The sequence below is a fragment of the Ramlibacter sp. genome, from assembly GCF_036676645.1.
Classification (GTDB): domain Bacteria; phylum Pseudomonadota; class Gammaproteobacteria; order Burkholderiales; family Burkholderiaceae_C; genus Ramlibacter.
Genome location: NZ_JAKFCM010000112.1, coordinates 1 through 49863, shown reverse-complemented (window position 1 = coordinate 49863; position 49863 = coordinate 1). Strand labels below are relative to the sequence as shown.

Annotated in this window: 45 protein-coding genes, 1 tRNA gene and 1 pseudogene; 32 read left to right on the top strand and 15 right to left on the bottom strand. The window is 70.1% G+C overall.

Annotated elements, in window-relative coordinates; genetic code table 11:
- Positions 1-113: 113 nt before the first annotated feature.
- Entirely contained in the window at positions 114-1106 is a 993-nt protein-coding gene (locus V6M57_RS17680) for a hydroxymethylglutaryl-CoA lyase (RefSeq protein WP_332816318.1), read from the top strand.
- A gap of 65 nt (positions 1107-1171) precedes the next feature.
- Here V6M57_RS17680 and ychF read toward each other — a convergent pair whose 3' ends face one another.
- Complete coding sequence (gene ychF / locus V6M57_RS17675; protein WP_332816317.1) at positions 1172-2269, bottom strand: redox-regulated ATPase YchF; 1098 nt, start codon at positions 2267-2269, stop codon at positions 1172-1174.
- Between the two features lie 81 nt (positions 2270-2350).
- Entirely contained in the window at positions 2351-3232 is an 882-nt protein-coding gene (locus V6M57_RS17670) for an MOSC domain-containing protein (protein WP_332816316.1), read from the bottom strand.
- A 36-nt stretch (positions 3233-3268) separates the two neighbouring features.
- Between V6M57_RS17670 and V6M57_RS17665 the strand changes: the two genes are divergently transcribed.
- From V6M57_RS17665 to V6M57_RS17650, 4 genes are read left to right on the top strand one after another with little or no spacing between them, the layout of a single operon-like run.
- Positions 3269-4375, top strand: coding sequence for an FAD-dependent monooxygenase (locus V6M57_RS17665; protein ID WP_332816315.1), 1107 nt, complete (start codon positions 3269-3271; stop codon positions 4373-4375).
- Between the two features lie 31 nt (positions 4376-4406).
- A complete protein-coding gene (locus V6M57_RS17660) occupies positions 4407-5129 on the top strand; it encodes a DsbC family protein (RefSeq protein ID WP_332816314.1) in 723 nt (240 codons plus the stop codon).
- Positions 5126-6889, top strand: a complete 1764-nt coding sequence (locus V6M57_RS17655) for a M61 family metallopeptidase (protein ID WP_332816313.1) — start codon at positions 5126-5128, stop codon at positions 6887-6889. Before V6M57_RS17660 ends, V6M57_RS17655 begins: the two co-directional genes overlap by 4 nt.
- Positions 6868-8082: a DUF3108 domain-containing protein gene (locus tag V6M57_RS17650; RefSeq protein ID WP_332816312.1), complete on the top strand. Its 1215-nt coding sequence runs from the start codon at positions 6868-6870 to the stop codon at positions 8080-8082. Before V6M57_RS17655 ends, V6M57_RS17650 begins: the two co-directional genes overlap by 22 nt.
- Before the next feature lie 116 nt (positions 8083-8198).
- On the opposite strand, the gene paaK is transcribed toward V6M57_RS17650, so the two are convergent.
- Genes paaK through V6M57_RS17635 form a run of 3 tightly spaced genes read right to left on the bottom strand, consistent with a single transcriptional unit; the run spans position 8199 to position 10728 of the window.
- Positions 8199-9497 (bottom strand): phenylacetate--CoA ligase PaaK, encoded by a 1299-nt coding sequence (paaK, locus tag V6M57_RS17645; protein ID WP_332816311.1) that lies wholly within the window; start codon positions 9495-9497, stop codon positions 8199-8201.
- Entirely contained in the window at positions 9494-9925 is a 432-nt protein-coding gene (paaI, locus tag V6M57_RS17640) for a hydroxyphenylacetyl-CoA thioesterase PaaI (protein WP_332816310.1), read from the bottom strand. Before paaI ends, paaK begins: the two co-directional genes overlap by 4 nt.
- Complete coding sequence (locus tag V6M57_RS17635; protein WP_332816309.1) at positions 9925-10728, bottom strand: enoyl-CoA hydratase-related protein; 804 nt, start codon at positions 10726-10728, stop codon at positions 9925-9927. The genes paaI and V6M57_RS17635 overlap by 1 nt, the downstream gene beginning before the upstream one ends.
- 91 nt (positions 10729-10819) lie before the next feature.
- On the opposite strand from V6M57_RS17635, the gene V6M57_RS17630 reads away from it, so the two are divergent.
- From V6M57_RS17630 to mdoH, 9 genes are all read left to right on the top strand, one after another.
- Entirely contained in the window at positions 10820-11599 is a 780-nt protein-coding gene (locus V6M57_RS17630) for an enoyl-CoA hydratase (protein WP_332816308.1), read from the top strand.
- A 30-nt stretch (positions 11600-11629) separates the two neighbouring features.
- Positions 11630-11706: transfer RNA gene (locus tag V6M57_RS17625), tRNA-Met, on the top strand.
- A gap of 102 nt (positions 11707-11808) precedes the next feature.
- Entirely contained in the window at positions 11809-12192 is a 384-nt protein-coding gene (locus V6M57_RS17620; RefSeq protein ID WP_332816307.1) for a hypothetical protein, read from the top strand.
- 5 nt (positions 12193-12197) lie between these two features.
- A complete protein-coding gene (miaB, locus tag V6M57_RS17615; RefSeq protein ID WP_332816306.1) occupies positions 12198-13526 on the top strand; it encodes a tRNA (N6-isopentenyl adenosine(37)-C2)-methylthiotransferase MiaB in 1329 nt (442 codons plus the stop codon).
- Positions 13527-13539: 13 nt separating this feature from the next.
- Complete coding sequence (locus tag V6M57_RS17610; RefSeq protein ID WP_332816320.1) at positions 13540-14964, top strand: sensor histidine kinase; 1425 nt, start codon at positions 13540-13542, stop codon at positions 14962-14964.
- Positions 14957-15553, top strand: coding sequence for a hypothetical protein (locus V6M57_RS17605; RefSeq protein WP_332816305.1), 597 nt, complete (start codon positions 14957-14959; stop codon positions 15551-15553). The genes V6M57_RS17610 and V6M57_RS17605 overlap by 8 nt, the downstream gene beginning before the upstream one ends.
- Before the next feature lies 1 nt (position 15554).
- Positions 15555-16952 carry a sigma 54-interacting transcriptional regulator gene (locus tag V6M57_RS17600; protein WP_332816304.1) on the top strand — a complete coding sequence of 466 codons (1398 nt, stop codon included), beginning with the start codon at positions 15555-15557 and terminating at the stop codon, positions 16950-16952.
- Between the two features lie 162 nt (positions 16953-17114).
- On the top strand, positions 17115-18683 hold the full coding sequence (locus V6M57_RS17595) for a glucan biosynthesis protein G (RefSeq protein ID WP_332816303.1): 1569 nt from the start codon (positions 17115-17117) through the stop codon (positions 18681-18683).
- Complete coding sequence (gene mdoH, locus V6M57_RS17590; RefSeq protein ID WP_332816302.1) at positions 18647-20713, top strand: glucans biosynthesis glucosyltransferase MdoH; 2067 nt, start codon at positions 18647-18649, stop codon at positions 20711-20713. Before V6M57_RS17595 ends, mdoH begins: the two co-directional genes overlap by 37 nt.
- A 188-nt stretch (positions 20714-20901) precedes the next feature.
- On the opposite strand, the gene ffh is transcribed toward mdoH, so the two are convergent.
- The gene (gene ffh, locus V6M57_RS17585; RefSeq protein ID WP_332816301.1) at positions 20902-22269 is read right to left on the bottom strand and encodes a signal recognition particle protein; all 1368 of its coding nucleotides are present in this window, start codon (positions 22267-22269) and stop codon (positions 20902-20904) included.
- A gap of 55 nt (positions 22270-22324) precedes the next feature.
- On the opposite strand from ffh, the gene V6M57_RS17580 reads away from it, so the two are divergent.
- The 8 genes from V6M57_RS17580 (at position 22325) to V6M57_RS17545 (ending at position 32556) form a co-directional block, all read left to right on the top strand.
- On the top strand, positions 22325-23119 hold the full coding sequence (locus V6M57_RS17580) for a cytochrome C assembly family protein (RefSeq protein WP_332816300.1): 795 nt from the start codon (positions 22325-22327) through the stop codon (positions 23117-23119).
- Positions 23116-23340: a PP0621 family protein gene (locus V6M57_RS17575; protein ID WP_332816299.1), complete on the top strand. Its 225-nt coding sequence runs from the start codon at positions 23116-23118 to the stop codon at positions 23338-23340. Before V6M57_RS17580 ends, V6M57_RS17575 begins: the two co-directional genes overlap by 4 nt.
- A gap of 2 nt (positions 23341-23342) precedes the next feature.
- Positions 23343-25037 carry a sensor histidine kinase gene (locus tag V6M57_RS17570; protein ID WP_332816298.1) on the top strand — a complete coding sequence of 565 codons (1695 nt, stop codon included), beginning with the start codon at positions 23343-23345 and terminating at the stop codon, positions 25035-25037.
- A complete protein-coding gene (locus V6M57_RS17565) occupies positions 25034-26506 on the top strand; it encodes a sigma-54-dependent transcriptional regulator (protein ID WP_332816297.1) in 1473 nt (490 codons plus the stop codon). The genes V6M57_RS17570 and V6M57_RS17565 overlap by 4 nt, the downstream gene beginning before the upstream one ends.
- Positions 26490-27083: a 1,6-anhydro-N-acetylmuramyl-L-alanine amidase AmpD gene (ampD, locus tag V6M57_RS17560; protein ID WP_332816296.1), complete on the top strand. Its 594-nt coding sequence runs from the start codon at positions 26490-26492 to the stop codon at positions 27081-27083. The genes V6M57_RS17565 and ampD overlap by 17 nt, the downstream gene beginning before the upstream one ends.
- A gap of 262 nt (positions 27084-27345) precedes the next feature.
- Positions 27346-30264 carry a ribonucleoside-diphosphate reductase subunit alpha gene (locus tag V6M57_RS17555; protein WP_332816295.1) on the top strand — a complete coding sequence of 973 codons (2919 nt, stop codon included), beginning with the start codon at positions 27346-27348 and terminating at the stop codon, positions 30262-30264.
- Between the two features lie 280 nt (positions 30265-30544).
- Positions 30545-31792, top strand: a complete 1248-nt coding sequence (locus V6M57_RS17550) for a ribonucleotide-diphosphate reductase subunit beta (RefSeq protein WP_332816294.1) — start codon at positions 30545-30547, stop codon at positions 31790-31792.
- A 194-nt stretch (positions 31793-31986) separates the two neighbouring features.
- Complete coding sequence (locus V6M57_RS17545) at positions 31987-32556, top strand: histone H1-like DNA-binding protein (protein WP_332816293.1); 570 nt, start codon at positions 31987-31989, stop codon at positions 32554-32556.
- A 139-nt stretch (positions 32557-32695) separates the two neighbouring features.
- Here the strand turns inward: V6M57_RS17545 and V6M57_RS17540 are convergent, their stop codons facing one another.
- The 3 genes from V6M57_RS17540 to V6M57_RS17530 are packed head-to-tail and all read right to left on the bottom strand — an operon-like array spanning position 32696 to position 35122.
- Positions 32696-33337, bottom strand: a complete 642-nt coding sequence (locus tag V6M57_RS17540; protein WP_332816292.1) for a hypothetical protein — start codon at positions 33335-33337, stop codon at positions 32696-32698.
- The gene (locus V6M57_RS17535) at positions 33334-34308 is read right to left on the bottom strand and encodes an MlaD family protein (RefSeq protein WP_332816291.1); all 975 of its coding nucleotides are present in this window, start codon (positions 34306-34308) and stop codon (positions 33334-33336) included. Before V6M57_RS17535 ends, V6M57_RS17540 begins: the two co-directional genes overlap by 4 nt.
- Before the next feature lie 4 nt (positions 34309-34312).
- On the bottom strand, positions 34313-35122 hold the full coding sequence (locus V6M57_RS17530) for an MlaE family ABC transporter permease (RefSeq protein WP_332816290.1): 810 nt from the start codon (positions 35120-35122) through the stop codon (positions 34313-34315).
- A 113-nt stretch (positions 35123-35235) separates the two neighbouring features.
- Here V6M57_RS17530 and gorA point away from each other — a divergent pair, with 113 nt between their 5' ends.
- Positions 35236-36603, top strand: a complete 1368-nt coding sequence (gene gorA, locus V6M57_RS17525; protein ID WP_332816289.1) for a glutathione-disulfide reductase — start codon at positions 35236-35238, stop codon at positions 36601-36603.
- A gap of 71 nt (positions 36604-36674) precedes the next feature.
- Here the strand turns inward: gorA and V6M57_RS17520 are convergent, their stop codons facing one another.
- Complete coding sequence (locus tag V6M57_RS17520) at positions 36675-36941, bottom strand: hypothetical protein (protein ID WP_332816288.1); 267 nt, start codon at positions 36939-36941, stop codon at positions 36675-36677.
- A 166-nt stretch (positions 36942-37107) separates the two neighbouring features.
- Here V6M57_RS17520 and V6M57_RS17515 point away from each other — a divergent pair, with 166 nt between their 5' ends.
- Positions 37108-38616, top strand: coding sequence for an AMP nucleosidase (locus V6M57_RS17515; protein WP_332816287.1), 1509 nt, complete (start codon positions 37108-37110; stop codon positions 38614-38616).
- Between the two features lie 6 nt (positions 38617-38622).
- Here V6M57_RS17515 and asd read toward each other — a convergent pair whose 3' ends face one another.
- A complete protein-coding gene (gene asd / locus V6M57_RS17510) occupies positions 38623-39423 on the bottom strand; it encodes an archaetidylserine decarboxylase (RefSeq protein WP_332816319.1) in 801 nt (266 codons plus the stop codon).
- Positions 39424-39673: 250 nt separating this feature from the next.
- On the opposite strand from asd, the gene V6M57_RS17505 reads away from it, so the two are divergent.
- Positions 39674-40093, top strand: a complete 420-nt coding sequence (locus V6M57_RS17505; protein ID WP_332816286.1) for an organic hydroperoxide resistance protein — start codon at positions 39674-39676, stop codon at positions 40091-40093.
- Positions 40094-40125: 32 nt separating this feature from the next.
- Positions 40126-41136: a serine/threonine protein kinase gene (locus V6M57_RS17500; protein ID WP_332816285.1), complete on the top strand. Its 1011-nt coding sequence runs from the start codon at positions 40126-40128 to the stop codon at positions 41134-41136.
- Between the two features lie 15 nt (positions 41137-41151).
- Here the strand turns inward: V6M57_RS17500 and V6M57_RS17495 are convergent, their stop codons facing one another.
- The gene (locus V6M57_RS17495; RefSeq protein WP_332816284.1) at positions 41152-41535 is read right to left on the bottom strand and encodes a hypothetical protein; all 384 of its coding nucleotides are present in this window, start codon (positions 41533-41535) and stop codon (positions 41152-41154) included.
- A 73-nt stretch (positions 41536-41608) separates the two neighbouring features.
- A complete protein-coding gene (gene htpG / locus V6M57_RS17490) occupies positions 41609-43522 on the bottom strand; it encodes a molecular chaperone HtpG (protein ID WP_332816283.1) in 1914 nt (637 codons plus the stop codon).
- Positions 43523-43879: 357 nt separating this feature from the next.
- Between htpG and V6M57_RS17485 the strand changes: the two genes are divergently transcribed.
- From V6M57_RS17485 to V6M57_RS17460, 6 genes are all read left to right on the top strand, one after another.
- Positions 43880-44113: a hypothetical protein gene (locus V6M57_RS17485; RefSeq protein WP_332816282.1), complete on the top strand. Its 234-nt coding sequence runs from the start codon at positions 43880-43882 to the stop codon at positions 44111-44113.
- Between the two features lie 327 nt (positions 44114-44440).
- The gene (locus V6M57_RS17480; RefSeq protein WP_332816281.1) at positions 44441-44923 is read left to right on the top strand and encodes a spore coat protein U domain-containing protein; all 483 of its coding nucleotides are present in this window, start codon (positions 44441-44443) and stop codon (positions 44921-44923) included.
- A 57-nt stretch (positions 44924-44980) separates the two neighbouring features.
- Positions 44981-45484, top strand: coding sequence for a hypothetical protein (locus V6M57_RS17475; RefSeq protein WP_332816280.1), 504 nt, complete (start codon positions 44981-44983; stop codon positions 45482-45484).
- Position 45485: 1 nt separating this feature from the next.
- Entirely contained in the window at positions 45486-46247 is a 762-nt protein-coding gene (locus tag V6M57_RS17470) for a fimbrial biogenesis chaperone (protein ID WP_332816279.1), read from the top strand.
- 70 nt (positions 46248-46317) lie between these two features.
- Positions 46318-48648, top strand: coding sequence for a fimbria/pilus outer membrane usher protein (locus V6M57_RS17465; RefSeq protein WP_332816278.1), 2331 nt, complete (start codon positions 46318-46320; stop codon positions 48646-48648).
- Complete coding sequence (locus tag V6M57_RS17460) at positions 48641-49138, top strand: Csu type fimbrial protein (protein WP_332816277.1); 498 nt, start codon at positions 48641-48643, stop codon at positions 49136-49138. Before V6M57_RS17465 ends, V6M57_RS17460 begins: the two co-directional genes overlap by 8 nt.
- Before the next feature lie 3 nt (positions 49139-49141).
- Here V6M57_RS17460 and V6M57_RS17455 read toward each other — a convergent pair whose 3' ends face one another.
- Both V6M57_RS17455 and V6M57_RS18550 read right to left on the bottom strand, forming a co-directional pair.
- A complete protein-coding gene (locus V6M57_RS17455; RefSeq protein WP_332816276.1) occupies positions 49142-49579 on the bottom strand; it encodes a hypothetical protein in 438 nt (145 codons plus the stop codon).
- 126 nt (positions 49580-49705) lie between these two features.
- A pseudogene (locus V6M57_RS18550) lies at positions 49706-49863 on the bottom strand (pseudouridylate synthase); the annotation flags it as partial.

The window sequence follows — 49863 nt, the reverse complement described above, 5'->3', positions numbered from 1 at the left end:
GGCGCTGAACACGGGTTGTCCACCGCGGCGTGCGTTCGTCGCAAGCGACGCCCGCCGCCGTGGACAACCCTGCATCGCGGTTGCACCCTCATCACGGAAGTGAGGGTAGGCCAGTGAGCGCCGGTGTCTGGCAGGGCGCCGGCCGGCGCATCCACCTGCAGGAAGTGGGCACCCGCGACGGGCTGCAGGCCGAGAGCGTCTTCGTGCCGACCGAGGCGAAGATCGCGCTGGTGGACGCGCTGTCGGAAACCGGTCTGTCCAGGATCGAGGTGACCGCCTTCGTCTCGGCCAGGTCGATCCCGGCGCTGCGCGACGCCGAGCAGGTGATGCGCGAGATCCGCCGCAAGCCGGGCGTGGTCTACAGCGCGCTGGTGCCGAACGCACGCGGCGCCGAGCGTGCCATCGAATCCGCGGCCGACGAGCTCAACCTCGTGATGTCCGCCAGCGAGAGCCACAACCTGGCGAACCTGCGGATGACGCGCGAGCAATCGTACGCCGCGCTGGCCGAAGTGGCGCGGGTGGCGCGCGGCACGCAGGCCCGCGTCAACGTGTCGCTGTCGTGCAGCTTCGGCTGCCCGATGGAAGGCGACGTGACCACGCAGGCCGTGCTCGACTGGTGCGGCCGCTACCTCGAGACGCTGGGTGCGCACGGCGTGACGTTGTGCGACACCACCGGCATGGCCTACCCGACCCAGGTGGCGCGGCTCACCGAGGCGTTCCGCCGCCGCTGGCCCGGCGCCGGGCTGACCCTGCACTTCCACAACACGCGCGGGATGGGTCTGGCCAACGTGCTGGCGGCCATCGACGCTGGCGCCGACCGCTTCGACACCTCGCTCGGCGGCCTCGGCGGCTGCCCGTATGCGCCGGGCGCGTCGGGCAACGTGTGCACCGAGGAAGTCGCCCATGCGCTGGCCCTGATGAGCTATGACACCGGCATCGACCTGCCGCTGCTGATCGCTGCGGCCGCCCGCTTGCCGGGGCTGATCGGGCGCGACATCCCGAGCCAGATCGTCAAGGCGGGCCAGCGCCTGGACCTGCATCCGGCGCCCGCCGGACTGGAGGACATCCGCGCCCGCGCCCTGGCGCGCGAAGCGCCATCCGCCTGAGTGCTGCGGCCCGTGCGTCGCTTGCGAACCGGTTCCGGTGCCAGCGGTCGTGCCGAACTCGGGCGCTATACGCGGGTAAACAGGAAGTTCATCACGTCGCCATCCCTGACGACGTACTCCTTGCCTTCACTGCGCATCTTGCCGGCGTCCTTGGCGCCCTGCTCGCCGCCGTGCGCGATGAAGTCGTCGAAGGCGATGGTCTGGGCGCGGATGAAGCCGCGCTCGAAGTCGGTGTGGATCACGCCGGCGGCCTGCGGCGCCGTGTCGCCGACGTGGATGGTCCAGGCGCGCACCTCCTTCACGCCCGCGGTGAAGTAGGTCTGCAGCCCGAGCAGCGTGAAGGCCGCGCGGATCAGGCGGTTCAGCCCCGGCTCGTCCTGCCCGATCTCGGCCAGGAACACCTGCCTGTCCTCGTCGTCCATCTCGGCGATCTCGGACTCGATCTTGGCGCAGATCGCCACCACCGGCGCGTTCTGCGTCTGCGCATAGGCGCGCAGCCGGTCCAGGTGCGGGTTGCCCTCGAAGCCGCCTTCGTCCACGTTGCCGACGAACATGGCCGGCTTGGCGGTGATCAGGAACAGGGGCCGCAGCAGCGCCTGCTCCTCGTCGGTCAGCTGCAGCGTGCGCACCGGCCGGCCTTCGTTCAGCGCGGCCTGCACCTTGGGCAGCAGTTGCACCATGCGTGCGGCTTCCTTGTCGTTGCCCGATTTGGCGGCCTTGCTGTAGCGGGCCAGCGTCTTCTCCACGGTGCCCAGGTCGGCCAGGCACAGCTCGGTCTGGATCACCTCGATGTCGGAGACCGGGTCGACCTTGCCGGCCACGTGGACCACGTTGGGGTCCTCGAAGCAGCGCACCACGTTGACGACGGCGTCGGTCTCGCGGATGTGGGCCAGGAACTGGTTGCCCAGGCCTTCACCCTTGCTGGCGCCGGCCACCAGCCCGGCGATGTCGACGAACTCGACGATGGCCGGCACGATGCGTTCGGGCTTGACGATGGCCGCCAGTTGCGCCAGCCGCGGGTCGGGCAGTTCGACGATGCCGACGTTGGGCTCGATCGTGCAGAAGGGGTAGTTCTCGGCGGCGATCCCCGCCTTGGTGAGGGCATTGAACAGGGTCGACTTGCCGACGTTGGGCAGGCCCACGATGCCGCACTTCAAGCTCATGGCAGTTCCAGACAGACAAGCGGGAAAGTGTATGCCAAGGGCTGTTGCGCCCCCCGCGCGGCGGCGTGCCGCCGCGCCCGCTCAGTCGAACTTCCAGTCGCCGCTCACCGGCTGCCCGACGCGCAGCACCGCGTCCTCGCCCTCCAGCACGATCGCGTTCATCGCGAAGGTCACCGCGCCGCCGACGCGCGCATCCTGCCGGTAGCCCTGCAGGGTGTCCAGCACCTCGGGCGAGCTCTGGCCGGTCTGCGGATCGATGTTGGGAATCGGGCAGCGCGCGCAGGGCTTGACCGGCTTGATGGCCACCGGCCGGTCGGCCTCGATGCGCAGCACGTCGACGCGGTCCTCGTCGTGCGCCTCCACGCCCGACAGCACGATGTTGGGGCGGAAGCGCTCGATGCCGACGGGCGCCCGGCCGGCCCCCGCCAGCCGCTCGTTCAGGCCGGCCAGCGAGGCCTCGCTCGCCACCAGCAGCGGGAAGGCATCGGCGAACTGGTTGGGCGCTTGCACGCCGCCGGTCCACTTCAGGCTCGACAGCCGGCGCTGCTGCGGGTCGAAGCGCACCAGCCGCAGCCGCCGGCCGAGCAAATCGCTGAACCACTGCGCCGCGACATCGCCCATGTCGCAGGCGTCGACCACGTCGTCCCACACGCGCACGCGCGCGGGACCGGCGACCTCGTCGATCGCGAGATGGAGCGCCAGCATGCCGGGCGCGCGCAGCACCACCTCGTGGTGCTTGAGCTGGGGGCGCACCAGCGCCATGCGCGGCAGTTCGCGTTGCGACACGAACGTGCCCTGCTCGTCGACCACCATCCAGGCCCGGTCCAAATCGAGCCCGGTGGAGGTGAGGACGGCCTCGGTCAGTTCGATGCCGGCGCAGGACTTGACCGGGTAGACGAACAGGCGGGCGATGCGGGCGGCGAAATCGGGGGCGGACGCGGTCATGGCGGGCTGGGAACTCATCGGCCTTCGATTGTGCCCGCCTCCTACAATCAACGGATGGCGCCTGTCCTCGACGTCTGTATCCGCGGCGCGGGAATCGTCGGCCGCACGCTGGCCCTGCTGCTCGCGCGCGACCGGCTGCGGGTCGGGCTGGTGCAGTCCGCCGCCACCGGCGGGCTGGCCGACGTGCGCGCCTATGCGCTCAACGCCGCCTCGCGGCAGCTGCTCGAATCGGTGCGGGCCTGGCCCGATGCGGCGCACCAGACGCCGGTCACGGGCATGGAGATCCATGGCGACGAAGGCGGCTGCGTGCGCTTCGAAGCCGGCAGCCGGCCGGCGCTGGCCTGGATCGTCGACGTGCCGGCACTGGAGCAGCGCCTGGACGAAGCCTTGCGCTACCAGCCCTACGTCACCCCGATCCAGGAGCCCGCGCGCGCGGCGCTGACGGTGGTCTGCGAAGGCCGCGGCAGCCTCGCCCGTGCCGAATTCGGCGTGCAGTACGACGTGCAGCCCTATGGCCAGCACGCGGTGGCCGCCCGCCTGGACGGCGAGAAGCCGCACGGGCACATCGCCCGCCAGTGGTTCCAGAGCGGCGAGATCCTGGCGCTGCTGCCGCTGGGCGGCGAAGCGCCGGCCGAAGGCAGCCATTCGGTCGCGCTGGTCTGGTCGGTCGGGCAAAGCCGCAGCGAGTCGCTGCTGCACTGCGACGCTTCCGACTTCGAGTCGCAGCTGGTGGCCGCCAGCGAAGGCGCGCTCGGCCAGCTGACGCTGGCCAGCGAGCGCGCGGCCTGGCCGCTGCAGCTGGCCCGCGCCGACCGCTGGTGCGGCCCCGGCTGGGCGCTGGCCGGTGATGCCGCCCACAGCGTGCACCCGCTGGCCGGCCAGGGCCTCAACCTGGGCCTGGCCGACGTGCGCGAACTGGCCGCCGTGCTGCACGGGCGCGAATACTGGCGCAGCGTCGGCGACGTGCGCCTGCTGCGCCGCTACGAGCGCGCCCGCAAGGGCGACACGCTGGCGATGGGCGCGACCACCGACACCCTGCAGCAGCTGTTCGCGCAGGACCACGCCGGCTGGTCGGTGCTGCGCAACTGGGGCATGCGCGGCTTCGACGCCAGCGGCCCGATCAAGCAGTGGGTGGTGCGGCAGGCCGCGGGCCGGCTGTGACCCCTTTTCCCAAGGAAGTACTGGAAACTCCATGACACGCACCACGACCGGCCTGCTGGCCGCGCTGCTCGCGACCACCCTGCTGGCCGGCCCGGCCCTGGGGCAGGAAGCCGCCATCCGCAAGAACCTGGGCGAGCGGCTGCCGCAGATCGGCAAGATCGACGAGGTGAGCAAGACGCCCATGGCCGGCCTGTTCGAGGTCCGGGTGGGCACCGACCTGTACTACACCGACGCCGACGGCAGCTACCTGATCCACGGCCAGCTGATCGACGTGAAGGGCCGGCGCAACCTCACCGAGGAACGCACCAGCAAGCTGACCGCGATCGATTTCGGCCAGTTGCCGGTCAAGGACTCGTTCGCCATCGTGCGCGGCAACGGCAAGCGCCAGCTGGCGGTGTTCGAGGACCCGAACTGCGGCTACTGCAAGCGCTTCGAGCGCGAGCTGCAGAAGCTGGAAAACGTGACCATCCACCTGTTCCTCTACCCGATCCTGGGCAACGACTCGGTCGACAAGTCGCGCAACATCTGGTGCGCCAAGGACCGCGCCAAGGCCTGGCAGGACTGGATGCTGCGCGAGCAGGCCGCCGCGCCGGCCGCCGCCGGCTGCGACGCCACCGCGCTGGACCGCAACCGCGAACTGGGCCGCAAGCACCAGATCACCGGCACGCCGACGCTGGTGTTCGCCGACGGCACGCGCGTGCCCGGCGCCATCAACGCGGCCCAGGTCGAGAAGATGCTCTCGCAAGCGCAGTGAGTCCGCGCGCGCATGCCGGCCCCGACTGGCGGCTGCACTACCGCGTCGAGGCGGCCGACCTCCACGCGCACCTGTTCCACGTCACGCTGGCCATCGAACAGCCGGCGGCGGGCCAGCGCGTGTCGCTGCCGGTGTGGATCCCCGGCAGCTACCTGGTGCGCGAGTTCTCCCGGCACCTGCAGCGGCTGGTGGCGCGCCAGGACGGCCGCACCGTGCCTGTCCAGCAGCTCGACAAGTGCAGCTGGCAGGTCGATTGCGTGTCCAGCAGCCCGCTGGTGCTGGCCTACGAGGTCTATGCCTTCGACAACTCGGTGCGAGCCGCCTGGCTCGATGCCGACCGGGGCTTCTTCAACGGCACCAGCCTGTGCCTGCAGGTGCACGGCCAGGAGAAGCTGCCGCACGCGCTGGAGCTGGTCTCGCCGCGCCCGGGGTGGGAAGCGGCCACCGGGCTGGCACCGCTGCGCGTGGGCAAGCGCGGCTTCGGCACCTACCTGGCCGCCGACTACGACGAGCTGGTCGACTGTCCGGTGGAAATGGGCAGCTTCTGGAGCACCGAGTTCCGCGCCGCCGGCGTGCCGCACCGGCTGGTGGTGGCCGGCGCCACCGAATCGTTCGACGGCGCGCGCCTGGCCGCCGACGTGCAGCGCATCTGCGAAACCACCCTGCGCTTCTGGCACGAGCGCCGCAAGCCGGCGCTGCGCAGCTTCGTGTTCCTGCTCAACGCGGTGGACGACGGCTACGGCGGGCTCGAGCACCGCAACTCGACGGCGCTGATCGCCTCGCGCCGCGACCTGCCGCGCCAGGGCGAGGCCAAGGCCGGCGACGGCTACACCACGCTGCTGGGGCTGGTCAGCCACGAGTACTTCCACACCTGGAACGTCAAGCAGCTGCGGCCGGCCGAGTTCGCCCGCTACGACTACGGCCGCGAGAACCACACCCAGCTGCTGTGGTTCTTCGAGGGCTTCACCAGCTACTACGACGACCTGCTGCTGCGGCGCGCCGGGCTGGTCGACGAGGCCGGCTACGTGCGCCTGCTGAACAAGACGATCAACCAGGTGCTGCAGACGCCCGGCCGCGAGGTGCAGTCGGTCGCCCAGGCCAGCTTCGACGCCTGGGTCAAGTACTACCGGCAGGACGAGAACACGCCGAATGCGACGGTGAGCTACTACAGCAAGGGCTCGCTGGTGGCACTGTGCTTCGACCTCACCTTGCGCGCCGAAGGCCGCACGACGCTGGACGAGGTGATGCGCGCGCTCTGGCAGCGCTGCAAGGGCGGCCCGATGGCCGAGGCCGATTTCGCCGCCGTGCTGCGCGAGCTGGGCGGGCGCAGCTTCGCCCGCGAGATCGCCGCCTGGGTGCACGGCACCCGCGAGCTGCCGCTGGCCGACCTGCTGCGCCGCCAGGGCGTGTTCGCGCTCGACGAGCCGGCGCAGTTGCAGCAGCGGCTGGGCATCCGCGTGGACGAGGGCGGCGGCGCCATCCGCCTGAAGAACGTGCTGCGGGGCGGGGCGGCCGAGCAGGCCGGCATGGCCGCCCAGGACGAGTGGCTCGGCATCGAGGTTGCGGGCCAGGGCTGGCGCCTCGGCAAGCTGGACGATCTGCCGCTCTATGCCGGCTCGCACCGGCGGCTGATCGCGCTGGTCGCGCGCGACCGCCGGCTGCTGCGGCTGGAGCTGCACCTGCCGGCCGCGGCCACCACCTGGCGCCTGGTGCTGCGCGACCCGGCGCAGGCCCAGCCATGGTTGGGCGTGCAGACCTGAACCCGGCCGGCCGCCGGCGCCTGCTGGCGCTCGTGGCCGTCGTGCTGCTGGCGCACGTGCTGGTCCTGCACGCCTTGTCGCTCTGGCTGGCCGGTGGCGAGTCGTTGCGGCCGATGGTGGAGCCCCTGTACACGCGCGTGCTGACGCCGCAGCAGCCCGAAGTTCCCCCTGCTGCGGCCGCGGCGGGCGCCGTCGCTGCGCCAGCGCCGCCGCGGCGCATGCGAGCCACGCCCAGCGTGCCGCGACAAACGACCCCCACCTTGCCCGAGCCCGAGCCCGAGCCCGAGCCCGAGCCCGAGCCCGAGCCCGAGCTCGAGCTCACGCCGGAGCCGGAGCCGGAGCCGGAAGCGGAATTGCAGCCGGCGCCGGCACCCGTTGCGGAGCCGCCGGAGCCGCAAGCCGCGCCGGACCAGGCGGAGACGCAGCACCAGGCACCCGCCCCGGCGGCATCCGCGCCTGTGGCTGCACCGGCTGCTCCCGCCGCGAGCGCGCCCGAGCAGGCGGCTGCCGCCGCGCCGGCCGCCCCGGCGCCTGCATCCCCGCCGGCCCTCGACGGCTGGCCGGTCGATACGCGGCTGCGCTACACATTGGGCGGGCGCTTCCGCAGCGGCGACCTGTATGGCGAGGCGCGCGTACTGTGGCAGCGCGAAGGCGCGCGCTACCAGGTGCGGGTGGAAGTGGACGTCACGATCTTTGCCAAGGTGGTCCTGACCAGCCAGGGCGAGGTCGGGCCACAGACCTTGCACCCGCGCGCCTACGAGGAGGTGCGCAACCGCAAGTCGCGCGGCCTGCTGCGCATGGACGAAAGCGAGGTGAGGCTGCCCAGCGGCAAGGTGCTGCCGCGGCCGCCGCAGATGCAGGACACCGCCAGCCAATTCGTGGACCTGAGCCACCGCTTCGCCAGCGGGCTGGAGCCGCTGGAGGTCGGGCGCGCGGTCAGCTTCTGGATGGCGCGCCCCGGCGCGGTGGACCTGTGGACCTACGACATCGTGGGCAAGGAGGTGCTGTCCACGGCCCTGGGCGACGTCGAGGCCTTCCACCTCAAGCCGCGGCCGATCGCCCACCCGCGCGGCAACATCACGGTGGAGATGTGGTTCGCGCCGGCACTGCAGTACCTGCCGGTGCGGGTGCGGGTGAACATGGGCGAGGAAGCCCATGTGGACCTCCTGGTCGAGGCCATCGACCAAAGATAGGACCACCCCGAAGCGGCCTGCGGCCGCTCCCCCTCAAGGGGCGCCACCAGCGGCCCGGCGGAGCCGGTTCCGCGGTGGCCGCTGGAAGGCGCAAGTCAGTCGCCGCGCCAATTCCGTCAGCGGGGACGCTTGTCCACCACCCGCTTTGCCTTGCCGACGCTGCGCTCGACGCCGCCTTCCGGGCGCAGTTCGATGATTGCGCTGGTCCCGATGTAGGTCTTGATCTCGTACGCCAGCCGGTCGGCGGCGCCGCGGGCCTCGGAGCAGTCGTGCGACAGGCCCTGGCGGGCCTCGACGGCGATGGTCAGCGAATCGAGCGGCCCCTCGCGCGTGAGGATGCACTGGTAGTGCGGCGCCAGCTCGCCGCGCTTGCAGATCAGCTCCTCGATCTGGGTCGGGAACACGTTGACGCCGCGCACGATCATCATGTCGTCGCTGCGCCCGGTGATCTTCTCCATGCGGCGCATGGTACGCGCGGTGCCGGGTAGCAGGCGCGTGAGGTCGCGCGTGCGGTAGCGGATGATGGGCAGCGCCTCCTTGGTCAGGCTGGTGAACACCAGCTCGCCCAGCTCGCCGTCGGGCAGCACCGCGCCCGTGTCCGGGTCGATGATCTCCGGATAGAAGTGGTCCTCCCAGATGGTGGGGCCGTCCTTGGTCTCGACGCACTCGTTGGCCACGCCCGGGCCCATCACCTCGGACAGCCCGTAGATGTCCACCGCATCCATGCCCATGCGCCGCTCGATCGCCTTGCGCATGTCGTTGGTCCAGGGTTCGGCGCCGAAGATGCCCAGCCGCAGGCTGGATTCGCGAGGCTGAAGCCCCTGGCGCTCGAACTCGTCCGCGATCGCCAGCATGTAGCTGGGGGTCACCATGATGATGTCGGGCCGGAAATCGTGGATCAGCTGCACCTGGCGCTCGGTCTGGCCGCCGCCGAACGGCACCACGGTCAGGCCCAGCCTCTCGGCGCCGTAGTGCGCGCCCAGCCCGCCCGTGAACAGGCCGTAGCCGTAGCTGACGTGCACCAGGTCGCCCGGCCGCGCGCCGCTGGCGCGGATGCTGCGCGCCATCACGGCGGACCAGGTATCGATGTCGTTGCGGGTGTAGCCCACCACGGTGGGCTTGCCGGTGGTGCCGCTGGAGGCGTGGATGCGCACGCACTGCTCGCGCGGCACCGCGAACGAGCCGAACGGGTAGTGGTCGCGCAGGTCGAGCTTGCTGGTGAACGGGAACTTCGACAGGTCGGCCAGCGTGCGGCAGTCTTGCGGATGCACGCCGGCCTCGTCGAACTTGGCGCGGTACATGGGTGCGTTGCGGTACGCGTGGGACAGCGTCGCCTGCAGGCGGCGCAGCTGCAGCGCCTGCAGTTCGTCGCGGCTGGCCTTCTCGATCGGCTCTAGGGGAAAGGTCTTCATCATGCCTCCGGTATCACGGTGCCCTGGATCTGCGCGCTCTTGCCGCGGAACATGGCCACGACCTCGCCGCGCTGGTTGCTCACCTTCATGTCGTAGACGCCGTGCCGGCCCTGCAGGACCTGCTCGACGCCCTCGCAGGTCAGCACGTCGCCGAGCTGCCCCGGCTTGAGGAACTCGATGCTGCAGCCCGCCGCCACCGTGACCTTGTTGTGGCTGTTGCAGGCGAACGCGAAGGTGGAATCGGCCAGCGTGAAGATGAAGCCGCCGTGGCAGATGCGGTGGCCGTTGAGGTGCCGCTCGTCGACCCGCATGCGCATCACCGCGCGACCCGCCGTGCAGCTCAGCAGTTCCATCCCCATGGTGTCCCGCGAGGCCACGTCGCCTTCGAACATGGCCGCGCCCACTCGCGCCGCGAGCTCGTCGGCCGTCATCACTCGCCCTTGAACCGTGCCGGGCGCTTCTGCAGGAACGCCGTGACCCCTTCGATGTAGTCGTGCGTGCGGCCCAGCGCCGACTGGGTGTCGCGCTCCAGGTCGAGCTGCTCGTCCAGCTCGTTGGTCGCCGCCGCCCGCATCGCGCGGCGGGTGGCCACCAGCGCCTGGGTCGGCAGCGCCGCCAGCCGCTGCGCCAGCGCCAGCGCGGCGTCCACGCAGTCCTGCCCTTCGGGCGCCACGTCCCAGATCATTCCCCATTCCTTCGCGTCGGCGGCGGAGAGCTTGTCCCCCAGCAGCGCGCAGCCCATGGCGCGGGCCATCCCCAGTTTCCTGACCAGGAACCAGGTGCCGCCGGCATCCGGAATCAGACCGATCCGGCTGAAGGCCTGGATGAAGGAGGCGCTCGCCGCGGCCACGGCCAGGTCGCAGGTGATGGCCAGCGAAGCTCCCGCGCCGGCGGCCACGCCATTGACGGCGGCCACCGTGGGCACCCGCAGGTCCATCAGCCGGCGCACGGTGGGATTGAAGGCCTGGTCGATGAGGGGGCCGGGGTCGGCGCGCTTGACCAGGTCGGGGCCCTCGGCGAAGTCGAACTCGGCCAGGTCGGCCCCGGCGCAAAACCCCCGGCCGGCGCCGGTGATGACGGCCGCGCGGATGGCCTTGTCGGCCTCGATCCGGTCCAGCGCCGCCCACAAGGCCTGGTGCATGGCGCGGGTGAAGCTGTTCAGGGACTGGGGGCGGTTCAGCGTGATCAGCGCAACGGCGCCGCGCGCCTCGTACAGGACGGTGCTCTCGGTCATGGGGTCTCCTGGCATTGAATCTAGCATCGACCGACCGCGCGGTCGGTCATGGTTTCCCTTGGGTATAGTCGTCGCCGCTACAGGAGATCGCATGGCCTACGACAACATCGAGGTGCGCACCGAAGCCGGCAAGGTCGGCATCGTGACGCTCAACCGCCCCAAGCAACTCAATGCCCTGAACGAACAGCTCATGGACGAGCTGGGCGCCGCGCTCAAGGCTTTCGACGCCGACGACGCGATCGGCTGCATCGTGCTGACCGGCAGCGAGAAGGCGTTTGCCGCCGGCGCCGACATCTCGCTGATGGCCAAGTACAGCTTCGCCGAGGCCTACGGCCGCGACTTCATCACCCGCAACTGGGAAACCATCCGCAGCATCCGCAAGCCGGTGATCGCGGCCGTCAGCGGCTTCGCCCTGGGCGGCGGCTGCGAACTGGCCATGATGTGCGACTTCATCATCGCCGCCGACAACGCGAAGTTCGGCCAGCCGGAGATCAAGCTGGGCATCATCCCCGGCGCGGGCGGCACCCAGCGGCTGCCGCGGTCGGTCGGCAAGTCCAAGGCGATGGACCTGGTGCTCACCGCGCGCATGATGGACGCCACCGAAGCCGAGCGCGGCGGCCTGGTCAGCCGGGTGGTGCCGCTGGACAAGCTGATGGACGAGGCGCTGGGCGCAGCCCTGGTGATCTGCGAGATGCCGCGGCTGGCGGTGCTGGCCGCCAAGGAGTCGGTCAACCGGGCCTTCGAGGGCTCGCTCAGCGACGGCGTGATGTTCGAGCGGCGGCTGTTCCATTCGCTGTTCGCCACCGCCGACCAGAAGGAAGGCATGGACGCCTTCCTGGCCAAGCGGGCGCCGGCCTTCACCCACCGCTGAGCGGCGCTTTCGCTATAATCTCCGGCTCTCGGCGCTTTAGCTCAGTCGGTTAGAGCGATGGAATCATAATCCACAGGTCCGCGGTTCGAGTCCGTGAAGCGCCACCACACTTCCAAAGGCACTGTCACCGCGCAGTGCCTTTGTTCTTTGCACGGCCTGCGCCCGGGCAGAGCCCTCGTCCTTTCAGCCTCAGCCTCTGGATCCACACCATGAACCGCTGGAGTCTCCCCCTCGTCGCGGCGCTGGCCGCCCCCGCGCTGCAGGCCCAGGTGATCCGCACCGCCCCGGCCGACGTCAAGCCGGCCCGGCTGGTGGTCACCGCGCCGCCGCAGGTCACGCTGGACGGCCAGCCCGACCGGCTGTCGCCTGGCGCCCGCATCCGCGGCACCAACAACCTCGTGGTGCTCTCGGGCAGCGTGGTCGGCCAGGCCCTGCCGGTGGTGTACCGGCGCGACGCCGCCGGCCTGGTGCACGAGGTGTGGGTGCTCACCGAAGACGAGTACTCGAAGGTCCGCGGCGCCGAGGACGGCAGTGCCGACGGACACAAGCGCTTCGCCGAACTGCTGGACATCGTTTTCGGCACCCGGAAGTGACCGCCATGAAGAAGGTTTTCATCAAGACCTTCGGCTGCCAGATGAACGAGTACGACTCGGACAAGATGGCGGACGTGCTGCATGCGGCCGAGGGCTACGAAACGACGCAGGATCCCGAAGAAGCCGACCTGATCCTGTTCAACACCTGCTCGGTGCGCGAGAAGGCGCAGGAAAAGGTGTTCTCCGACCTGGGCCGGGTCAAGCACCTGAAGAAGAAGGGCACGCTGATCGGCGTGGGCGGCTGCGTGGCCAGCCAGGAGGGTGCCGCCATCATCGAGCGGGCGCCCTACGTGGACGTGGTGTTCGGCCCCCAGACCCTGCACCGGCTGCCCGACCTGCTGGCGCAGCGCCGCGCGCAGGACCGCCCGCAGGTCGACATCCGCTTTCCCGAGATCGAGAAGTTCGACCACCTGCCGCCGGCGCGGGTGGACGGCGCCACCGCCTTCGTCTCCATCATGGAAGGCTGCAGCAAGTACTGCAGCTACTGCGTGGTGCCCTACACCCGCGGCGAGGAGGTCTCGCGGCCGCTCGACGACGTGCTGGCCGAGGTGGCGGAACTGGCCGACCAGGGCGTCCGGGAAGTGACGCTGCTGGGCCAGAACGTCAACGCCTGGCGCGGCCGCATGGGCGACACCGCCGAGATCGCCGACTTCGCGCTGCTGCTCGAGTACGTGGCCGAGATCCCCGGCATCGAGCGCATCCGCTACACCACCAGCCACCCGAACGAATTCACCCAGCGGCTGGTGGAGGCCTACGGCCGCATCCCCAAGCTGGTCAGCCACCTGCACCTGCCGGTGCAGCACGGCAGCGACCGCATCCTGATGGCGATGAAGCGCGGCTACACCGCCATGGAATACAAGAGCACCATCCGCAAGCTGCGGGCGGTACGGCCGCAGATGTCCCTGTCCAGCGACTTCATCGTCGGCTTCCCGGGCGAGACCGAGGACGATTTCGCCAGGCTGATGAAGCTGGTGGAGGACGTCGGCTACGACGCCAGCTTCAGCTTCATCTTCAGCCCCCGGCCCGGCACCCCGGCTGCCAACCTGCACGACGACACGCCGCACGAGGTCAAGCTGCGCCGGCTGCAGCAGCTGCAGGCCGCGCTGGAGGACAACGTGCGCCGCATCAGCGACAGCCGGGTCGGCACGGTCCAGCGCATTTTGGTCGAGGGCCCCTCGCGCAGGGACCCCAGCGAGCTGATGGGCCGCACCGAGTGCAACCGGATCGTCAATTTCGCCGGCGGGCAGCGGCTGGTCGGGCGGATGGTGGACGTGACCATCACGCAGGCGCTGCCGCACTCCCTGCGCGGCGAAGTCGTGCAGCGCGCCGGCTGATCGCCGCGCGATGCTGCCGCTGCGCCCCAGCCGCATCTCGTTCCGGCCGCTGCTGCTGGTCGCCTTCGTGCTGGTCGGCGGCCTGCTGGGGGGCACGGCCCTCAGGGCCGTGCTGATCCTCGACCGCTTGATGGCGCAGAGCACGGCGGCCAGCGTCACGGCGCTGGAACTGACCGCCAGCGCGCAGACCCTGGCCGAACGCACGCTGGACATGGAGCGCGCCGCCCGCCAGTCGCTGATCCTCAACGACGCCCAGTTGCGGCGACGCTTCGACGAGGAGGGCGGGCGGGCCCGCGCGGCGCTGGACCGGCTGACCGACCAGGGCCTGCCGCAGCGCCAGGCCCGGCGCTGGCAGGCCCAGCTCGACACCGTGTCCGAGCTGATGCGCGGCCCGCCGGAGACCGCCCTCGACCGCGAGCGGGAAGCGGCCCAGCGCTTCCGCGAGTTCGACGGCCTCAATTCCGGCATCGCCCGCGAGGTGCACAACCTGATCAATGCGCGCAACAAGTCCCTGCGCGAGCGCCTGGATGCCAGCCGCTCGCGCCTGATGCAGCAGGTCGTGCTGGCGATCGCGCTGGCGGCACTGCTGGCCGCCGGGCTGGGCATCTGGCTGGCGCGCCCGTTCCAGCGGCTGGAGCGCGCCATCGTCGGCCTGGGCGAGAACCGGCTGGAGGAGCCGATCGACATCCAGGGTCCGGCCGACGTGCGGCGGCTGAGCCAGCAGCTGGAGTGGCTGCGGCTGCGGCTGACCGAACTGGATGCCGACAAGGCGCGCTTCCTGCGCCACGTGTCGCACGAACTGAAGACACCGCTGGCCGCGCTGCGCGAGGGCGTGTCGCTGCTCGAGGAAGGCGTCACCGGCGAGCTGAACGCGCGCCAGCGCGAGGTGGCCCGCATCCTGCAGCACAACGCCGCCGTGCTGCAGGAGCGCATCGAGGCGCTGCTGCGATTCAACGCCGCCGCCTTCGAGGCGCGTCAGCTGCAGCGCCAGCCGACCGACCTGCTGGCCCTGCTGCACGAGCAGGTGGAGGCGCAGCGCCTGCAATGGCAGGCCCGCGAACTGACGCTGGACGTGGAGGGCGAGCCGATCGTGGCGCCGGTCGACCCGGACAAGCTCGGCACCGCGCTGGCCAACCTGCTGGCCAACGCCATCCGCTTCGCGCCGACCGGCTCGACCGTCCGGGTGCGCCTGTCGCGCGCCGCCGGGCGCGCGCGCATCGACATCCAGGACGAAGGTCCGGGCATCGCAGGGGTCGACCGCGACCGCGTGTTCGAGCCTTTCTACCGCGGCGAACGCCAGCCGGCGGATGCCGCCGCCGGGACCGGCATCGGCCTGTCCATCGTCAACGAATACATTGCTGCCCATGGCGGGCGCATCGAACTGCTGGACGAGCATCCGCCCGGCGCCCACTTCCGGATCGAACTGCCCCATGCCTGACCTCCTGACACGCGCGCTGCGGCGCAGCCTCCTCGCCCTGGGCGCGGCGGCCGTACTGGTCGCGTGCGGCACGCCGCCCCCGGTGCCCGAGCCGGTCCCGCCGCCGCCGCTGGAAACGAGCGAGCCGCCCCCCGAGCTGCCGGCGCCGCAGCCCGAGCCCGCGGCGGCCCTGCCCCCCCAGAACCACCTGCCCGACCAACCGGTCGCCGCGGCCCTGGCCTATGCCGACCGGGTGCGGGGTGCTTCGGCGGCCGCACTGGCGCCCGAGGTCGCCCGGCTGTCGCAGCCCGGCGCGGCGCCCCTGCAGCAACTGCAGCTGGCCCTGGCCCTCCTGCAGTTGCGCACGCCCGCCGACAACGCGCGCGCCACCCAGGTGCTGCAGCGGCTGCTGGCGCAAAACACGGACGAGGCCCGCGAGCTGCACGCGCTGGCCCGCCTGCTGAACGCGCATCTGGCCGAGCAGCGCCGGCTGGAGGAAGCCGGCGAGCGGCAGTCCCAGCAACTGCGCGACGCCCAGCGCCGCTTCGACCAGCTGAACGAAAGGATGGAGGCCCTGCGCGCGATCGAGCGCCGCCGGCCCTCCCGCTGACATGGCCGGTGCCCGCATCCTCGTCGTGGACGATGACGCCGACCTGCTGCGGCTGTTGTCGATGCGCCTCACCGCCGCCGGCTACCAGGTCGCCGCCGTGTCCTCGGCCGAGGCTGCGCTGGCGCAGCTGGAGGTCGAGCGCCCGCACCTGGTGCTGAGCGACGTGCGCCTGCCCGGCCGCGACGGCCTGGCGCTGTTCGACGACATCCGCCGGCGCCACCCTGCCTTGCCGGTGATCCTGCTGACCGCGCACGGCACGATCCCCGATGCCGTGGAAGCGACCGCGCGCGGCGTGTTCGGCTATCTGACCAAGCCCTACGACGCCCGCGAGCTGCTCGACAAGATCGGCCAGGCGGTGGCCCTGGGCACGGCCGGTCCGCCGGAAGCGGCGGCCGACGCCGGATGGCGCGAGGAGATCGTCAGCCGGTCCAGCCGCATGGCCGAACTGCTGGCGGAGGCCCGCATGGTGGCGCGCTCGGATGCCTCGGTGCTGCTGCGCGGCGACAGCGGCAGCGGCAAGGAGCTGATGGCGCGCGCCATCCACAAGGCCAGCGCGCGCGCCCGGCGGCCGTTCGTGGCGGTCAACTGCGGCGCGATTCCCGAAGCGCTGCTGGAGTCCGAATTGTTCGGCCATGTCAAGGGCGCCTTCACCGACGCCGTGGCCAACCACAAGGGGCTGTTCCAGGCCGCCGACGGCGGCACCCTGCTGCTCGACGAGATCGGCGACATGCCGCCGGCGCTGCAGGTCAAGCTCCTGCGCGTGCTGCAGGAGCGCGCGGTGCGCCCGCTCGGCTCCAGCCAGTCGGTGCCGGTCGACGTGCGCATCATCTCCGCCACCCACCGCGACCTCGACGCAGCCCTGCAGGCCGGCCAGTTCCGCGAGGACCTGTACTACCGGCTGAACGTGGTGACGCTGACCCTGCCCACGCTGGCCGAGCGGCGCGAGGACATCCCGCTGCTGGCCAACCACTTCCTGCACAAGCTGGCGGCCAAGTATGGCCGGCGCCTGTCGGGCTTCGCCCCCGAAGCGCTCAAGGCACTGGCCGCCGCACCCTGGCCGGGCAACGTGCGCCAGCTGTACAACGTGGTCGAGCAGGTCTGCGCGCTGTCCACCACGGCCCTGGTCCCGCTGGCCCTGGTGCAGCGCGCGCTGCGGGCACCCGGCGTCCCGGTGCAGACCTACGCCGAGGCCAAGCGCCGCTTCGAGCGCGACTACCTCGTCGGCCTGCTGAAGATGACCGACGGCAACGTCTCGGACGCCGCGCGCCTGGCCGGGCGCAACCGCACCGAGTTCTACCGCCTGCTGCAGAGGAACGAGCTCACGCCGGGTCTTTTCAAGGCTGAAACCGGCACCCTGTCGCCGGAAGACGACAACGGCCCGGCGCCGCCGGCCAAGTAAAGCCGGCAGCCGGGCTGCGCGCCTGTCGCCGCGCGGCGACGGAAAAGCCACTTGCGCATGCGAACGCTGGCGCGGCCGCCGGCGCATCCGCCGGCAATTGATTGCAAAGGCTTGATTTCAAAGAAGAAAGTGACGTTGGCATAGGGTTTGCACTAGGCGGACATGCCTTTGTGTTTGCGCCGCCCGCGCACCGCTGCGCTGGCGACCATCGTCTTGCTGGCGGCAGCTTTCTCAGCCGCCTCCGCCCAAGCCGCCTGGGGTTTCGAACAAGTCGCGCAACTCGCCCGTTCGCGCGCCGCGGCCCCTTTCCGGGCGCCGGATGCCAGCTTGCCGCCGGCCCTGGCCCAGCTCGACTACGACGGGCTGCGCGACATCCGCTTCCGCCCCGACCACGCGCTGTGGCGTGGCCATTCGCCGTTCGAGGCGATGTTCTTCCACCGCGGCCGCTACCACCCGGAAGCGGTGCGCATCCATGAGGTGGACGCGGCCGGGCAGGTGAACCCGGTGCCCTGGCAGGCTTCCGACTTCGACTACGGCAAGAACACGCTGCCGGTCGCGGCCTGGCGCGACCTCGGCCACGCCGGCCTTCGCATCCACTTCCCGCTCAACACGCCGGCCTACAAGGACGAGCTGATCGTGTTCCTGGGCGCCAGCTACTTCCGCGCACTGGGCGCCGGGCAGCAGTACGGCCTTTCCGCGCGAGGGCTCGCCATCGACACCGCCGGCGCGGGCGGACCCGAGGAGTTCCCGCGCTTCACCGACTTCTGGCTGGAGCGACCCGATCCGCAGGCCGGGCAGCTGGTGGTGCATGCGCTGCTGGATTCGCCGCGCGCGAGCGGCGCCTACCGCTTCACCGTGCGCCCGGGAACCCAGACCGTCGTCGAGGTGCGCGCGCGCCTGTACCTGCGCGAGACCAGCCGGCCGATCGCCACGCTGGGGCTCGCGCCGCTCACCAGCATGTTCCTGTCCGGCGAGAACCAGCCGCGCGATGGCGACTTCCGGCCGGAAGTGCACGACTCCGACGGCCTGATGGTGGCCAGCGCGAGCGGCGAATGGCTGTGGCGCCCGCTGCAGAACCCGCCGCAGCCGCTGGTGACGAGCTTTCGCCTGGACGGGCTGCGCGGCTTCGGCCTGATGCAACGCGACCGCTCGTTCGCCAGCTACGAGGACACCGAGGCGCGCTACGAGCGCCGCCCCAGTGCCTGGGTCCGCCCGCTCGGCGACTGGGGCCCGGGCCGGGTGGAACTGCTGCAACTGCCGACGCCCGACGAGACCCACGACAACATCGCCGCCTACTGGGTGCCGGCCCGGCTGCCCGCGCCCGGCGAGCCGCTGGACTTCGCCTACGAGCTGTCCTGGCAGGGCGACGAGCAGCAGCGCCCGCCGGCCGCCTGGGCCGCGCAGTCGCGCCGGGGCTTCGGCTACGTGCGCGCCGAGCAGGCGGCGGCGCTGGCCGGGCAGGTGCAGTACGTGGTCGATTTCACCGGCCCCGCGCTGGACGCCCTGCCGGCCGGTGCGCCGGTCCAGGCCATTGCCAGCGGCGATGCCAACGCCCGCATCGAGCAGGTCCTCGCCTGGTTCAACCCCGCTACCCGCAGCTGGCGCATGGCCCTGCGGGTGCGCCCCATCGACGCGTCGCAGCCGGTCGAGCTGCGCGCCTTCCTGCGTCACCGCGACGACATCGTGAGCGAAACATGGACCCACATCGTGCTACCCCCATCCGCCCCCTGAGGCATGCGACCGAGGGCGACAGCGGCGGCGGCGCACTTGCGTGCGTCGCGCCCGCGGCGGCTCCCTTGCAGCGGCGCAGCCGCCTGCGCGAGGAGCGCCACCCGAATGCGGTGACGGCACCGCCGATCCGCCGCGGCTCGATGCCGACGCAACCCTGGCGCGGCTTCTGGAACAGCATGGTCACGGCGTCGCTGGCGCTGGCCCACCGGCTGCTGCCGGGCGACTCGCCCGTGGTCCGCGCGTCCGTGCGCGCCGCGCCTGCACCGTGGGAGCGCGCGGCGGGCCGCCGGCGCGCCGCCTTTGCGTCGATTGCCGTGCTCAGCACCGCCATCGCCACCGTCCTGTTCGCCCAGGCACAGCCCGATTCGCCCAACCCCTGGCTGCAGTGGGGCCAGATCGCGCTGTTCGCGGCCCTCTCCAGCTGGGTGGTGACCGGGTTCGCCACCGCGCTGATGGGCTTCTGGGTGGTGCTGCGCGGCGATGCGCACGGATTGACCGCCCGCTCCGTGCAGGACCGGGAACTGGACCCGCAGGTGCGCACCGCCATCATCATGCCGATCTGCGAGGAGCACGTGGCCACCGTGTTCGCCGGCTTGCGCGCGACCTGCGAGTCGCTGGCAGCCACCGGGCGCGCGGCCCAGTTCGACGTGTTCGTGCTGTCCGACAGCGCCAGCCCGGAGACCGCCGCCGCCGAGCGCGCCGCCTGGGAGGAGCTGCGCGCCGCGCTCGCCACCCAGCCGGGCGCGCAACCGGAGGTCTATTACCGCCGCCGCACGCGGCGCACGCACCGCAAGGCCGGCAACGTGGCCGATTTCTGCCGCCGCTGGGGGCGCGACTACCGCTACATGGTGGTGCTGGACGCCGACAGCGTGATGAGCGGCGACTGCCTGGTCACGCTGGCCAAGCTGATGGAGGCCCATCCGCGGGCCGGGATCATCCAGACGGCCACCCAGCCGATCGGGCTGATGTCCCTGCATGCGCGCGCACAGCAGTTCGGCGCCCGCGTCACCGGCCGGCTGTTCACGCTGGGCCTGCAGTTCTGGCAGCTGGGCGAGTCCCACTACTGGGGCCACAACGCCATCCTGCGGGTCGAGCCCTTCATGGCGCACTGCGGCCTGGCGCCGATCCGCGGCAAGGGCGGGCTGGCCGGCGGCATCCTGTCGCACGACTTCGTCGAGGCCGCCCTGATGCGCCGCGCCGGCTACCACGTGTGGCTGGCGCCGGACCTGGCCGGCAGCTACGAGCAGCAGCCGCCGGACCTGCTGTCGGAACTGCAGCGCGATCGCCGCTGGTGCCAGGGCAACCTGCAGAACGCGCGCCTGATCGCCGAGCCGGGGCTGCACCGCGTGCACCGCGCCATGTTCGCGATCGGCGCCATGTCGTACCTGTCGGCGCCGCTCTGGCTGGCCTTCATCGTGTTCGGCGCCTCGCTGTGGATGTCCGGCGCCCGGCTGCTGGCCGAAGACGCCGGCACCGCGGGCGCCGCCCTGGTGGGGTTGTGGGTCTGGACGCTGTGCATGCTGTTCATGCCGCGCGTGCTGGGCGTGGCGGCGGTGCTGCTCGGCCGCGAGCAGCGGACCTTCGGCGGCACCGGCCGCCTGCTGGCCAGTGCGCTGGTCGAAACCCTGCTGTCGCTGCTGCAGGCGCCGATCCGCATGCTGGCCCACTCGCTGTTCGTGGCCGTGGCGCTCACCGGCATCAAGTTGCACTGGCAGTCGCCTCCGCGCGAAGCGCGCTCGCTGCACTGGGGCTACACGGCCGGCCAATTGCTGCCGCTGAGCGCGGCGATCGGCGTGCTGGCGCTGGCGGTGGCCCTGGTCGACGCCGATGCGGTGCTCCCGCTGCTGTGGGTGGCGGGGCCGGTGCTGCTGTCGGTGCCGCTGGCGGTGTTCACCAGCCACGCCGGGCTGGGCGCCTGGCTGCGCCTGCGCGGCCTGATGCTGATCCCCGAGGAAGCCTGGTCGCCGCCGGTGCTGCGGCGCGCCCGGCTGCACGCGGGTCGTGCGGCGCGGCTGCTGCGGGCGGCCTGACGCCAGCCCGGCCGGCCCGCCGAATGGAAAAGACGTACGCAGAGGACGCAGAAGATTCGCGGAAGACGCAGAGCAGCACGGGATGGCGCCTCGCCGCTACTCTGGACTTTCCGGGTTTCTTCTGCGCTCTCTGCGTCCCGGCGACCTCCTGAGTCCCGGCCTTCCCAGGCCCGGCTCGCAGCCCCCGGCTAGAACGGCAGCTTGGGCAGCCCGCCCTTGCCGGCGCCCATCCGCTTCATCATCTTCATCAGCCCGCCGCCCTTCATCTTCTTCATCATCCCCTGCATCTGCTCGAACTCGTTGAGCAGGCGGTTGACTTCCTGGACCTGGACGCCGGCGCCGGCGGCGATGCGGCGCTTGCGGGTGGCCTTGATGATCTCGGGCTTGCGCCGCTCGGCGGCGGTCATGCTGCAGATGATCCCTTCCTTGCGGCGGATGTCGCGCTCGGCCTTGTCCATGTCCACCTGGCCGGCCTTGGCCTGGATCTGCGAGGGCATCTTCTCCATCAGGGTGGACAGCCCGCCCATCTGCTTCATCTGCCGGATCTGGGCCAGGAAGTCGTCGAGGTCGAAACCGGCGCCGCTCTTGACCTTGGCCGCCAGCTTCTGCGCTTCCTGCAGGTCGACGCCGGCCGTGACCTGCTCGACCAGCGCGACGATGTCGCCCATGCCGAGGATGCGGCCGGCATGGCGCTCGGCGTCGAACACCTCCAGTCCGTCGATCTTCTCGGACACGCCGGCGAACTTGATCGGCGCGCCGGTGATCTGCCGCACCGACAGGGCGGCGCCGCCGCGCGAGTCGCCGTCCATCTTGGTCAGCACGATGCCGGTGAGCGGCAGCGCCTCCTTGAAGGCCTTGGCCGTGTTGACCGCGTCCTGGCCCTGCATGGCATCGACCACGAACAGCGTCTCGACCGGCCTGAGGGCGGCGTGCAGCTCGCGGATCTCGCGCATCAGCACTTCGTCGATCGCCAGCCGGCCGGCGGTGTCGACGATCAGCACGTCGAAGTACTGCTTGCGGGCGTGGTCGAGCGCGGCGCGCGCGATGTCCAGCGGCTTCTGGTCGGGCGTGCTGGGAAACCATTCCGCCCCGGCCTGCCCCGTCACCGTCTTCAGCTGCTCGATGGCGGCCGGCCGGTAGACGTCGCCCGACACCGTCAGCACCTTCTTCCGGCGCTTGTCGATCAGGTGCTTGGCCAGCTTGGCCGTGGTGGTGGTCTTGCCGGCACCCTGCAGGCCGGCCATCAGGATCACCGCCGGCGGCTGGGCCGCCAGGTTGATGTCCGACACGCCCTCGCCCATGGTGGCGACCAGCTCGCGGTTGACGATGCCCACCAGCGCCTGGCCGGGGTTGAGCGAGCCCGCCACCTCCTGGCCGAGCGCCTTGTCCTTGACGCGGGCGACGAAGTCGCGCACCACGGGCAGCGCGACGTCGGCTTCCAGCAGGGCCATGCGCACCTCGCGCAGCATGTCCTGCACGTTGGCTTCGGTGATGCGCGCCTGGCCGCGCATTTCCTTGACCAGGCGGGAGAGTTTGTCGGAGAGGGCGGAGGCCATGGGAGTGCCGCGGGGGCTGCGGCCGGCAAAGGGGCCAAAGGCTAAACTGCGAAGCATGATTCTAGCCAGTGGCCCCGCCACCACCGTGCTGTCGCTGGCAGCGGCCGCGGCCTACGCGCTGCCGGCCGCCGCGGCCGCGCGATTGAGCCAGCGCTCGGCGCGCTGGCTGCTGCTGGCGGCCTGGCTGCTGCACGCGCTGGTGCTGGGCTGGACCCTGCTGGGCGAGGCGCCGCGCTTCGGCTTTGCGCCGGCGCTGTCGGTTACCGCCTGGCTGGTCCTGACGGTGTACGCGGTCGAGCGCGAGCTGTTCCCCCAGATGCAGGCGCGCTGGGCGCTGGCCGGGCTGGGCTCGGTGGCGGTGCTGCTGGCGCTGGTGTTCCCCGGTGCGCCGCTGCACCCGGAGATCTCGCCGCTGCTGCCGCTGCACTGGGCACTCGGCATCGCCTCCTACGGGCTGTTCGCGGCCGCGGTGGTGCACGCGTGGCTGATGCGCCGCAGCGAGCAGATGATGCGCCAGGCCGCCGAACCGCAAGCCGGCCTGCCGCTGCTCACGCTGGAGCGCCTGACGTTCCGCTTCGCCGCCGCCGGCTTCGTGCTGCTGTCGGCCACGCTGCTGGCGGGCATCGTCTTCGGCGAGGAGTTGTACGGACGGGCCTGGCGCTGGGACCACAAGAACGTGTTCTCGGTGCTGGCCTGGTTCGCGTTCGCGCTGCTGCTGCTCGGGCGGGCCCGCTTCGGCTGGCGCGGCCGCAAGGCGGTGCGCGTGCTCTACACCGGCTCGCTGCTGCTGCTGCTGGCCTACGTGGGGTCGCGCTTCGTGATGGAAGTGGTGCTGGGTCGGTCGGCATGAAGTACCTGCTGGTCCTTGCCGTGGTCGCGATCGCGTGGATGCTGTGGCGCGGCGCCCGCGCGCGGGACATCGAGCGCGAGCGCCGGAACACGCCGGCGCTGCCGCAGGACATGGTGCGCTGCCCGGTCTGCTCGGTCCACCTGCCGCGACCCGACGCCGTGCCGGGCGCCAGCGGTCGCCTGTATTGCAGCCCCGAGCACCGCCGCGCCGGCGGCGACTGACCGTGGCGGCCGAACTCGCCGTCCCCGGCCCGGCCGGCACCGTCCCGCCGCACGAATCCGCCTTCGTGCGGCTGTGGCTGGGTTTTGCCACCGCCCGTGTCGGCGTGGCGCTCGCCCTGCTGATCCTGCTGGCCGGCGCCGCGGTCGCCGGCACCGCGCCGGTGTCGGGCTGGCTGCTGGGCATGTGCGTGACCTACCTGGCCGCCACGCTCGCGATGCGGCTGCTGGCGCGGCCCGGGCGGCCCGGTGCCGCATTCGATCCGCAATGGGTCTCCAGCATCGGCGTCGACCTGCTCGTGTTCGCCAGCCTGCAGTTCTTCCAGGCCGGGGGCATCTACTACGCGCCGCTGTTCGCAGTGCCGGTGCTGATGGCGTCGGTGCTGGGCTCGACCTCGCTGGCGCTGGGCACCGCAGCCGCCGTCGCCCTGCTGCTGCTGGCCGAGGCCTGGGTGCAGGTGCTGGAGTCCGGCGACATCGCGGCGCGCTTCGTGCAGGCCGGCCTGACCGGCATCGGCTACTTCGCCCTCGCCTTCCTCGCGCACCAGCTGGCGCTGAGGCTGGAACGCGAGGAAGAGGCGGCGCGCCGCAGCCGCAAGGCCGCCCTGATGCAGGTGCAGGTCAACCAGCTGGTGATCGACGCCCTGGCCGAAGGCGTGCTGGTGGTGGATGCCGCCGGCGAGGTCCAGGCGGCCAACCCCGCGGCGCGGGAACTGCTGGGCGTTCCCGCCCGCAGCGACGACGAGCCGCTGCGGCTGGCCGACCTTGCGGCCTGGGCGCCGCTGGCGGGCATGGCGCGCCGCACCTTCGACAGCCAGGAGCCGCAGCGGTCCGACCTCGCGCTGCGGCAGGGCGACTCGCCCGCGCGGCACATGTACGCCCGCACGCGGCTGGCAGCGGCGGGCGAGCCGGCCAGCGACAGCCTGTGCGTGATCTTCCTGCAGGACCTGCGCGAACTGGAGGCGCGGCTGCGCACCGAGAAGCTGGCCGCCATGGGTCGCATGTCGACGGCGGTCGCCCATGAGATCCGCAACCCGCTGGCGGCCATTTCGCAGGCCAACGAGCTGCTGGAGGAGGAACTGCGGGAGCCGGCCCAGCGCCACTTGAGCGCCCTGGTGCGCCAGAACGCGAGCCGGCTGTCGCAGATCGTCGAGGAGATCCTGGACGTGGCGCGCGTGCAGCACCAGGCGATCGATCCCGCGCAGGCCCGGCTGGACCTCGACGCGGCCGTGGCGGCCCAGTGCCGGGACTGGTCCGCCCAGAACCGCAGCGAGCAACGGCCGGCGCTGGTGCTGGCGGCGCCCGGGCAGCGCGTGGATTTCGCGCCGCACCACCTGCGGCGCATCCTGGTGAACCTGCTGGACAACGCCCTCCGCTATGCGTCGGCGGCGCCCGATGCGATCCAGGTCGCCACGCGCGCGGGGGCGCAGCCCACGCTCACGGTCTGGAGCGACGGCGCGGCGCTGGAGCCGGCGGTCGAGCGCCACCTGTTCGAGCCCTTCTTCTCCTCCGAGAGCCGCTCCAGCGGCCTGGGCCTGTACATCTGCCGCGAGTTGTGCGGGCGCCACGGCGCCCGCATCGGCTACCGCCGCGGGCCCGCGCCCGGCGGCGACCGGCGCGACGGCAATGCCTTCTTCGTGGCATTCCGCACGGCGGGGACGACGGGGGCGCCGGCGCCCTTTGCCAAAATAGCGGTGTGAACCAGTCGTCCGCCGCCCCGGTCGCGCAGGTCCTGGTCGTCGACGACGAGCCCGACCTGCGCACGCTGTACGAGCTCACGCTGCTGCGCGAGGGCTATCGCGTCGACTCCGCCGCCACGCTGGCCGAAGCCTGGCAGCAGCTGCAGGAGCGCCGCTTCGATGCGGTGATCACCGACATGCGGCTGCCCGACGGGCTCGGCCTGGAACTGCTGCAGGGTATGCTCGCGCAGCAGCGCAGCGAGCGCTGCATCGTGATGACGGCCTACGGATCGGCCGAGAACGCGGTGGAGGCGCTCAAGGCCGGGGCGTTCGACTACCTGACCAAGCCGGTGGACCTGAAGCAGTTCCGCAGCGTGGTCGCCTCCGCCATCCACGACCGGACGCCGGCCCGCGCCGCCGTGCGCGGCGCGGCCCCGCGCAGCGAGCGCACGGCCGCAACCGCCGGCTCCGGCGGCCAGTCGGCGCTGGAGAAGCTGGTGGGCGCGTCGGCCGCCATGCAGCAGGTCAAGGAGCGCATTGCCAAGGTCGCCCGCGGCATGGCGCCGGTGCTGGTGCGCGGCGAGTCCGGCACCGGCAAGGAGCTGGCCGCGCGGGCCCTGCACGCCTGCAGCCACCGCGGCGACGGGCCCTTCGTGGCCGTCAACTGCAGCGCGATCCCCGAGTCGCTGCTGGAAGCCGAGTTCTTCGGCGCCCGCAAGGGCTCGTACACCGGCGCCGCCGCCGACCGCGAAGGCTACTTCCAGGCGGCGCGCGGCGGCACGCTGTTCCTCGACGAGATCGGCGACCTGCCGCTGGCCATGCAGTCCAAGCTGCTGCGCGCGATCCAGGAGCGCCACGTGCGCGCGCTCGGCTCGACCCAGGAAGACGCGGTCGACGTGCGCATCGTCAGTGCCACGCACCGCGACCTCGCCGCCGACGTGGCGGCGGGGCGCTTCCGGCAGGACCTGTTCTACCGCCTCAACGTGATCGAGATCGTGCTGCCGCCGCTGCGCGAGCGGCGCGACGACCTGCCGGCGCTGTGCGAGGCACTGCTGGCACGCATCGCGCAGGACTCCGGCATGCCGGTACCGCAGCTGTCGAGCGCGGTTCTGGAGCAGCTCGCGGAACAGCCGCTGGCCGGCAACGTGCGCGAGCTGGAGAACCTGCTGCACCGCGCCGTGGCGCTGTCCGACGGCGAGGCCCTGCAGTTGGATGCGATCGCCTGCGCGCCGGCGCTGGCGGCTTCCGCCACCGCGCCCGCTGCGCCCGAGTTGCCGGCGGTGGCCGGGCAGGCCCCCATGCCCAGCGACCTGCAGGGATGGCTGGACCAGCAGGAGCGCGAGATCCTGGTGCGCGCGCTGCAGGAGACCGGCTTCAACCGCACCGCGGCGGCGCAGCGGCTCGGCCTGAGCCTGCGCCAGATCCGCTACCGCATCGCCCGGCTGGCGATCGCCGCGCCCGGGGACGAGCCGGATGAAACCACCGCCTGAAGCCGATGCCCTCTGGGCGGACGGCTGGTACCGCTTCGCCCGGCGACTGGACTCGCCCAACTTCGGCCCGCGTCCGGCCGGCGCCGCGGTCGACCTGGTGGTGGTGCACTCCATCAGCCTGCCGCCGGGGCGCTACGGCGGCGACGAGGTGCAGGCCCTTTTCACCAACCGGCTGGACTGGGACGCCCACCCCTACTTCAAGTCGATCGAGGGCGCGCAGGTGTCGGCGCACTTCTACGTGCGCCGCGGCGGTGAAGTCTGGCAATTCGTCAGTTGCGACGACCGCGCCTGGCATGCCGGCGCCTCGTGCTGGCGCGGGCGCGACAACTGCAACGACGACTCGGTCGGCATCGAACTGGAAGGCATCGAAGGCGGTCCGTTCGAGCCGGCGCAGTACGAGGCGCTGGCCAGCCTGTGCGCCGCGCTGGCGCAGCGCTACCCGGTGCGCCATGTCGCGGGGCACGAGCACATCGCGCCCGGCCGCAAGCGCGACCCCGGGCCCGGCTTCGACTGGGGCCGGCTGAAACGCAGCCTGGCCTGGGACGCGACGGCATTTCCGCCTGCGGCCCTGTCGTAAGGTGCACGGCTGAGTTGCGCTCGCGCACCGGCGCGGGCGGGCTGCCGCGCGTGCGAACCCGTCGGCCCGCGAGGCCAGGCTGCATGCGCCTGCGGCGTGCGGAACGCACACGCTGTCCACAGCCTCTCCACGGCTTACCCACGGGTCAACCACTACCTATAGTGCTTGATCTCGCTCGAGGCGCTATCTATAGTGTCCTTGAGGAAAGTCGCGATTACACTCGCGCCCTTCCAGAGAACAACTGCAGCAGAGGAAACGACACATGCAACTACCCAGCGCCGCCGGCATCTCCCACCCAACCGCAGCCGCCTTCACCGCCCGGGCCGCGGCGGAGACCCCCCCGAACCCGCTGGCGCACTACCAGATCATCCGCCGCAACGGCGCCGTCGTTCCCTTCGAGCCGAACAAGATCGCCGTGGCCATGATGAAGGCCTTCCTGGCCGTGCACGGCACGCAGGGCGCGGCCTCGGCCAGCGTGCGCGAAACCGTGGACACGCTCACCCAGCAGGTGATCCGCGCGCTGGTGCGTTCGCGCCCGGGCGGCGGCACCTTCCACATCGAGGACGTGCAGGACCAGGTGGAACTGGGCCTGATGCGCGGCGGCCACCACGAGATCGCGCGCGCCTACGTGCTGTACCGCGAGCGGCGCGCGCAGGAGCGGGCCCGGCAGGCCGCGCCCGAGGTGGCCGAGGCGCCGGTGCTGCACGTCACCGACGGCGGCCAGCGGGTGCCGCTGGACCTGGGGCAACTGCAGGCCCTGATCGAGAACGCCTGCAGCGGCCTGTCGGCCGACGTGCGGCCCGACCCGGTCGTCGCCGAAACCATGCGCAACCTCTACGACGGCGTGCCGATCGACGAGGTCTACAAGGCCTCCATCCTGGCCGCGCGCACCCTGATCGAGAAGGATCCCGACTACACCTACGCCACCGCCCGGCTGCTGCTGCACACCATCTTCAAGGAGGTACTGGGCCGAGACGTCATGCCGGCCGCGGCGGCCGACGCCTACGCCGACTACTTCCCCGGCTTCGTGAAGAAGGGCGTCGAGGCCGAGCTGCTCAACCCCGAGCTGCTGCAGTACGACCTGAAGCGGCTGGGCGCGGCGCTCAAGGCCGAGCGCGACCTGAAGTTCGACTACCTCGGGCTGCAGACCCTGTACGACCGCTACTTCCTGCACGTGCGCAAGACCCGCATCGAGCTGCCGCAGGCCTTCTTCATGCGGGTCGCCATGGGCCTGGCGCTCAACGAGATCGACCGCGAGGCGCGCGCCATCGAGTTCTACGAGGTGCTGTCCAGCTTCGACTTCATGTCGTCCACCCCCACGCTGTTCAACAGCGGCACCCTGCGCAGCCAGCTGTCGTCCTGCTACCTGACCACGGTGCCGGACGACCTGGACGGCATCTACGAGTCGATCAAGGAGAACGCGCTGCTGTCCAAGTTCGCCGGCGGGCTGGGCAACGACTGGACCCGGGTGCGCGCGCTCGGCTCGCACATCAAGGGCACCAACGGCGAGAGCCAGGGCGTGGTGCCGTTCCTGAAGGTGGTCAACGACACCGCCGTGGCGGTCAACCAGGGCGGCAAGCGCAAGGGCGCGGTCTGCACCTACCTGGAGAGCTGGCACCTGGACATCGAGGAGTTCCTGGAGCTGCGCAAGAACACCGGCGACGACCGGCGCCGCACCCACGACATGAACACGGCCAACTGGATTCCCGACCTGTTCATGCGCCGGGTAATGGAAAAGGGCGAGTGGACCCTGTTCTCGCCCTCCTCCGTGCCCGACCTGCACGACCTGTTCGGCGCCGACTTCGAGAAGGCCTACGTCGCCTACGAGGAGAAGGCCCGGCGCGGCGAGATCAAGCCCAGCAAGGTGGTGGCCGCCACCGACCTGTGGCGCAAGATGCTGTCGATGCTGTTCGAGACCGGTCATCCCTGGATCACCTTCAAGGACGCCTGCAACGTGCGCTCGCCCCAGCAGCACGCCGGGGTGGTGCACTCGTCCAACCTGTGCACCGAGATCACGCTCAACACCAGCGACACCGAGACGGCGGTCTGCAACCTCGGCTCGGTCAACCTGCTGCAGCACCTGAAGGGCGGCGCGATCGACCACGACAAGCTGAAGAAGACCGTCTCCACGGCCATGCGCATGCTGGACAACGTGATCGACATCAACTACTACGCAGTCAAGAAGGCGCGGGACTCCAACCTGCGGCACCGCCCGGTCGGCCTGGGGCTGATGGGCTTCCAGGACGCGCTGTACGAGCTGCGCATCCCCTACGCCTCGCAGGAGGCGGTGGAATTCGCCGACCGTTCGATGGAGGCGATCTGCTACCACGCCTACTGGGCGTCGACCGAGCTGGCGCGCGAGCGCGGCCGCTACTCCAGCTACCGGGGCTCGCTGTGGGAGCAGGGCATCCTGCCGCCGGACACGCTGGACCTGCTGGCCCAGGCGCGTGGCGGCTACGTGGAGGTCGACCGTTCCGCCACGCTGGACTGGGACGCGCTGCGCCGCAAGATCGCCCAGGACGGCATGCGCAACTCCAACTGCGTGGCCATCGCCCCCACCGCGACGATCTCCAACATCATCGGCGTGGACGCCTCGATCGAGCCCTGCTTCGGCAACCTGTCGGTCAAGTCCAACCTGTCGGGCGAGTTCACGGTCATCAACCACTCCCTGGTGCGCGACCTCAAGCGCCTGGGCCTGTGGGACGACGTGATGGTGATGGACCTCAAGCACTTCGACGGCTCGCTGCGCCCGATCGACCGGGTGCCGCAGGACATCAAGGCGCTGTACGCCACCGCCTTCGAGGTCGAGCCGGTCTGGCTGGTGGAGGCCGCCGCGCGCCGGCAGAAGTGGATCGACCAGGCGCAGTCGCTCAACATCTACATGGCCGGCGCGTCCGGCAAGAAGCTGGACGACACCTACAAGCTGGCCTGGGTGCGCGGCATCAAGACCACCTACTACCTGCGCACCATCAGCGCCACGCACGCCGAGAAGTCCACCGTGCAGTCGGGCCGCCTGAATGCGGTGGCCAACGGCGTCGGCGGCGGCCTGGCCGCGGGCGCGGGCGGGACGAGTGCGCTCGATGCTGCGGCTGCGGCTGCGCAGCAGCAGTTGAACGCAGTGCCCGCCACCGACATCAAGTTCTGCGCCATCGACGACCCGACGTGCGAGGCATGTCAGTAATGGCCCACCCCCGAAGCGCCTTTCGGCGCTTCCCCCTCAAAGGGGCGCCACCAGCGGACCGGCGAAGCCGGATCCGCGGTGGCACTGGGTTTTCGCCACGCGTGTTCGTGCAATGCGCGAACACCAACCGCAGTTGAATTTCTGCGCAAGCCAATCAGGAGAGGTGTCGGCGTTCTCCGACAGGACGCCGATGCAAACGAGCAACACAATCCCGGCGTGATGTGAACGGACACTTTGAAACGCACATCACTGCCCGGATAATCCGAGCACTGGAAGACACATGCTGACCTGGGACGACGACGTCAAGCCCGCTTCGCAAATCCCGCCGAGCAGCGGTTCCTGGAACCGCGAGGCGCCCCCTTCACCCCTTTCGCCGGCGGCCTTCCAGCCATCCGCCGGCCCCGAATTCGTTGCGCAACCTGCGCTGCGCACGCTCGACGACGGCGCGCGCGCCCCGCTCGTGCAGCAGCCCGCGCCCATCGCCATGCGCAGCGCCGAGGTCCCCGCCCACCGGCGCGTGCTGGCCGCGGACAAGCGCATCATCAACGGCCAGACCGACGTCAACCAGCTGGTGCCGTTCAAGTACAAGTGGGCCTGGGAGAAGTACCTCGCGACCTGCTCCAACCACTGGATGCCGCAGGAAATCAACATGACGCGGGACATCGCGTTGTGGAAGGACCCCAACGGCCTGACCGAGGACGAGCGCCGCATCGTCAAGCGCAACCTGGGCTTCTTCGTCACCGCCGATTCGCTGGCCGCCAACAACATCGTGCTGGGCACCTACCGGCACATCACGGCGCCCGAATGCCGCCAGTTCCTGCTGCGCCAGGCGTTCGAGGAGGCGATCCACACCCACGCCTACCAGTACATCGTGGAGTCGCTCGGCCTGGACGAGAGCGAGATCTTCAACGCCTACAACGAAGTGGCGTCGATCCGCGACAAGGACCAGTTCCTGATCCCCTTCATCGAGGCGATCATGGACCCCGACTTCCGCACCGGCACGCCGGAGGCCGACCAGACGCTGCTCAAGAGCCTGATCGTCTTCGCCTGCCTGATGGAAGGCCTGTTCTTCTACGTCGGCTTCACCCAGATCCTGGCGCTGGGCCGGCAGAACAAGATGACCGGTGCTGCCGAGCAGTACCAGTACATCCTGCGGGACGAGTCGATGCACTGCAACTTCGGCATCGACCTGATCAACCAGCTCAAGCTGGAGAACCCGCACCTGTGGACGGCCGAATTCAAGGCCGAGATCCGGGGCCTGTTCCAGAAGGCCGTCGAGCTCGAATACCGCTATGCCGAGGACACCATGCCGCGAGGCGTGCTGGGCCTCAATGCCTCCATGTTCAAGGGCTACCTGCGCTACATCGCCAACCGGCGCGCCACGCAGATCGGCCTGGAAGCGCTGTTCCCCAACGAGGAGAACCCCTTCCCCTGGATGAGCGAAATGATTGACCTGAAGAAAGAGCGCAATTTCTTTGAAACCCGCGTGATCGAGTACCAGTCGGGTGGCGCGCTTTCCTGGGATTGATGGCAACTGCGAAGTAGTTGGGCTCGCAAGTTTCACCCGCACGGCAGACCGGCCTCCAAGAGTCGGCGCCCTGCGGGTTATGGTGTTCATGGGGCTGGGCATGAGGCCCAGTCCCATGGATCGCTCGGTGCCGCCAACAGGCGCTGAGTGCTTCTTTGGTTGATATCGATGTCAACTTGAACAGGAGAATGGAAATGGCAACTGCGAAGAAAGCCGCCGCGAAGAAGGCTCCGGCGAAGAAGTCGACGGCCAAGAAGGCCACCGCCAAGAAGGCCACGGCCAAGAAGGCGCCGGCCAAGAAGGCCGCAGCGAAGAAGGCCCCGGCCAAGAAGGCGGCGGCGAAGAAGGCTCCGGCCCGCAAGGTCGCCGCCAAGAAGACGGCGGCGAAGAAGGCCCCGGCCCGCAAGGCCGCCGCCAAGAAGACCGCGGCGAAGAAGGCCCCGGCCCGCAAGGCCGCCGCCAAGAAGGCGCCTGCGAAGAAGGCTGCGGCCAAGCGGGCGCCCGCGAAGAAGGCGGCTGCCAAGAAGGGCGGCGCCAAGAAGGCGGCCAAGAAGGCGCCTGCGAAGAAGGCTGCGGCGAAGAAGGCGCCTGCGAAGAAGGCGGCGAAAAAGGCGGGTTCCGCCAAGAAGCCGGCTGCGAAGAAGGCTGCCAAAAGCCCTGCTGCCAAGCCCGCGTCGGCGCCGGCCGCGGCTGCGGCTCCTGCGGCGCAGACCACGTTGAACCCGCAGGCCGCCTGGCCTTTCCCGACGGCTTCCAAGCCCTGAGGAAAATGCACCGGAGAAACGTCATGCGTTTCTCCGGTGCCTCCTCCCAGTCCCCAAGGCCGGGCTTTGTCCCGGCTTTTCTCGTGGGCGGCTCGCCTGCCGGTCGACTCCGGCGAGCCATTGGGCGTCCGGCGCTGACTCAGCGCTCGCCGGCGACCAGGGCGATGCGGCGCCGCAGCTGCGTGGCTCGATCGCCATCGCCCCGCTGCTCGGCCAGTTCCAGTTGCGCCCCCAGCCAGGCCAGCAGGGGCCGGCGCCATCCCTGAGCGGCGGCGGTGTCCGCGGCGACCTGCATCAGCTCCGGCGAGCCGCGGCCGGCCCGCATGCCGACGCCGGCGGCCACCAGTCGCGCCAGTGGGTCCGGGATCGCCGCGACCCGCGCGGCATCGGCTCCGCCGGCTGCGGCCCGGTGCTGCTCGGGCAACAGGTCCGGCGGGACGGGTGCGCCCTGCAGGTAGTCGGCATACGCACGTTCGGCGGCGGGCGCGTCGGCGCGCAGGGCCTCGAATCCAGGACACGGGCCGAAGTCGAGGCTGGCCACCTGCAGCGCGCAGCGCGTGAGCTCGGCCCGCGCCACCAACCCGGCCTTGCCGGTAGCGGACAGCTCGCGCCGGGCACGGTCGAACTCGGCCTGCGCGGCGCGGGTCTGCCCCGTGAGCCAGGCCTGCTCGTAGCGATCCAGTGCGCCGTGGGCATTGACCTGCCAGTCGGGGGCGGGCGGGCGGCTGCCGCAGCCGGCCAGCAGCCAGGCGATGGACGCGGCCAGGGCGACGCGCCTCATGGCAGCCGGATCTCCGTGTCGCGCGCGAACGGCCACTTGCGGTTGATTTCGCCGATCAGCGACTCGACCTGGCGCAGGCTGGCTTCCACCTCGGCGCGCAGCGCGCCCAGGTCCTCCGTGCCGCTGCGCACGTTCGCGCCGACCGCCTGCGCCTCCACCAGCACCGCGTCCACCTTCTTCAGGCTCTCGCGCGTGTCCGCCAGCAAACCGTTGAGCTGCACGACCGCCGCGCGGGTTTCGCGCACCACGCCCTCCGGGCCGAACACCTGGGTGTCGGCCTTGGCGGACAGCGTGTCGAAGCGGGCCAGCAGTGCATTGGTGCGCTCCAGCGTGGTGATGACGCGCCGCGCGTCGGCTTCGTTGCCGAACAGCACGCCGAGCGCTCCCTGCGGGCCCTTCAGCTTGTCGGTGACCGCCTGGACGTTGGCCAGGCTGGCGCGCAGGGCCGCATCCTCGCGCGTCATGGAGGTCAGGTTCTCCAGCACTTCGCGCGCCGAGGCGATCACCCGCGGCAGCTCCGCAGTCGCATCGCCGCGCAGCACCGGCCGCTCGGCGCCGTCCGGCAGCGGCGGATCGGTCAGCACGCCGGTGAAGGCACGGATGGCGGTGCCGCCCACCAGCCCCCGCACCAGCGTGAACACGCTGCCGGTGCGCAGCCAGTGCGCGTCCTTGCGCGCCACGTCGATGACGATGCGCACGTTGCCGGTTTCGCCGAGTTCCACCTTGCGCACGCGCCCGATCGGGAATCCCGAGAAGGTCATGTCCATGCCCACCGAGACGCCTTCGGAGTCGTCGGTGGTCAGCACCAGGGTCTGGGTGGGCTCGAAGAAGCCGCGGGCGTACAGCAGGTAGGTGACGGCGGCGCCGATCAGCAGCACCGTGAACAGCAGCAGCAGGCGCGCCTTGAGGGCCAGCTGCGGCACCGGCGGCGCGGCCGAGGGCTCGGAGTCCTGCAGGGGCGTGTCGGCCATGCTTTCAGTAGTAGTTGCCCACCAGCGAGAGCGACTCGAGCAGCAGCAGCACGGCGAACATGCGCACCAGCCCCTGCAGGGCGGCGCTCTCGCGCGAACTGGGGGTCGCGATGTCCTCGTTGGCACCGGAGGCCATCGGGATGACCGCCACGGCCAGGCCGAAGAACAGCGTCTTGGTGACGAAGATCAGCGACACCGAAGGGTTGAACACGTGGCCGAACATCCGCGTGTAGGCGGGCAGCCCCGCGGTGGTCAGGCCGTACACGGCGAGGTAGGCCACCAGCGCGGCCACCACGCAGCTCAGCGCCGCCAGGGTGGTGGTGGAGAAGATGCCGGCCAGCAGGCGCGGCAGCACCTCGCGGGTCAGCGGGTCCACGCCGCAGCGGCGCAGCGCGTCGAAGTGGCGCGTGCGGCGCATCTCGGCCAGCGCGGCGCCGTTGGGGATGGTGCAGCGCAGGGCCACGAACAACGCGGCGGTCAAGGGGATCAGCTCCAGCACCAGCACCCGGATCACCATCTCCAGCGCGTACTGCGAGAGGCCGTAGCTTTGCGCGGTGACCACGACGATCCGGGTGAGCACCACCGTGAGCAGCGCGCCCAGCATGGAAAACCCGAGCAGGATGGGCGCCGTGTCCAGCCAGGTGTGGCGGGCCAGCGCCACACGGGTGCGCGGGTCGCGGTAGCTGGAAGGCGACAGGGCCAGCGCCAGCAGCATTGCACCGAAGAAGACCACGCCCCACCAGCTCAGGATCCAGCGCAGCGGGGCTGCGGCGGCATGGCCGAGCCGGTGGTACCAGAGCGGTGCCGCGGTCATGGCCGGATGATAGCTGCGGGCTCGCCCGTGCAGCGCGCGGCGAAAGCCCCGCGGTGTCCCGTTCCCGCATGGCAGGCCACAATGCCCGCGGCGCCAAGCCGGAGGGTGTATCCATGGCCAGTGAATCCGAGTTCGACCTCTTCGTCATCGGCGGCGGCAGCGGCGGCGTGCGCGCCGCGCGCATGGCCGCGCAACGCGGCGCGCGCGTCGCCCTGGCCGAGGCCGCCGCCATGGGCGGCACCTGCGTCAACGTCGGCTGCATCCCGAAGAAGCTGTATGCCTATGCGTCGCACTACGCGCACGATTTCTCCGACGCCGCCGGCTTCGGCTGGGACGTGGGCGAGCCGCGCTTCGACTGGGCCCGGCTCAAGGCCAACCGGGCAGCGGAGATTGCGCGCCTGAACGGCGTCTACGAGCGGCTGCTGTCCGACGCCGGCGTGCAGGTGCTGCGCGGCTGGGCCGAGCTGCTGGACCGCCACACCGTCCGCGTGCGCACGGAAGCCGGCCCCCAGACCCATTCGGCCCGCCACATCCTGCTGGCCACCGGCGGCACGCCCACGGTCCCGGACCTTCCCGGCGCGGAACTGGGCGTCACTTCCGACAGCATGTTCGACCTGGAGCCGTTCCCGCGCCGGCTGGCGGTGGTGGGCGGCGGCTACATCGCCTGCGAGTTCGCCTCCATCTTCCAGGGGCTGGGCGCGCAGGTCACGGTGCTGTACCGGGGCGAGCAGATCCTGCGCGGCTTCGACGACGAGGTGCGCGAATTCATCGCTGGCGCGATGATCCGCGACGGCATCGACCTGCGGCTGGGGACCGAGGCACAGTCGATCTCGCAACGCAGTGCCGGGCTCGAACTGGAACTGGACGACGGCAGCCGGCTGGAGGCCGACACGGTCCTGTTTGCCACCGGCCGCGTGCCCAACGTCAACGGGCTGGGGCTGGAGCGGGCCGGCGTGCGCCAGGGCCCGCGCGGCGCCATCGAGGTCGACGCCCACCACCGCACGTCGGCTCCCTCCATCCATGCGGTCGGCGATGTCACGGCCCGCCTGCAGCTCACGCCGGTGGCGCTGGGCGAGGCCATGGCGGTGGTCGACCACCTGTTCGGCGACGGCCGGCGTCGCATGGGGTACGACTGCATCCCGACCGCCGTCTTCACGCACCCGAACATCGCCACCGTCGGCCTGACGGAGGCGCAGGCGTGCGAGCGCTTCGGCCGGGTCACGGTCTTCCGCAGCGAGTTCCGCCCGCTGCGCCACACCCTCAGCGGCAGCGGCGAGCGCTGCCTGATGAAGCTGGTGGTGGACGCTGCCAGCGACCGGGTGGTCGGCCTGCACATGGTGGGGCCGGAAGCCGGCGAGGTGGTGCAGGGCTTCGCCGTGGCCATGAAGGCCGGAGCGACCAAAGCGGTGTTCGATGCCACCATCGGCATCCACCCGACCCTCGCCGAGGAATTCGTGACGATGCGCGAGCCGGTGCGCTGAAAGCGTACCCCCAAAGAAAAGCGCCGTCGCACCGGAAGGTGGACGGCGCTCGCGGCGCGAAGGACCGGGGCTCAGTTGTACGACGGGCGCGCGTAGCCGCGGGACACCGAACCGGATTTCGACTCCTCCTCGGGCGGCAGGTAGATGGTGGTGCGGTCGATCTTGGAGTCGTAGGCGGCGAGTTCGGCGCTCGCGCTGCGGATGACCGCTCGGTCGAGGGGATGGCACTGGCGCTGGCTCAGTCTGGAGAGCTGCTCGGACTTGTCGATCGTTTCGCGCACGGCGGTCGGATCCGTCATGAGGGCGAAGGGATTCGATGCCAAGGCTGCTGTCGTCATGGGCTCACTCCTGTTCAAGTTATGGGTTCGCTTGCAGTGGGAGTGACTGTCGCCGCTGGGCCAAACTTGTAACGTCAGGTTGGTTCGTTACACCTTGTAGGACGCAGTCGCACCGCCCCGCAGGGCGCCGCCGAAGCGATGCAGGGGCCTGTGCACAATAGGCCGCATGCCGTACATGCCGCCGTTCATTGCGCCGACGCGCCACAACGATCCGGAAAGCGCGCTGGCCCAGGTGCGCACCATCTACTCGCAGCAGATCAACCACCTGCGCGACGCGATGCAGCGATTCGTCGCCGGCGAGGCCCTGCCGGCGCACGTGCGCGCCTGCTATCCGTTCGTGCGCATCCAGACCGAGACGGCGGTGCCGCAGGAGGTGCTGGAGAACCTGGGCCTGAGCTACGGCTTCGTCAGCGGGGCGGGCCGCTTCGAGACCACGCTGACGCGGCCCGACCTTTACGGCAACTACTACCTGGAGCAGTTCCGCCTGCTGCGGCAAAGCCACGGAGTGGAACTGGAGGTGGGCACCAGCACGCAGCCGATTCCGGTGCACTTCTCGTTCGCCGAAAACGACTACATCGAAGGCTCCATCAGCCCCGAAAGGCAGGCCCTGCTGCGCGACCAGTTCGACCTGCCCGACCTCGCCGCCATGGACGACGGGATCGCCAACGGCACCTGGCGCGCGCGCCCGGGGGAGGCCCACCCGCTGTCGCTGTTCACCGCGGCGCGCGTGGACTATTCGCTGCACCGCTTGCGCCACTACACCGGCACGGCACCCGACTGGTTCCAGAACTTCGTGCTGTTCACCAATTACCAGTTCTACATCGACGAGTTCGTGCGCCTGGGCCACGAGGAGATGGCGCGGGCGGACAGCGACTACAGCGCCTTCGTGGAACCGGGCAACGTGGTCACCCGGCGCGCCGGGCTGGGCTCGGCGGCACCGGGCACCCCGCCCGAGGCCAGCTGGGGCACGGCGCCGCCGCGGCTGCCGCAGATGCCGGCCTACCACCTGATGCGGCCCAACCACCGCGGCATCACCATGGTGAACATCGGCGTCGGCCCGGCCAACGCCAAGACCATCACCGACCACATCGCCGTCCTGCGTCCGCACGCCTGGATGATGCTGGGGCACTGCGCCGGCCTGCGCAGCAGCCAGCAGCTGGGCGACTACGTGCTGGCGCACGCCTATGTGCGCGAGGACCACGTGCTGGACGAGGAGCTGCCGGTGTGGGTGCCGATCCCGGCACTGGCCGAAATCCAGGTGGCGCTGGAAAAGGCGGTGGCCGACGTCACCCAGTGCGAAGGCGCCGCCCTCAAGCGCATCATGCGCACCGGCACCGTGGCCAGCACCGACAACCGCAACTGGGAACTGCTGCCCGGCAACGAGCCGCAGCGCCGCTTCAGCCAGAGCCGCGCGGTGGCGCTGGACATGGAGAGCGCCACCATCGCCGCCAACGGTTTCCGCTTCCGCGTGCCCTACGGCACCCTGCTGTGCGTGAGCGACAAGCCGCTGCACGGCGAGATCAAGCTGCCCGGCATGGCCAACCACTTCTATCGCGAGCGGGTCGACCAGCACCTGCGCATCGGCATGCGCGCGGTGGAGATCCTCAGCGCAGGCGGCAGCCGGCGCCTGCACAGCCGCAAGCTGCGGGCCTTCGACGAAGTGGCCTTCCAGTAGCGCAAGTCAGAGCGGGCTGCTGGCGCCCGCGATCGTTCCCATGGGCTCGCCCAGGCGGACCGGCCGGGTGGGCGCCCAGTCGGGGTTGAAGCTGACCACGTCCTTCGGGAACAGCATCACCACGGTGGAGCCGAGCAGGAAGCGGCCCATCTCCTGGCCCTGGCGCAGCACGATGTCGCGACCCGCATAGTCCCACCGGCGCACGTCCCGCGTGCGCGGCGGATTGACCACGCCGTGCCACACGGTGGCCATGCTGCCGACGATGGTGGCGCCCACCAGCACGTTGACGAAGGGCCCGAAGGCGGTCTCGAACACGCAGACCACGCGCTCGTTGCGCGCGAACAGCCCCGGCACATGGCGCGCGGTGAGCGGGTTGACCGAGAACAGCTCGCCCGGCACGTAGATCATCTTCACCAGCCGCCCGTCGCAGGGCATGTGGATGCGGTGGTAGTCCTTCGGCGCCAGGTAGAGCGTGGCGAAGTGGCCGTGGTCGAAGCGGCGCGCCAGTTCGGCGTCGCCCGCCAGCAGCGCGGTGGTGGAATAGCTGTGGCCCTTGGCCTGGAAGATCTGGTCGTGCTCGATCGGGCCGAACTGGCTGATTGCCGCGTCCACCGGGCAGACCAGCGGCGCGTCGGCGATCGGCCGCGCGCCTTCGCGCAGGGGCCGGGTGAAGAAGTCGTTGAAGCTGGCGTAGGACTCGATGCGCGAATCGGCCGCCTCGGCCATGTCCACGCCGTAGTGCGCGACGAAGCGCCGGATGACCGCGTGGGTCAGCGCGCCGCCGCGCCAGCTGGCCAGCCGGCCCATCAGCGCCGTGAGCAGTTTCTTGGGAAGCAGGTATTGCTGCTGGATCGACAGGGGCGGAAACAAGCGGGGCCTTGCAGAAGCGACCCGAAAAATTCTAAGCGCTGCCCAGCGCCGGCCCGATGCCGCAGTCGTCCGCGTACGGCCGCTGCCACGGCCGCGCTGCGCGTGTGGTGCAATGGCCGGTCGTCCGATCCCGCTCCGGCGCGCACCGCGGCGGAGCCCCTGCAACAGCCATCAGGAAAGGCAAGCCATGAACAAGCTCGACAAGGTCGTCTACACCGCCCGCGCCCACACCACCGGCGGCCGCGAAGGCGGGCACTCGCGCAGCGACGACGGCCGGCTGGAAGTGAACCTGAGTTCGCCCGGCGGCAAGGGCCAGGGCACCAATCCGGAGCAGCTGTTTGCCGCCGGCTATTCGGCCTGCTTCATCGGCGCGCTCAAGGCGGTCGCCGCGCGCCAGAAGCTCACGCTGCCGCAGGACCTGTCCATCGACGCCGAGGTCGACCTCGGCCCCGTCGGGCAGGCATTCGGCATCGCGGTGCGGCTGAACACCCACCTGCCCGGCATGGACGCGGACCAGGCGCGGCAGTTGCTCGACGCGGCCCACCAGGTCTGCCCCTACTCGAATGCGACGCGCGGCAACATCGACGTGCAGATCAACCTGAAGTGAAGTCGCCGGGCGGCGCGGCGGACAATCCGCCGATGCCCCTTGCCCACCCCTACGAAGCCCTCACGCCCGACGCGGTGCTGGATGCGCTCGCCGCCGTGGACCTGCACGGCGACGGCCGCCTGATGGCACTGAGCTCGTACGAGAACCGCGTCTACCAGGTCGAGCTGGAGGAGCCCGTCGACGGACATCGGCAGGTGGTGGTGAAGTTCTACCGGCCGGGCCGCTGGAGCGACGCGGCCATCGGCGAAGAGCACGCCTTTGCGTGCGAACTGGCCGCGGCCGAGATTCCGGTGGTTGCCCCCTTGGTGCTGCAGGCCGGCACGCTGCACCACCATGGCCCGTTCGCCTTCAGCGTCAGCCCACGGCGCGGCGGGCGGGCCCCGGAACTGGACGACGAGGAAGTGCTGGAGTGGATCGGCCGCTTCCTCGCGCGCATCCACATGGTGGGCGCCAGCCGGCCCTTCGGGCACCGGCCCCGGCTGGACCTGGACAGCTTCGGCCGCGAGCCGCGCGACTGGCTGCTGCGGCACGAGGCCGTTCCGCTGGACGTGCAGGCGGCCTGGAGCAGGGTGTGCGGGCAGGCGCTGGAGGCGGTGGGCCAGGCGCTGGGCGCAGCCGACGGCAACTACGGGCCCGGCTGGAACCTGCTGCGGCTGCATGGCGACTGCCACCCCGGCAACATCCTGTGGACGCCGGGCCAGGGTCCGCATTTCGTCGACCTGGACGACGCCCGCACGGGGCCCGCGGTGCAGGACCTCTGGATGCTGCTGTCCGGCGAGCGTTCGCAGCGGCAACGCCAGCTCGGCGCGCTGCTCGACGGCTACGAGCAGCTGCGCGAGTTCGACCGCCGCGAACTGGCGCTGGTGGAGCCGCTGCGCACCCTGCGCCTGGTCCACTACAGCGCCTGGCTGGCCCGGCGCTGGGACGATCCGGCCTTTCCGGCCGCGTTTCCGTGGTTCGGCAGCAGCGACTACTGGAAAGGACAGGTGCAGGTGCTGGAAGAGCAGCTCGAAGCCATGGCCGAGCCGCCGCTGGTCGCCTGACGCGCCGGGGCAGGCTCAGGGTACGACCTGCTGCGAGGCGCTCGGCGCCACCGTGCCGGGTGGCAGCGGCAGCGCCGGCTCTGCCAGGTGGTCGGCCGGGTCGTAGATCACGCCGCCGGTGCCGACGCCGACGCCGGCGCGCACCGGCCCGCCGCCGATCGGCACGCTGGCCCCCACGCCGACGCCGCCGCTGACCTGTCCGCGCTGGTTGACGCCGACGCCCACGCCCACCGGGCCCACCCCGGTGCCCACGCCGACGTTGACGCCGCCGCTGCCACCGCCGATGCCGATCGTGACCGGCCCGACCGGCACGCCGACGCCCAGGCCGACGCCGGTGGATGCACAGCCGGCCAGCGCGGCACCGGCCAGCGCGGCAACCATGACCGCCGAAGCTTTCATGCGGCGATTGTGGGGTGCGAGAGCGTCGGGCGGCTGCCCGCCGACGCGCCGTGGCCCGGTAGGAGGCGCCTGCCTAGGCCAGCAGCGCATTGACTCGCCTGACGTAGGCCGCCGGATCCTCCGGCATCCCGCCTTCGGCCAGCAGCGCCTGGTCGAACAGGATCTGGGCCAGGTCGTGGAAGTGAACCGAGCCGTCCAGCTTCCTGACCAGCGGATGCTCGGGGTTGACTTCCAGCACCGGTTTGGCCTCGGGCACTTTCTGGCCGGCCTGCTTGAGCATGCGCGACAGCTGCATGCTCATGCCGCCGCCCTCGACCACCAGGCAGGCCGGCGAGTCGACCAGGCGCGAGGTCACACGCACGTCCTCGGCCTTGTCCTTGAGCGCCTCCTTGAGCCGGGCCAGCAGCGGCTTGAAGGCTTCGGCCGCCTCCTCGGCCGCCTTTTTCTCGGCCTCGTCCTGCAGCTTGCCCAGGTCCACCGCGCCCTTGGCCACCGATTGCAGCGGCGTGCCGTCGAACTCGTGCAGGTAGTTCAGCGCCCACTCGTCCACCCGGTCCGTCATCAGCAACACCTCGATGCCCTTCTTGCGGAACACCTCCAGCTGCGGACTGTTCTTCGCCGCGGCCAGCGTGTCGGCGGTGATGTAGTAGATCGCCTCCTGGCCGTCCTTCATGCGACCCTTGTAGTCGGCAAGCGAGACGCTGGCCGCATCCGACTGGGTGGACGCAAACCGCAGCAGCCTGGCCAGCCGCTCGCGATTGCCGAAATCCTCGCCCAGGCCCTCCTTGAGCACGGCGCCGAACTCGGCGTAGAACTTGGCGTACCGGGCCTTCTCGTCGGCGGCGGCGTTCTCGTCCTTCTCCGCCTTGGCCATGTCCTCCAGCATGGACAGCACCCGCTTGGTGCAGCCCTCGCGGATCGCCTTGACGTCCCGGCTTTCCTGCAGCAGCTCTCGGCTGACGTTCAGCGGCAGGTCGGCCGAATCGATCACGCCCCTGACGAAGCGCAGGTACACCGGCATCAGGGCCTCGGCGTCGTCCATGATGAAGACGCGCTTAACGTACAGCTTCACGCCGGCCGCCTTCTCGCGGTTCCACAGGTCGAACGGCGCGTGCGCCGGGATGTACAGCAGCTGGGTGTACTCGGTCGAGCCCTCCACCCGGTTGTGGCTCCAGGCCAGCGGGTCCTCGTGGTCGTGGCTGATCTGCTTGTAGAAAGCCTGGTACTGCTCGTCGCCGATGTCCTTCTTGGGCCGGGTCCACAGCGCGCTGGCCTGGTTGACGGTCTCCCACTCGTCGGTGAGCACCATCTCGCCGCCCTTGTTGTCCTCGCCCTCCTTCCACTCCTCCTTGCGCATCAGGATCGGCAGGGAGATGTGGTCGGAATACTTGCCGATGACGGACTTGAGCTTCCAGGTGGACAGGTACTCGGTAGCGTCCTCCTTCAGGTGCAGCGTCACGCTGGTGCCCCGCTGCGGCCGCGCGAGGGCCTCCACCTCGAAGTCGCCCGCACCGGCGCTGGACCAGCGCACGCCCTGCTCGGGCGGCAGGCCGGCGCGGCGCGACTCCACCGTGATGCGGTCGGCCACGATGAAGCCGGAATAGAAGCCGACGCCGAACTGCCCGATCAGTTGCGCGTCGGCCTTCTGGTCGCCCGTGAGGCGGCTCATGAACTCGCGCGTGCCGCTCTTGGCGATGGTGCCCAGGTTGTCCACGGCTTCCTGCTGCGACAGGCCGATCCCGTTGTCGGTGATGGTCAGGGTCCGGGCGGCCTTGTCGAAGGCGACACGCACTTCCAGGTTGGGCGTGTCCTCGTACAGCGCGTTGTCGTTCAGCGCCTCGAAGCGCAGCTTGTCGCAGGCGTCGGAGGCGTTGGAGACCATCTCGCGCAGGAAGATCTCCTTGTTGGAGTACAGCGAGTGGGTGACGAGGTGCAGGAGCTGGGCGACTTCGGCCTGGAAGGAAAGGGTTTGCTTGTTCTGGGGCATGGGACGGTTCTCGGATGCGTGAGAGCGAGCAAAAGCTTGAGGTCGGATGCGCGAATTTCAAGGCGGGCAGCACTGGCGACGGGATCGCGCCTCAATCAGAAACTCGCCGCGGCCCGCCCCCTCTACCTGACGCCCCAGCTTGCCGGGGCGCGAGTTGTCCCAAGTAAACCATCGCACTGGCAGCCTGTTCCGACGTATCCCGACCCGCCGCGAAGTTCCATCGAATGTTCATCCAGGATGCCCAAGGACCCCATCGCACCAGGTCCGTGAATTTCTGGGCACGTAACGAAGAAGTTGCCCAAACGAGCCGTCGGGCAGGGCAGCGGTTTGTTACAGTTCGCTCCACCCCGCACCGACATGTTCATCGAGTTCCCGACCTTCACCCTCACCCATGTGGCGCCCTCGCCGGGCCCGGCAGCCGCGCCCGGCGAGCCACATACCTTCACGGTGACCGTCGCGGCGCGAGGGCAGCGCGCAAGAGGCAGCAGCCGCATACGTCAGCAATCTCGGGCGCGGTCTTGGCTGGACCAATATGCGGTGCAGGAGCTCAACGCTGAGCTGCTGACCTACACGGCGGCGGCCGTAAACTGAGCCGGAGCGCCCCGGGAGAGCACGGAAACAACGCCAGGCCTGCCAGTCGACACACGGCCCGGCACAACCGACAAACGGTCCACGGCGACCGCCTGCCCCGCATTGCATGCCATTTGTCAAAGGGTCCCGCCCGCCCATTGTTACAAACTGGACGGTTTCTTGTTCAGGAACGCCCCCGCTTTGAGCCGAATGTCTGCCTAAGTACCTAAGTTGTGTGAAGTTTTTCATTGCACGCAATCAACACACTTGGTTACAGTCTGCTCGTGTTAGGGAAACGCCCTAACTCGATTAGGCGATCCGCCTTGGGTCGCATCAGGAGCCCAGAGCATGAAACAGTCTCGATTCAGGATCCTTGCAGCCGCCGCTGCCACCTTGTTCGCTACCGCCGCCGCCGCCGCGGATACCGCCACGTTGAACGTGACCGCGGAAGTGAAGGGCGTGTGCAAGTTTTCCGGTGCGCCGTTCTCTATGAGCATCACCAGCCCGTCGCTGGCCCACCTCGACCCGACCTTGACCAGCGATGGCACGGGCACGGCGACGGTGAGCTACCAGTGCACCAAGAACACGGCACCGACGCTCAAAGTCGGGGGGACCACCACTTCGCCCTACACCGCGAGCGGAACCGACCGCTTGGTCAGCAGCGGGAACTACATCCCGTTCCAGATCGCCTGGGGCGCGCTCAGCGCCGGCGCCGGCTTCAACCAGGCCGCCTCGACCATAGACCTCACCGGCACCATCGCCAATGCGAACTACATCGATGCGCCGGTTGGCACCTACACCGCCTCGGTCGCACTCGAAATCACCCCCTGACGGAAACCGCTGGCCGGGCCCGCTCCTGCCGGCCAGCGGCGCTCCTTCCGGAAGACGATGAAACCGGTCGCCCGGCTTCGCGCGCTCGCAGCCGCTGGATCTCTGATGGCTGCTTGCGCGCCCGCCACCGCCGACAACGCTGTCCTGGCAGTCACTGCAACAGTCGTCTCCAAGGGCAAGTGCACGTTCGCCACCGGCACGGTTTTCAACGCAGCGCTGAAGAACAACGGCACGGACATCGACCCCTCCCTCAGCGCGCCGGCGACCGCCACCGCAACGGGTTCCTTCATTTGCGTCGGAAATGGAAACCAGCCGGTCACCTTCGTCGTCGCCGCGGATGACGGCAGCCATCGGTTGGCCTCGGGCCCGCGCCGGATGCGCCATGAGTCGGTCATCACCGAATACATCCCCTATTCGCTCTCGATCTCGCCTTCCTCGGCGTCGGTTCCCAAGAACGAGTCCGTGACGGTCGTGATCACTGCCACCGCGCTGGCCAGCGACTTCCAGAACGTCATCGCCGGCCGCTACTCGGATACAGTGACGGTGAGCGTTTCACCGTGACATGTCGCACCGCCTAGAACGAATTCCCGCAGCCGCGTGCACTCGCGCCATTGCCCTGGCCCTGACAGTCGTCCTTGCCGGGACGGCGTCACCGGCTCAATCCGGCGAATTCGCGGTGTCGCCGATCCGGGTCGACCTCAAGCCCGGCACGCTGACCGAAACACTGACGGTGAGCAACCACGCCAGGATGCCGCTGCGGGTGTCAGTCAAGCTGAAGGAGTGGTCGCAGGACCCACAGGGCGCCGACATCTACAAGGACAGCGACGATCTGGTCTACTTCCCACGCCAGCTCGACATCCCGCCGCAAGGCCGGCGACTGATCCGGGTCGGCACTCGCGCGCCGGCCGTCGGCACCGAACGGGCCTACCGCCTGTTCATCGAGGAGGAGCCGGCACCTGGCAGCAGCGCCGGCGCCCAGGTCAGCTTCTACTTCCGATTCGGGGTGCCGATTTTCCTGCCGCCGCCGACCGGCCGAGCCCAACCCGAAGTCGAACGAATCGAATTCTTGCCCGGGAAAGTTCAGGTGCGCGTACGCAACCCGGGGTCCCAGCACTTCAGGCTGCTGAAGGTTGCACTGTCCGGCGACTCCGGCTACGCAAAGGAAGTCGGCGGCTGGTATTCACTGGCTGGCTCGAGCCGCATCTACTCGTTCGACTTTCCGGTAGCCGACTGCCTGCGCACCAAGGCGCTGCGGTTCACCGCTGAAGGCGAGGGCGTGCGGCTTGAAGAAGTGGTCGACGTGCAGCCGACGTCCTGCCGATGACGCCGTGCAGGATCCGCTGACGCGGCTGCGCAGGACCCGTGCGCGTTGGAGGTGGTTGCTTTGGCTGGCGATGCACCTGCTCCTGGCCACGGCCGCCTGCACGCCGGCGGCAGCGCAGAGCACCGCGGCCCTAGCCGAGCAGCTGATTGCGAATGTCCGTGCAAACCATGTCGACCGCGGCGAGGCCGTGCTGGTTCGCCAGCCGGACGGCGACTGGTGGATCGCGGCCGTGGATGCACACAAGCTGCGCATCCCCATCCAGGAGTCGGCCCGCCGCACGTGGGACAAGGAGCCCTATTACTCGTTGTTCGGGCTCGGGGCGGTCTCCTTGTCCTTCGATGAAGCAGCGCTCTCGCTCGACATCGTCTTCCCGCAAGTCATGCTGCCCGAAACCCGGATCGACCTGTCCAACCGCCCTCCCCCGGTGCCCAGACCGGAGGAGCAAATGAGCCTGGTCATGAGTTATCGGCTTTCCATGCGGCCGAACGCCGGCAACGGCGCGACGGCTGCCAACCTGCTCGGTGACCTGAATGTTCGCGTCGGCAAGCTGCTTCTGCGGCAGGAAATGCGGCTGGACCGCAATCCGACCGGTGATGGCACGGCAGCGAGAAGGGGGCCGACCCAGGCGGTATGGGACGACCTGGGGCGCGGGACGCGCCTGGTCCTTGGCGACACGGTTTCCTCCGCCGGTGCGTTCGGAAGCGCCATCAGCGCAGCGGGCCTCAGCTACAGCCGCTTATTCCAGCTGACGCCCGACGTCGTCTGGCAGCCGACCGCCGGGCTGCGCACCTCGGCTGGCCTCCCCTCGGAGGTCGAAGTGGCAGTGGATGGCACCACCGTCTACCGCTCACGCGTGCCGCCCGGGCCGCTGGTCCTGGACAACCTCCTCCAGTACGGGGGCTCGCGAACCGTGCGCCTGACCATCACCGACTCGACAGGGCGGCGGGAAGTCTACGAGCAACCGTTCCTCTTCACCGACGCCGTGCTGGCCGAGGGTTTGCACGAGTTCAATTATTTCGTCGGGCGTAGGTCGGCCCTGGCCAGTTCGAATCGCATCGACTACCTCGAACCGGCCTGGCAGGGTTTCCACCGTCATGGCGTCAGCGACAGCCTGACCCTGAGCGCAGGCGGCGAAGGCGGGCGCGGCTTCACCAACGCGGGGATCGGCGCCGCCTGGCGGTCGAACCTCGCCGGGCTCTTTGCCGGTGAACTGCTGGCCAGCCGCGACCGGGACAACAGCGAATCCGCCATGGGCTGGGCAGGCCGCTACACGTATCAGACGCTCCTCAGTTCGATTCAGCTGGGCCGCCGGCAGTACGGTGCCGGCTTCAGGACCTTTGGCACGAGCCGCGGGATGCCCTTCCTGCGCAACGAGACCGCCGCATCCCTGTCTACCCGCGTGCTGGGCGGCGTGCTTGCGCTGGCCGCGTCCCGGCAGACCGACGATTGGGGGACCCGCCGGTCGGCGTCCATGCGATTCGGCAAATCCTTCCCCAATGGTGTGAGCGTCTCCGCCGAGCTGCTTCGGATGCGCACGCCCACCGGCCCGCAGTGGTCCGCCCATGCCTACCTGCGCATCAACCTGGATCGCGAGCATTGGGCGACGGCAACTTCCAACGCCGCACCAGGCATTCGCGTGACGGAACTCGCCACGGGTAAACAGCTGCCGTCCGGTGAGGGCATCGGCTGGCGCCTGGGGACCACCCACACGGACACCGACGAGGGCAGCGCGACTGCCGCCTTCGGATCGGCCAGCTGGACCACCAGGCATGCAAGCATCGACGTGTACGCCAGGTCGCCGTCGAATGGAGCCTCCAGCTATGTGGAAGGCGTCGTCAGCGGCGCCTTCGTGGCTGCAAACGGCTGGGCCGGTTTCACCAGGCCGATCCGGGACGGCTTTGCGGTTGCCCGGCTCGGGGTGCCGCAGCCCGGCATCAGCATCCTGCTGAACAACCAGCTGCAAGGCACGACGGACGAAGACGGGACGCTGCTGATCCCCAACATCGGCTCGTACGGACGCCAGACCTTGTCGCTCGACGAGAAAGAGCTCGGGCTGGAGTTCCTGGTGCCCGAGAAGAACAAGGCCTTCAGCATTCCTTACAAGGGCGGCGCGACGATCGATTTCGGCGCCCACCTCCAGCGGGCGCTGGCCGGCCCCGTGTGGCTGCTGGAGGCCGGGCACCGCACGCGCCTTTCGGCGCGCGAGCTCACACTGAGCGGGCCAGGGGGGCCGATCACGATCACGGTCTCGCGGGGTGGCGAGTTCTACATCGAGAATGTGGAACCGGGCACGTACACTGGCTCCGCAGAGATCGGCGGCAGGACCGTTCGCTGCAAGCTGGCCGTCCCGCGTGGGACCGAGCCCGTGTCCACGTCCAAGGAGGGCCTGACCTGTGAATAGCTTCGCCCTGGGATGGGCGACCACGGTCGCCCTGCTGTTGTGTGCGCCGGCCGAAGCAGCGATCAACTGCTACATCAAGCAAGCCGGCACGGTGCGCTTCACGGACTATGACGTGACATCGCCCATCCCCAACGATGGAGCAGTCGACCTGGTGGTCGAGTGCACGCGAGACTCCGGTCCGCCTAGCGTGATCGTGCAGGTGGCCCTCGGACCGAGCGCGGTGTCGGGCTCAGTGGGCACACGGCGGATGCGGCAACTCGGCGGAGCCGGGGAACTTCTGACCTACAACCTGTTCCGCAATGCAGCCCGGAGCGCGGTCTGGGGCGATACCAGCGGCGTGGACACGCAGGTTCAGACCATCCCGAACGTACCAAGCAACAACAAAGGAAGTGCCTCCGTGACCTTCACCGTGTACGGGCGGATTCAGCCGCTGCAGGACGTAGCGGTGGGCACCTACACGGATAGCGTTCTGGTCACCATCACGCCCTGAACCTCAGGCCGTGCCGGCCAGCCGCAAAGGCCATGGGTAATGGCCTGGCGCCGTATCGGGCGCCAGAACGAAGCGCAAGCGCACGACGATTTGGCGTTGCCCGGCGGCAGGGGGGACCAGTAGGCCGCCGGCCGTCGGCTGCGCGGGGCCGGCCAGGGTCCGCGCCTCGATACGCGCCACCGCAGAGGTGTCGCTTTGCATCTGGAGAACGAATGCGTGCGCGAGGTTGCTGCGCAGGTGGATAACGACGGGGGCGTCGAAGTCCACGTAGCCGCGCGTCACGTCCGCGGCGGCGACCTGAATCACTCGAGGGCTGTCCTCCACCACTGCACTGACCCGCGGCGCCACGACGGCAGACACCTGCAAGCTGGCCGACCCCGCATGCGCCAAGGCGGCGGCTGCAAGTAGCAGCCCGAATAACGCTGTTCGTCCGGCATGCATGGGAGTGTTCCTGCGAGTCCGTAAGTTCGGATCCCATGCTAGGAAGCGGCACTGCCAAGGCCGTAAGGGATTGCCACGCGTGCCGACAGCGGTTTTCGCAGCTGCGCTAGGGCAACTGCCTAAGCCTTAGAACTCCTCCCCTTCCCCCAGATACCGCCACATCCCCAACGGCAACTCCCCCAGCCGCACCCTGCCGATCCGCACCCGTTTCAGCCCCACCACCTTCAGCCCCACCAGTTCGCACATGCGCCGGATCTGGCGCTTGCGCCCTTCGTTGAGCACGA

Bases quoted from the DNA above. Each gene is read 5' to 3' on its own strand.
- ychF (WP_332816317.1), bottom strand. From the start codon at position 2,269: ATGAGCTTGAAGTGCGGCATCGTGGGCCTGCCCAACGTCGGCAAGTCG.
- V6M57_RS17670 (WP_332816316.1), bottom strand. From the start codon at position 3,232: ATGAGTTCCCAGCCCGCCATGACCGCGTCCGCCCCCGATTTCGCCGCC.
- V6M57_RS17665 (WP_332816315.1), top strand. From the start codon at position 3,269: ATGGCGCCTGTCCTCGACGTCTGTATCCGCGGCGCGGGAATCGTCGGC.
- V6M57_RS17660 (WP_332816314.1), top strand. From the start codon at position 4,407: ATGACACGCACCACGACCGGCCTGCTGGCCGCGCTGCTCGCGACCACC.
- V6M57_RS17650 (WP_332816312.1), top strand. From the start codon at position 6,868: ATGGTTGGGCGTGCAGACCTGAACCCGGCCGGCCGCCGGCGCCTGCTG.
- paaK (WP_332816311.1), bottom strand. From the start codon at position 9,497: ATGATGAAGACCTTTCCCCTAGAGCCGATCGAGAAGGCCAGCCGCGAC.
- paaI (WP_332816310.1), bottom strand. From the start codon at position 9,925: ATGACGGCCGACGAGCTCGCGGCGCGAGTGGGCGCGGCCATGTTCGAA.
- V6M57_RS17635 (WP_332816309.1), bottom strand. From the start codon at position 10,728: ATGACCGAGAGCACCGTCCTGTACGAGGCGCGCGGCGCCGTTGCGCTG.
- V6M57_RS17630 (WP_332816308.1), top strand. From the start codon at position 10,820: ATGGCCTACGACAACATCGAGGTGCGCACCGAAGCCGGCAAGGTCGGC.
- V6M57_RS17620 (WP_332816307.1), top strand. From the start codon at position 11,809: ATGAACCGCTGGAGTCTCCCCCTCGTCGCGGCGCTGGCCGCCCCCGCG.
- miaB (WP_332816306.1), top strand. From the start codon at position 12,198: ATGAAGAAGGTTTTCATCAAGACCTTCGGCTGCCAGATGAACGAGTAC.
- V6M57_RS17605 (WP_332816305.1), top strand. From the start codon at position 14,957: ATGCCTGACCTCCTGACACGCGCGCTGCGGCGCAGCCTCCTCGCCCTG.
- V6M57_RS17600 (WP_332816304.1), top strand. From the start codon at position 15,555: ATGGCCGGTGCCCGCATCCTCGTCGTGGACGATGACGCCGACCTGCTG.
- V6M57_RS17595 (WP_332816303.1), top strand. From the start codon at position 17,115: ATGCCTTTGTGTTTGCGCCGCCCGCGCACCGCTGCGCTGGCGACCATC.
- mdoH (WP_332816302.1), top strand. From the start codon at position 18,647: ATGGACCCACATCGTGCTACCCCCATCCGCCCCCTGAGGCATGCGACC.
- ffh (WP_332816301.1), bottom strand. From the start codon at position 22,269: ATGGCCTCCGCCCTCTCCGACAAACTCTCCCGCCTGGTCAAGGAAATG.
- V6M57_RS17580 (WP_332816300.1), top strand. From the start codon at position 22,325: ATGATTCTAGCCAGTGGCCCCGCCACCACCGTGCTGTCGCTGGCAGCG.
- V6M57_RS17575 (WP_332816299.1), top strand. From the start codon at position 23,116: ATGAAGTACCTGCTGGTCCTTGCCGTGGTCGCGATCGCGTGGATGCTG.
- ampD (WP_332816296.1), top strand. From the start codon at position 26,490: ATGAAACCACCGCCTGAAGCCGATGCCCTCTGGGCGGACGGCTGGTAC.
- V6M57_RS17555 (WP_332816295.1), top strand. From the start codon at position 27,346: ATGCAACTACCCAGCGCCGCCGGCATCTCCCACCCAACCGCAGCCGCC.
- V6M57_RS17550 (WP_332816294.1), top strand. From the start codon at position 30,545: ATGCTGACCTGGGACGACGACGTCAAGCCCGCTTCGCAAATCCCGCCG.
- V6M57_RS17545 (WP_332816293.1), top strand. From the start codon at position 31,987: ATGGCAACTGCGAAGAAAGCCGCCGCGAAGAAGGCTCCGGCGAAGAAG.
- V6M57_RS17540 (WP_332816292.1), bottom strand. From the start codon at position 33,337: ATGAGGCGCGTCGCCCTGGCCGCGTCCATCGCCTGGCTGCTGGCCGGC.
- V6M57_RS17535 (WP_332816291.1), bottom strand. From the start codon at position 34,308: ATGGCCGACACGCCCCTGCAGGACTCCGAGCCCTCGGCCGCGCCGCCG.
- V6M57_RS17530 (WP_332816290.1), bottom strand. From the start codon at position 35,122: ATGACCGCGGCACCGCTCTGGTACCACCGGCTCGGCCATGCCGCCGCA.
- gorA (WP_332816289.1), top strand. From the start codon at position 35,236: ATGGCCAGTGAATCCGAGTTCGACCTCTTCGTCATCGGCGGCGGCAGC.
- V6M57_RS17520 (WP_332816288.1), bottom strand. From the start codon at position 36,941: ATGACGACAGCAGCCTTGGCATCGAATCCCTTCGCCCTCATGACGGAT.
- V6M57_RS17515 (WP_332816287.1), top strand. From the start codon at position 37,108: ATGCCGTACATGCCGCCGTTCATTGCGCCGACGCGCCACAACGATCCG.
- asd (WP_332816319.1), bottom strand. From the start codon at position 39,423: ATGGGCCGGCTGGCCAGCTGGCGCGGCGGCGCGCTGACCCACGCGGTC.
- V6M57_RS17505 (WP_332816286.1), top strand. From the start codon at position 39,674: ATGAACAAGCTCGACAAGGTCGTCTACACCGCCCGCGCCCACACCACC.
- V6M57_RS17500 (WP_332816285.1), top strand. From the start codon at position 40,126: ATGCCCCTTGCCCACCCCTACGAAGCCCTCACGCCCGACGCGGTGCTG.
- V6M57_RS17495 (WP_332816284.1), bottom strand. From the start codon at position 41,535: ATGAAAGCTTCGGCGGTCATGGTTGCCGCGCTGGCCGGTGCCGCGCTG.
- htpG (WP_332816283.1), bottom strand. From the start codon at position 43,522: ATGCCCCAGAACAAGCAAACCCTTTCCTTCCAGGCCGAAGTCGCCCAG.
- V6M57_RS17485 (WP_332816282.1), top strand. From the start codon at position 43,880: ATGTTCATCGAGTTCCCGACCTTCACCCTCACCCATGTGGCGCCCTCG.
- V6M57_RS17480 (WP_332816281.1), top strand. From the start codon at position 44,441: ATGAAACAGTCTCGATTCAGGATCCTTGCAGCCGCCGCTGCCACCTTG.
- V6M57_RS17475 (WP_332816280.1), top strand. From the start codon at position 44,981: ATGAAACCGGTCGCCCGGCTTCGCGCGCTCGCAGCCGCTGGATCTCTG.
- V6M57_RS17470 (WP_332816279.1), top strand. From the start codon at position 45,486: ATGTCGCACCGCCTAGAACGAATTCCCGCAGCCGCGTGCACTCGCGCC.
- V6M57_RS17465 (WP_332816278.1), top strand. From the start codon at position 46,318: ATGCACCTGCTCCTGGCCACGGCCGCCTGCACGCCGGCGGCAGCGCAG.
- V6M57_RS17455 (WP_332816276.1), bottom strand. From the start codon at position 49,579: ATGCATGCCGGACGAACAGCGTTATTCGGGCTGCTACTTGCAGCCGCC.